Here is a 55,774-nt window from a genome sequence, read left to right on the forward strand (position 1 = left end):
GTCGGCTTCCTCCAGGTCGTACCGCTGCAACGCCAGCACATCGGTCTCCCCCTCGCTGACGACCCGCTGCAGCGAGGCCCGCAGTTCCCGGGGGCCTCCCGACGGCCCGCCGGAGAACACGTCGAACATCTCCCGTCCGATCAGCCGGTCGCGCGACTGGCCCACCAGCTCCTGGTAGGCGTGGTTGGCCGCGACGAACACCAGGTCCGTCGACAGCACCGCGCACGCGACGGGCAGCGCTTCGAACACTTCGGAGAAGTTCACCTCGCTCACCCGGTGATTTCTACTCCACGCACGGTCAACGCCGCCGTCCCGGCGGGTAGGCCCCCCGCAAAGCCTCCGCCGCGCGCCGCACCGGCGGCGATCCCGGGTCCCCGGACCGGGCGCGGGACCTGCCCCGCCCGGAGGGCGACGTACCGCTCCGCCGCCAGGGGTTCGCCGGGCGGGCGCGGTTCGAGGCGGCGGGAACGGGCACCGCCGGACGGGCGGACCAGCCGAGGAGAGGAACCGGGCGGCCATGACACAGCCGAGCACCTCCAGGGGGCGGGCGCGCACCGCCGGGGCGCAGCTGAACCTCGCCGGCGGCATCCGGGAGTTCGCGCGCAGCACCCCGGCGGCCACGGCGCTCGTCGACGGCGACCGCCGGATGACCTTCGCCGAACTCGGCGACCGCAGCGACCGCGTCGCGGCGCTGCTGGCCGACACCGGGTCGGGGGCGGGCGGCCGGGTCGCGGTGCTGCTGGGGAACCGGCTCGAGTACGTGGAGATCGCGGCGGGCGCCGCGAAGGCGGGCGCCGTGCTGGTGCCGCTCGACCCGCGCGGCACCGCCGCCGAGCACGCCGCGCTGATCGACCGGTCGGGGGCGTCCGGGCTGGTCGCCGACGCCGCGTTCGAGGCGGACGTCCCCGACGCGGCCGAGGACCTGCCGCTCGTCCTCCGGCTCGGCGCGGGATCCTGGGGGCGCCCCTACGAGCGGGCCCTCGCGGCGTCGCGGGCGGCCGACCCGCGCGCCGACGTCGGCGAGACCGACCCGTTCTGCGTCCAGTACACCTCCGGGACGACCGGACGGCCGAAGGGCGCGCTGCTGACCCACCGCTCGCGGGTGCTCACCATGTTCGGCTGCGCCGTCGACTACGGCCTCGGGCCCGGCAGGCGCACCGCCGCGGTCGCGCCGATGGCGCACGGCGCCGGGTTCTGCTTCGCCTACGCGGGCCCGTTCCTCGGCGGGACCACGTCCATGATGCGCCGCTGGGACCCCGAGGAGCTCCTCCGCATGATCGAGCGCGACCGGCTCCAGACGGTCTTCCTGGTGCCGACGCACGCGCACGCGCTGCGGCGGGTCATGGAGCAGGCACCGCGCAGGCACGACCTGTCGAGCCTGGAGACGATGTACTTCGACGCCGCGGCGCTGCCGGTGCCGCTGAAGGAGTGGGTCATCGACGCCTTCCCCGGCGTCGGCGTGCACGAACTGTACGGGTCCACGGAGGCGGGCATCGTCACGAACCTGCGCCCGCCGGACGCGCTCCGCAAGGCCGGGACGGTCGGGCACCCCTGGTGGATGACGGAGGTGGCGCTGCTCGCGCCCGACGGGCGGGAGGCCGGGCCCGGCGAGCCGGGCGAGCTGTTCAGCCGTTCGCCGTTCACCATGCTCGGCTACCTGGACGATCCCGGGGCGACCGCCGAGGCGGTCCGGCCGGACGGCTTCCTCACCTCCGGCGACGTCGCGGTCCGCGACGACGAGGGCTTCATCGCCATCGTCGACCGCACCAAGGACGTGATCGTCTCCGGGGGGTCGAACATCTACCCGCGCGAGATCGAGAACGTCCTCGCCGGCTGCGACGGCGTCGCCGAAGCCGCGGTCGTCGGGCTGCCCGACGAGAAGTGGGGCGAGGTCCCCGGCGCGTTCGTCGTCCCGCGTCCCGGCCGCGACCTCGATTTCGCAGCCCTGGAGGCGGCCGTCCGCGCCGTCCTGGCCCCCTACAAGGCGCCGAAGGTGTGGCGCGCCGTGGACGCGCTGCCGCGGAACACCGGCGGCAAGATCCTCAAACGCGTCCTCCGGGAGATCTACGGCGGGCCGCGATGAGGGCCGAGGGCGTCGCGTCGAACCCGGGCCGGGTTCGGGATCGCCGGGGCCGCTCCGTCATCGCGGGCCTCGCGCGGGGTCCGGGTCCGCCTCCGGGTTTCGCGCGGTGATCAGGTGCTGCAGGGTGCGGCGGTGGTCCGCCGCGACGCCGTGGACGCCGTCGAGCTCGTAGAGCTCGGTCAGCGGAGCGACCTCGACGTCCGCGAAGCCGGCGGCGACGATGCGCTCCCGCCAGGCGGTGATCGTCTCCGCTTCGGCCAGCACCAGGGCGCGGCGGGCCTCCTCGTCGTAGGCCCGTGCCCGCGGGTCGGTGTCGGAATGCCGCATTCCGCCCGCGTGCCAGGGGGCGTCCACGACGGCCAGCCGGCCGCCCGGCCGGAGCAGGCGGCGCCAGTTGCGCAGCGCCGTGTCGACGTCGGGCAGCGTCCACAGGAGGTAGCGGCTGACGATCGCGTCGAAGGGGGCGCCGGGCACCGCCGGCCTGACCGCGTCGCCCTGGAGGAAGGCGATGTCGAGCCCGCGGCGGCGCGCGTTGCCGCGGGCGTGGTCGAGCATGGCGGGGGCGATGTCGATCCCGGTCACCCGGCGGCCGAGGGCGGCGATGGTCAGTGCGGCGTGCCCGGTGCCGGTGCCCGCGTCGAGCACGGTCTCGGCGTCGTCCGGCAGCGCGTCCCGCCAGACCCGGGTCCAGGCGGCGCCGTAGTCGGGGTGCGCCAGCCGCTCCTCCTGGAACCGCTGGTAGGCGGGGGCGTGCTGGTCCCAGTACCAGGTGATCCGGTCCTGGATCGGCGAGTTCGGCGGCACGGCGTCACTTCCCATCAAGGTGGTCCGCCAGGCGCTCCAGCCCGTCGAGGACCAGGGGCGTGGGCGGTTCGGTGAAGTTGAACAGCTGCACCGCGACCGCGTCGTTCCGCACGGCGCGGAGCTCGCGGGCGCCGGGGATGTCGAGCAGGGCCTGCTCGATCTCCCGGTCGGTCCCGTCGGTGTGCAGCAGGACGATGACGTCGGGGTCACGCGCCAGCAGCTCCTCCATCGAGACCTCGAAGACGCGCTTGTCGACGTCGGCGAACACGTTCCGGGCGCCGAGCGTCTCGAGCTGCGGCGTGGCCATGCTCTGCCCGCCGTAGGCCCCGACGGTCCCTTCGCCCCGGTAGGGCCACAGCACGGCGGCCTTGCGGCCCTTCCGGCCGGACGGCTCCGTCCGCACGGCCCGGACGCGCTGCCGGAGGTCCTCGACGGCCCGCTCCGCCTCGGCCCGCCGGTCGAAGACCTTGCCGTACAGCCGCATCTGCTCGTAGATCGTCTCGTAGCCGGGATCCCGGATGCCGTCCGGGCAGAAGCTGGGCTCGTCGAGCACGGGGATGCCGACGGCGGCGAGGGCCTCCCGCGAGACGCCGTCCGGCAGGCCGAGCACCAGGTCGGGTTCCTGAGCGATGATCGACTCGGTGGAGATCTTCAGGTGTCCGTCGGAGCCGAGGCGGTCGGTGAGGGAGGGGACCCTCTCGACCGCCGCGAGGGTCTCCGCGGAGTAGTACTCCGGCGGGAACCGCCCGGCCCGCGAGGCCAGCCGGTCGAGCACGCCGAGCGTGGACAGGTACTGCAGCGGAGCACTGTTCACGATCATGACGCGGGAGGGCGGCTCCGGCACCCGGACGTCCGCCCCGCAGTTCTCGACGGTCAGGGGGAAGCCCGCCGCCGTGCCGCCGCCCGCCCCGGAGCCGGTCGAGCCGCAGCCGGTGAGCACGGCGGCCAGCAGGACGGCCGCGGACCAGGCGAGGTGTCGCTTCATCGGGCGGATCACTCCTTGCGGTGACCGGCACGCCGTTCAGGCCGGCCGGAGGCGGGGACGGACGCGGGGACGGACGCGGGGACGGACGCGGGGCCGCCGGCCGGTCCGGACACGGCGTCGAGCGGGTGGAAGAGGAACTGGATGCCGCGGGACGTCTCGAGGCGCTCGACCCCGACGCCGTAGACGCCTTCGAGCAGCTCCGCCGTCAGCACGTCGGCGCACGGCCCGTGCGCGACGACGTCGCCCTCGTGGAGCACCAGGACGTCGTCGCAGTAGCGGGCTGCCAGATTGAGGTCGTGCAGCACGATGACCGTGGTGACGCCGAGCCCGCGGATCAAGGCGAGCAGCTCGTGCTGGTAGCGGATGTCGAGGTGGTTGGTCGGCTCGTCGAGCACCAGGTGGGTGGGGCGCTGCGCCAGAGCGCGCGCGATCATCACGCGCTGCTTCTCGCCGCCGGACAGCCCGGTGAAGACGCGGTCCGCGAGGTGCCGCGCGCCGACCCTGCGCAGGACGGCCGCCGCGATGCGGTGGTCCTCCGCGCCGTTGCGCGCGAACATCGCCTGGTGCGGCACCCGGCCGAGCATGACCATGTCGGCCACGGTCATCGGCAGGTCGCCCGACGGCTCCTGCAGCACGACGGCAACCTGCCGGGCCAGTTCCCGGTGGGGGAAGGAGTCCAGCGGACGCCCGTCGAGCAGCACCCGGCCGCTGCGCGGGGCCGCGATCCCGGTGAGCATCCGCACCAGCGTGGTCTTGCCGCTGCCGTTGGGGCCGAGCAGCCCGAGGACCCGGCCGGACTCCGCCCGCACGTCGATGTCGCGCACCACGGTCGTCGCGCCGTACGCGTAGCCGAGCCCGACTCCTTCGATCACGGGTGCCTCACTCGCTTCCTGCGTGCAGCCGGCGGACCAGGATGAGCAGGAACGGCGCGCCGACGAGCGCGGTGATGATGCCGATCGGCAGCTCCTGCGGGCTGAGGATCATGCGGGCGGCCAGGTCGGCCCACAGCAGGAACGTCGCACCGATCAGCGCGGCGACGGGCACGGCCCGCCGGTGCGTGGCCCCCACCGCCCGCCGGGCCAGGTGCGGGATCACCAGCCCGACGAAGCCGATGCTGCCCGCGGCGGCCACCAGCACCCCCACCGCCAAGGACACCAGGACCAGCAGCACCAGGCGGAACCGCGTCGGCGAGATGCCCAGGGTGTGCGCGGTCTCGTCCCCGAGCGCCAGGGCGTCCAGACGCCGTCCCCACAGCGTGAGCAGCGCGGTCACCAGGGCGACGGCGACCAGGACCACGGCCAGCGGCGCCGACCAGTGCGCCAGCGCCAAGGTGCCCAGCAGCCAGAACAGCACCGACCGGGAGCCCTCCGCCGAGTCGGACGCGAAGATCAAGAAGCTCGTCAGGGCGTAGAGCGCGTAGCCGACGGCCACGCCGGTCATCAGCAGCCGCGTCGAGGTGATCCGCCCGGCCGCCCGCGCGATCACGAAGACCAGCAGCGAGGCGGCCAGCGCACCCAGGAATGCCGCGGCCTGCAGCGCGTGCTCCCCCCACCCCGCGCCGAACCCGAACAGGATCGCGGCGGCGGCGCCCGTCGAGCCGCCCGAGTTGACCCCCAGCAGGTACGGGTCGGCCAGCATGTTCCGCACCATCGCCTGCAGGGCCGTCCCGGTGACGGCGAGCCCGGCGCCGACCGCCGCGCCGAGCAGCACGCGCGGCAGCCGGACCCGCCACACGATCGCGTCCTGCGACGACCGCCAGGTGGCCTCGGCCGGGCTGCCGATCAGATGGTGGCCGACGATCTCGAGGACGGTCGGCGGCGGCACGGACACCGAGCCCATCCCCACCGCCGCGACGACCGTGCCGCAGAAGACCGCCAGCAGCCCGAGCAGGAGCAGCAGGTACCGGCGCCGGCGGGACGACGCCCCGAGGTCGTCGTCGAGGCCGTCGTCGAGGCCCGACGCGGGTACCCCGGCCGACGGGGCCACCGATGACGCCCTCATGCATCCCCTCAGTTCTTGCGGTCGATGTGCAATAACTAATGTGATGCAGGAAGCCCCGGCAAGCAAGATCGCCGTGCGAGAAACCTTCGGCGCCGGGGCGGGCCGCGCAGGCCCCGTGGAGGACGTGGCGGCCACCCGGTCCATCTGGCGTCCGACCTCGGCGAGCACGTGGCGGGCGCCCCGGCACGGAACTCCCGCGCCGGTACCGTCCACGTACGATGTGCGGATCATGGTCTTCATCCGGGTGCTGGGCTCGTTCGCGGCCGAGGTGCACGGTGAGAGCGTCCACCTCGGCGGGCCGCGGCAGCGGGGCGTGCTGGCGCTGCTGGCGGCGGCGCGCGGCCGGGTCGTGCCGGTCGACCGGATGATCGAGGACCTGTGGCGCGGGGAGCCGCCCGCGCGGGCGCTGACGTCCCTCCAGGCATACGTGTCCAACCTGCGCCGGCTGCTGGAGCCCGCGCGCCCGCCGCGCACGCCGGCCCGGCTGCTGGTGAGCGCCCCGCCCGGCTATGCGCTGCGGCTGCCGCCGGAGTCGGTGGACGCGTGGCGGTTCGAGGACCTGCTCGACCGGGCCCGGGCCGACCCCGACCCGCGCGCCGCCCGGGCCCGGCTCGCCGAGGCGCTGGCGCTGTGGCGGGGGCCGGCGTTCGCCGAGGTCGCCGACGAGCCGTGGGCCGCCGCGGAGACGGCTCGGCTCAACGAGCTGCGCCTGGTCGCCGCCGAGCTGCACGTCGCCGCGGGACTGCGCACCGGCGACCCCGCCGCGGTGGTGCCGCAGGCCGAGCGGCTCACCCGCGAGGAGCCGCTGCGCGAGGAGGGCTGGCGCCTGCACGCCCTGGCCCTGTGGAGCAGCGGCCGCCAGGCCGACGCGCTGGCGGCGCTCCGCCGCGCCCGCGGCGTCTTCGCCGAGGAGCTCGGGCTCGACCCCGGCCCGGACCTGACGGCGCTGGAGGAGGCGATCCTCACCCGGCGCACGGACGTCATGCGCGAGACCGTGCCGCCGCCACCGCCGCCACCCCCCTCGCCACCGCCGCCCGCACCGCCGCCGGCGCCGGTCGGCGAGGCGCCGTTCGTCGGACGGGAGGCGGAACTGTCGGCGCTGGTCACGGCCGCCACCGAGGCCGCCGGGGACGGCGCCCGCGTCGCCCTCGTCACCGGTGAGGCCGGGCTCGGCAAGTCCACGCTCCTGGAGCACCTCGGCGGACGCCTGGAACGCGACGGGTGGCTGGTCGCCGCCGGCCACTGCCCCGAGGTCGACGGGGCGCCGCCCGCGTGGGCCTGGACCGAGGCGCTGCGGGCCGTCGCCGCGGCCGCGCCCCCGGGCGCGTTCGCCGCCGACCTCGCGCCGCTGCTCACCGACACCGGGCCGGTGGCCGCCGACGCCGCCGCGGGGCGGTTCCGCCTGCGCCGGGCCGTGTGGCGATGGCTGGCGGCGGTCGCCTCGGAACGCCCGGTCGCCGTCGTGCTGGACGACCTGCACCGGGCGGACGCCGCCACGCTCGAACTGCTCGGCGGCGGCCTCGGCCTGCGGGCCCCGATCCTGGTCGTCGCCGCGTACCGCGCGGACGAGAGCGCGCACCTCACCGACACGCTGGCCTCCCTCGCGCGCGCCGCGCCCCTGCGCCTGCCGCTGCGGGGGCTGGACGGCGAGGCCGTGGCGGAGCTCGTGCGGTCCGAATGCGAGACCGACGAGGAGACCGTCGCGGGGATCGCGGAGCGGACCGGCGGGAACCCGTTCTACGTGCGGGAAAGCGCCCGGCTGCTGAACGGCGAAGGCGCGCTGGTCGCCCTCTCCGAGGTCCCCGAAGGCGTGCGGGACGTCCTGCGGCGGCGCTTCGCGCGGCTGCCCGAGGGAGGCGTGGCCGTGCTGCGGCTGGCCGCGGTCGCGGGCCGGGAGAGCTCGGTGGAGGTGCTGGTGAACGCCGCCGACACCGACGAGGACGGCGTGCTGGACGCGCTGGACGCGGGTGTGATCGCCGGACTGCTGAGCGAGCCCGGCCCCGGACGGGTGCGGTTCGTCCACGCCCTCGTCCGCGACACCCTCGTCGCCGACGTCAGCCGCCTGCGGGCGGCCCGCATGCACGCCCGCATCGCCGCCGCGCTGGAAGGCACCGGCGACGTCGCGGCGCTCGCGCACCACTACGCGCGGGCCGGTTCTCCCAAGGCCGTCCGGTACTGCGTCGAGGCCGCCGACCTGGCCGAGGCGCGCTACGCCCACGACGTCGCGGCCGATCTCCTCACCGCCGCGCTCGCGAACGCGTCCGACCCGCGGGAGCGCGTCGACCTGCACGGCAGGCTGCTGCGCTCGCAGATCCGGGCGGGGGCCGTCGGAGCCGCCCGCGAGACACGCCGCGAAGCCGTGGAGTACGCGGAGTCCCTGGGCCGCGACGACCTGATGATCGCCGCGTTCACCGCCTGGACCGAGCCGACGCCGTGGCAGTCCCGCCCGTACGGCACCGTGGACCGCCCCGTCGTCGACCGGCTGAGCCGCCTGCTCGAGCGCACCGACCTGGCCCCGGAGACGCGCGGCCGGCTCCTCGTCGCCTACGCCGACGAACTGGCGGGCGAGGACGACCCCACCGTCCTGGCGGCGGCCCGCGAGGCGCTCGGCCTCGCCGCCGGGCCGCACCTGCGGGCGGCGGCGCTCGGGGTCCTGGCCCGAGGCATCGGCGGGCCGGACGGACGCGCCGGACTCTGCCGCGACCTGGTGGCGATCGGCGTGGAGCACGGCGTGCCCGCCTACCGCGTCGCCGGCCTGCTCAACCATGCCTGCGCCGCCGCCGAGGCCAACGACCCGGCCACCATGCGCCGGACGGCCGCCGAGGCCGGCGGCCTCGCGCGCGCCTACCGGCTGCCCGAGGCGGCGGGCGTCGCCGAGGTGACACTGGCGACCCTGGCCCTCATCGAGGGCCGGTCCGCCGACGCCGAACGGCGCTACCGGCGGGCCGCCGACGGCATGCGGCGCGCCGGCTCCCTGCACGCCTCCGGCTTCCTCGGCTTCGCGCTGGCCGCGACGTGGATGAGCGACGGCACCCTCGTCACGCGTCTCGACGAGGTGCGCGCCCTCCACGAGGCGGCGGGCCCGATGGCGTCCGACCTGCTGGTCCTCGCCCTGCACGGCAACGGCCTGAGCGGCGAGGCCCGCCGGGTCCGGACCTCCGCCCCGATCCGCCCCGACTACTTCTTCACCTTCCTCACGACTCTCCGAGCCATGGCCGCCATGGTGCTGGACGACCGCGCCGCGGCCGAGGAGACCTACGCGAGGCTGCTTCCGCACCGCGGCGGCCCCCCGGCGGGTGCCGCGAGCCTGTCGCTGGCGCTGCGCCCGGTCGCCCACACCCTCGGTGAACTGGCCCTTTTCCTCGGCCGCGACCGGCGGGCCGCCGCCCATTTCGCCGAGGCCGCCGCCATCGCCGACCGGTGGAACGCCCCCCACTGGGCCGCCGACGCCCGCTCGCGAATCCCCGCCTGAGTCGCGCCGCCTGAGCCGCGCCGCCGGCGTCGACGCCGTCGGCCGGGCGTCACGGCGAGGGGATCACGGCGATCGGGCAGGGGGCGTGGTGCACGGCGCCGTGCCCGACCGCGCCCAGCGCCGGGAGCGGACGCCGGTGCCGGTGCGCGCCCACCACCAGCAGCCGCGCGTTCCGCGCCGCGTCTGCCAGCGCCGCCACGGGCTGCGCGCAGGGCAGCTCCTCGATCACCTCGATCTCGGGATGGCGGGCGCGCCACGGAGCGACGACCCCGGCCAGGGACTCGCCGAGCTCCTCCCGCGTCCGGGCGTGGTCGGCGGCGGTGACGGCGGGCTGCATCGACGGAGGCAGCCGCCAGGCGTGGACGACCCGCAGCCTCGCCTTGTGCAGGAGTGCGGCGTCGAAGGCGTACTCCAGGGTCGCCTCCATGCCCCGCAGCAGGTCCACGCCCACGACGATCTCCTCGCCGTCGCCGCGTCCGCGCACGATCACGACCGGTACCGGCAGGTGCCCGGCCAGCCGCAGCCCGTTGGACCCCAGCAGCAGGCCCCGGAACCCGCCGAGTCCGCGGCTGCCCAGCACCAGCTCGTACGCCCCCTCCGCCTCCCGGCGCAGGACGACCGGGACGGCGTCGGCGACGACCGCCGTCGTGACCTCCAGGCCCGGCCGTCCGTCCGAGGCCCTCCGCTCGGCGTCCGTCACCGCCTTCCGGCCGGACGCGGCGGCATGGTCGTCGACCTGCACGGGCGCGTACGCGGGGGCGCCGAACGCGTACGGCCAGACCGCCGCGGCGTGCACGATGTGCAGCGGCCTTCCGCGCCGGGCCGCCTCGTCCGCCGCCCAGTCCACCGCCAGGTCGGCGCATTCGGACCCGTCCGTCCCCACCACGATGCGTTCCGGCATGCCTCCTCCTTCGCGTGCGGCGTCCCGGAGCCGCGCCACGACGCGCCTTCGGCGCCGGATTCCACCCCATCAAGCCGGGCCGCTCCGTCCCCAGAGGCGAACGTCCCGTCATTCGGCTCCGACCACGGACCTTCGTCCCTGCGCGGCCCGGCGTCTCCTCACACGGCTCACACGGCCGCCGGGACGGCCGACACGACACGGAGGCCGATCCGCGGGAGACCGCCGATCGAGGCGCGCACCGGGCACGCCTCCATGGCGGCGAGGAACCCCTCGTGCTCCTCCGGCGACAGCGGCAGCGGCGGCCGCACGTCGAGGTCGACGCGATCGACGCGGGGCGGGCGTCCCGGCCCCAAGGCGAAGTCGGCCACGACCTCCAGCCCGTCCGCGGGGAGCCCGCGCCGGACGAGGTACTCCCGGCCCTGGTGGGCCGCACCGGCCGCCAGCGCGGCGACGAACAGCTCCACCGGCGTCGGCCCGCAGTCGAGACCGCCCGACGTGTACGGCCGGTCGAGGTTCACGACGTGATCGCGGACGATGACGGCGAAAGCGGTCTTCTCCCGGTGCAGGACCGTCATGGTGCTCATTGCGCTCGCCTCCCGTGGCGTCGCCGCGGATCGTTCCGGACCTCAAGCCTCGCCCGGCGGCGCGCGCCCGGGTAGGGATGAAGGTCCCTTCACGGCGGGATCGTCGGCCGGACCGGCGCCCGCCGCGGGACACGGCGCCGGTCAGTCCCCGTCCAGGGGCGCCGTCCATTCGAGTTCGGTGCCGCCGCCGGCCCGGGGCCGGACGGCGAACGCGCCGCCGCACCGCTCGGCGCGTCCCCGCAGGTTGTCGAGGCCGCTGCGGCGCTCCGTCCCGGTCATCCCGACGCCGTCGTCCTCGACGCGCAGCGTCAGCTTCTCGCCCGCGTGCACGGTGACCTGCACCGCACCGGCGCGGGCGTGCCGGGCCGCGTTGGACAGCGCCTCCCGGAGCACGGCGACCGCGTGGTCGGCCGTCTCGTCGTCCACGAGCGTGTCCAGCGCGCCGTCCAGCCGGACGGACGGGGGGAAGCCCAGGCTCTCGGCGGCGGCGTCGATCACCGCGTGCAGGCGGCCGCGGAACGTCCCGTCGCCGGACGGCGTCTGCAGCGCGTAGATCGTCGAGCGGATCTGCCGCATCGTGGCGTCCAGGTCGTCCACCGCCCGCCGCACCCGCGCGTCCACCTCGGGCTTCTGGACGATCTCCAGGGTGGCCATCAGGCCCATCGCGGTGGCGAACAGCTGCTGGATCACGGTGTCGTGGAGGTCCTTGGCGATGCGGTCGCGGTCCTCCAGCAGCGCCAGCCGCTCGGCGTCCCTGCGCCGGTCCGCCAGTTCGAGCGCCACCGCCGCCTGGCCGGCGTACGCCTCCAGCAGCCGCTGCGCGCCCTCGGGGAAGGCGTGCCCGCCGGGCGCGTTCATCGCCCAGACCACGCCCCGCGCCTGCTCCCCCGCCCCCAGCGGCACCATCAGGAGCGGACCGACGCCGAGCGCCCGTGACACCTCGCTCCCGCGCAGCGCCCCGTCGCCGTCGGCCACGCGGAGCGACGCGCCCGTCGTGAACACCTCGCCGCCCGTGGATCCCTCGACCGGCACGGCGCCGCCGCGGACCTGGTCCGCCCCGCGCCCGTCCGCGGCCACCGTCTCGAACCGCTCCCGGTCCTCGTCGACCAGGGCCACGGCCGCGAGGTCCGCGCCGACGACCTCGCGGGCGCGCCGCGCGACGACCGCCGTCGCCTCCACCGGATCGGGCCCCGACAGCAGCGCCGTGGAGATCTCGGCGGACGCCTTCAGCCACCGCTCCCGGCGCCGCGTCTCCTGGTAGAGGCGGGCGTTCTCGATCGCGATCCCGGCGGCCGTCGCGAGGGCGGTGACCACGGCCTCGTCCTCTTCCTCGAACGCACCGCCGTCGGTCCGCTCCGTCAGGTAGAGGTTGCCGAACACCTCGCCGCGGATCCGGATGGGGACCCCCAGGAAGGAGCGCATCGGCGGATGGTGGTCGGGGAAGCCGTAGGAGTCGGGGTGCCGGGACAGGTCGGCGAGCCGCAGCGCGCGCGGATCCTTGATCAGCAGGCCGAGGATGCCGTGCCCGTGCGGCCAGTGGCCGATCCGCGCGATCTCCTCCTCGGTGACGCCGACCGTGATGAACCGGACGAGCCGTTCCCCGTCCTCGTCGATCACCCCCAGCGCCCCGTACCGGGCCTGCGCGAGACCGGCGGCGGCCTCGGCGATCCTGCGCAGGACCGAGTCGAGGTCGAGGTCGCTGCCGATCGACACGACGGCGTCGAGCAGCCCGTGCACGCGGTCCCGGGACGCGCGGACGTCGTCCAGCCGGGCCTGCAGCTCGCCGAGCAGGTCGTCGAGCCGCAGATGAGGGAGGATTCCCCGGGCTCCCTCGTCGTCCGGCGGTGGCTCCAGAGGCACACTGCCATTATCGTCGCCCGCGCCGCGAATGCCACTTTCGGGACCTTGGTCCCGAAAGCCGGGGACTCCTGAAACCGCTCGGGAAAGCAAACGAAGGGTAGCGTTCGTTTCATGAGCACATGCTCGAGGGAGCGATGCCATGAATCCGACGACCGAAGGCCGTGACGCGGCGGCGGGCACGGCGATCCGCGTCTTCCTGCTCGACGACCACGAGGTCGTGCGCCGGGGCGTGTCGGCGCTGCTGTCGGCCGAGGCCGACCTCGAGGTCGTCGGCGAGGCGGGCACGATGGAGCAGGCCCTGGTCCGCGTCCCCGCCGTCCGGCCGGACGTCGCGGTGCTGGACGTCCGCCTTCCCGACGGGGACGGCGTGGCCGTCTGCCGCGAACTCCGCTCCCGGATGCCCGGCCTGGCCTGCCTGATGCTGACCTCCTTCGATGACGAGGAGGCGCTGTTCGAGGCGGTGATGGCGGGGGCCGCGGGGTACGTGCTCAAGCAGATCCACGGCTCCGACCTGGTCGGCGCCGTCCGGACGGTCGCCTCCGGCCAGTCCCTCCTGGACCCCCGCAGCACCGCGCGGATGCTGGAGCGCATCCGCAGCCGCAGGGAGCAGAAGGATCCGCTGCACGGTCTGTCCGAGCAGGAGCGCCGCATCCTGCACCTCATCGGCGAGGGGCTCACCAACCGGCAGATCGGCGAACGCATGTCCTTGGCCGAGAAAACCGTAAAGAACTACATTTCCTCGATTTTCACGAAACTTGGCATGAGCCGTCGCACCCAGGCCGCGGCGTTCGCCGCGCACCTCGAATCCGGAAGCGGCACGCGGACGCCGGAATAACCGGTCCGCGCGCCCGCGCGCCCGCGATCTCCCTTTCTTTCACGCCGCCAGGAGGGGCGTGAACTCACCACCACTCCTCGGTGGTGACCTCCTCCACCGGCCTCCGGACGGCCTCGAACCGCGGGGCGTCGCCGCTCACCGCGCCGATCCGCAGCAGCGACTGCGGGTGGCGTCCGGCGCAGAAACGGGTGCGGATGAAGTCCCGCAGCTCGGGCACCTCCAGCGCCTGCGTGTGGAACGCCACCGCCAGACCGTGCTGGTCGGCGCGCAGGAGGAGCCGCTGAAGCGCCTGGCCGGCCCGGATCCAGGCCGCCGGGTCGTCGGTCTGGGTGGCCAGCAGCATGACGAGGCCCGCCTCCCGGCCGCCTCCCTCCGCCGGACCCGGCACGCCCCGATCCTGCCCGCGCGCGAAGTCCCGTGCGGCGAACCGGGGTTCGGTGCGCGCCTCCCGCGGATAGCCGCCCTCCTGGACGCCGTCCCTGCGCCGGGTGCCCGGCGCCGGAGCCCAGCGGGCGATCTCCGAGGCGTAGGACGGCGTGCGCCGCTGGACGTGCTCGGCGGCGTCGGTCAGCGCGGCCAGGGCGCCCTCGACATGGGCGTCCACCGCCTGTATCAGGCGCGCGCCCTCCGTCTGGGTCTCCGTCGCGATCCTGCTGATCACGGTGTCGGGGACGCCGCCCGGCCCGAACCCGCCGCGGTGCGTGCGGCGCCGCCTGATGCGGCCGTGCAGGTCCTCCAGGTCGCCGTCCGGCGGCTGCCCCGGGTTCATGTGCACGTCGGCCAGCAGGTGGGGCCGGTCCGGGTCCGGGAGCAGCCGGACGTCCGGGGCGTATCCGAGCACCCGCAGCGCGAGCCGCAGGTTGTACAGCGCCGCTCCGCAGCTGATCAGCATCTCCCGGCCGGCCGGGTCGGCGACGCCCAGCCGCCGGTCGGCGTCCGCGCGCACGCTGATCCGCGCCCCGCGGACGCCGAAGCGCCACGGCTGGGTGTTGTGGACCGACGGAGCCCAGACCGCGTCGCCGATCGCGCGGCGGGCGTCCTCGGCGAGCTGCTCCGGCGGCACCGGGGTGGTGATCCTGGTTCGCATGCCCACTCCTTCGAAGGTCTCTCCACCAGCCCATCAACCGGTCCGCGCCGGCGGCAGGGCCGAAGGTCCGGACCGGGCGGGACGTCCAGGGCCGAACGCCGGCCAGCCCGGGACGTTCGGCCCTCCCCGCCGCGGGCTCCCGAGATGGACGCTGGAAGCGCCGCGGCGGACCGACGCGAAGGAGAGGTGGAGACCGTGAACACCGACGCACCGGCCGAGTCCCGGACCGCCGGCGAACTCATGACCCGGGACCTGCTCGTCATCGCCGCGTCGGAGTCCGCGCTCATGGCGTGGGAGCTGATGTCCAAGGCGGGCGTGCACCACCTGCCCGTCGCCGACGACGAGGGCGCGTTCCTCGGCGTGCTGGACGCCCAGACCGTCGCGGCCAGGTGGAGCGCGTCCGGGCCCCTGCACGCGCGGCGTCCGGTCACCGGACTGCTGCCGGACCGCCCGCCCCGCGCAGTCCGTCCCGGCACCCCGGTCCCGGAGGCGGCGCGGGCCATGCTCGACGCCGGGGCCGACTACGTCGCCGTCACCGACGAGGCGGGCGGGCTCGTCGGCCTGCTCACCGCACGGGACCTGATGGCCGCCATCGCGGGCGTCCGGCGGGAGGCGGCGCCGCCGAGCGGAGGGATACCGTCGCTGTACCGGATGGAACCCGTCCTCCCCCGGCAGACGCCCCGGCACCCGGACGGCGGCCTCCCCCCGGACTGACCACACGGCACGGCGGCCGTCCGGGTGGACGGTGCGAGACCTCAGGCCGGCGCGGTTCCACCGGGCGCGAGCGTGGTGACGAAGAAGTCGACGATGGCACGCTGCCGGTCGGGGTCGAGGATCGACGCCTCGCCGGAGAAGCTGACCCGGGTCAGGATGACGCCCAGGAACGCCTCGCAGGCCAGTGCGGGATCGACCGCGCCGGGGATCTCACCGCGCCGCCGGGCCGAGCGGAAGACGTCCTCGACGACCGCCATGCAGTGGTCGATGAAGTCGCGGCGGAACCCCGCGTAGATGGCGGGATGGTTCTGCGCCTCCTGGACGCACCGCTGCAGGATCTCCAGGCGCGGGCTGGTGAACACCGCGGCCACCGCCGGGACGATCGCGAGCAGGTCCGCGCGCAGCGCGCCCGTCCCGGGCACCGCCAGCCCGGCCGCGAGGGTGCCCAGCGCGTCTACGACGAGCCGGTCGCGGTCGGGCCAGCGGGCGTAGATGCCCCGCTTGTCGACCCCCGCGCGCGCGGCCACGCTGTTGGTGGAGAACCCCGCGATCCCCCGTTCGGCGAGTTCGTCCACCGCCGCCCGGAGCACCCGCGCGTCGATCGACGGGTCGCGCCGGCGTCCGCGCGGACGTCCTGCTGAGCTCACTTCACCATCCTCGAGAATTGATGTACCGTGGCGGTACGTTAAATATACGGGATACCGGCCCGGCGCGGTCGGCATCGGAGGAGAACGACTATGCCATCCACGTTGTACACCGCCACGGCGACCGCCTGGGGCGGGCGCGAGGGCCGCGTCGAGTCGACCGACCGGCGCGTCGCGCTGGACCTGTCCGTCCCGAAGGCCCTCGGCGGCGACGACGGCCGGGGCACCAATCCCGAGCAGCTGTTCGCCGCCGGGTACGCGGCCTGCTTCCACAGCGCCCTGAAGGCCGCCGCCCGGCAGGAGAAGATCGACGTCGCCGAGTCGGCGGTGTCGGTCACCGTCGGCATGGTCGGCGGCCTCGCCGAGGGCATCGACCTCACCGTCCGGATCGAGGCCGAACTGCCGGACGTCCCCGGCGACCGGGCGCGGAACCTGCTGGAGGCCGCGCACCGGGGATGCCCCTACAGCCGCGCGACGCAGGGCAACGTCGCCGCCGAACTCGTTCTCGTCCAGACCGACGACTGAGCACAGGAGGACATCCCATGTTGCAGACGGGCGATTCCGCACCCGACTTCGAACTGCCGGACCAGCACGGCGAACGCGTCCGGCTGAGCGAGCGGCTGGGCACGGGGCCGGTGGTGCTGTTCTTCTACCCTGCCGCCCTCAGCCCGGGGTGCACCCGCGAGGCATGCCACTTCCGCGACATCGTCGCCGAGTTCGCCGAGCGCGGAGCGGCGATCCTGGGCATCAGCGGCGACGACGTCCAGAAGCAGAAGCGGTTCGACGACCGGCACAGCCTCGGCTACCCCCTGCTCTCCGACGCCGACGGGGCCGTCGCCCGCGCCTACAAGCTCGCGCGGCGCATCCCCGGCTTGCCGGCCAAGCGGGCCACCTTCGTCATCGACGGCGACCGGCGCGTGCTCGCCGCGGTCCACAGCGAGATCAATATGAACGTCCACGCGGACAAGGCGCTGGCCGCACTGCCGAAGTAGCGCCCGGACAACGCTCTTTGGCCGGATCAGGCCGCCGGCGTCAGTTCAGCAGGCAGCTGACCAGGTGCTGACGTTCTTCTCCGCATTGACTGGATAGGTCCACAAGGAGCGCGTACCTCACCACCGCGGCGAATCTGGACTTCCGCTTCCTGAGGGCGTCACATCCTGGGTCGCCGAACTGTCATATGAGGTGAGAAGCGGAGATGCCTCACCGGCAGAAGGGACGGGCGACGATGCCCACGCAGCGCGAGCAGGACGAAGCCGACCTCCGGCGGCACGTCGACAGGATCATCGAAGCCCTCGGAGCCAAGGACCTCGACGCCCTGCGGTGCCTCTACGCGACGGACGTCGTCTCCTTCGACGTCGAGCCGCCGCTCCAGCACGTGGGGATAGAGGCGAAGTTGAAGAACTGGACGAACGTGTTCACGGTCTTCCAGGACGTGTCGTACGAAGTTCGCGACCTGGCCCTCACCGTGGGCGACGACGTCGCGTTCGGGCACGGTTTCGGACGGCTGAGCGGCACCCTGCGGGACGGGACGGCGACGACCGGCATGTGGGTTCGTGCCACGTTCGGCTTCCGGAAGACCGACGGCGCCTGGCTGATCGCCCACGACCAAGTCTCCGTCCCGTTCGACATCTCGACCGGCCGAGGCGTGACGGACCTCGAACCCTGACGACGCCCCACCGCCCGTAAAGGTCCTTCAGGCGTCTCGCGTCAGCGTCCGGGGTGTCCGGGGCCGATGTGCTCGGGCATGTACCGCACGACCGTCTGCCCCTCGCGTTCGCAGGCCCGGCACTGGAGGGTCTGGTGGCCCTTGTGGACGGCCCACGCGGGCGGGCAGGCGCACGGCGACCAGCCGACCAGGACCTCCCCGGGCCGCAACTCATGCCCGAACGGGCAGATATGGGACATATCGCCAGAGTAGGGGACGCCCCGCCGCAGGTCGGCAGCGGTCCGGCGGACGCGGTGTTTCAACGGCGGCCGTGCTGCTCGGCGGAGCGGGCTCGGCGGTGGGCCGCGACGCGTTCACGGGTGGCGCACCGGCGGGAGCAGTAACGGCGTTCGGGGCCGCTGCCCTGGTCGATGAAGACGTTCCGGCAGCTCGGGGACGCGCAGACCCGGCCGGGCGGACGCTGGCGGTCCCAGAGCAGGACGGTCAGAGCCATGCACGACGACGCGAGGAGCCACTGACCCCAGGGAGCGTCGTCGTCGTGGTCGAGGTGCGGGTGCCAGGGCGAGGCGCCGCCGTGCGAGGTCAGGCGGAGCGGCCCGGTGTGCGCCCGCAGGACGCGGTTGAGCGCGGTGGCGGCGGCGTCGGCGTCCTCGGCGGTGAACACGTCCCGGAGCAGGGCGGCGGCCGAGCGCATCCCGGCGACGTCGTCGGCCGTGAGGGCGACGGGGTCCGCTTCACCGTGGGCGCGGAGGACGTCCGCGACGCTCTCCGGGTCGGGGCGGTCGTCGGCGAGGACGTTGATCAGGGCGGCGGTCCGCCTGGCCATGGCCGGCACGGAATGCCGGGTCGACCAGTCGTCGATGTCGGGGCGCACGCCTCGAATGTAACGCATATTGCGGAGTTTTGAGTTACCTCCGTATCGTTCCGCCGGTGAAGAGGCGCTACTCCTTGGGTTCCTATCTCTCGGGGGCGGTGGCGGCCCGGATCGGGGACGAGATGTCCGGTCCGGCGCTGATGCTCGCGGGATTCACCTTGGCCGGGTCGGCCTCGGACGCGTCGGCGCTGCTCGCGGCCCTCACGGTTTCCGCCGCGGTCGGGGGCCCGGTGCTCGGGGCGCTTCTGGACCGAGCCGGACGACCGGGCCGCCTGCTGGGCGGAGCCCTCGCGCTGTACGCGGCGGGCCTGGCGCTGGTTCTGCTGGCGCTGGGCCGTGTCCCGTTCGCCGTCGCCCTCGTGGTCGCCGTGGTGACGGGGCTGCTGGGTCCGGCCCTGTCGGGCGGGTGGACGGCCCAGCTTCCCCGGGTGGCGTCCCCCGGCCGCCTGCCCCGGGCGAACGCCCTCGATGCCATGACGTTCGGCGCGGCGAGCCTGGCGGGCCCGGCCCTCGCCGGCGTCGCCGCGGAGGCGTTGGGGGCACCGATGGCCGTGGTGGTGTCCGCCGTGCTCATCGCCCTGGCGCTGCCCGCCGCGTGGAGGCTGCCCGACCGTCCCGTCCGGGCGCGGGAGGCTCGGGCGGCCTCGCTGGCCGGCGCGCTGGCGGCCGGGGTGCGGGTCATCGCCGGCAGGCCGCCGCTGGCGCGGGCCACCCTCGCCTCGGTGGTCTGCTGCGCGGCGCAGGGCATGCTGACCGCCTGCGTCCCGCTGCTGGGCGAGCGCGTCCTGGGCGGAGCCGGCCGCGGCGTGCTGCTGCTGTCCTGCGCGGCGGTCTCGGCCCTGGCGGCCAACGCCCTGCTGGCGCGGTTCCCGCGCGCCGTCGCCCCCGACACGGTCGTCTGGGTCGGCGCCCTGGTCCAGGCCGCCGCCTTGGCGCTGGCCGCTCTGGAACGACCGGTCCTCCTGATCATCGCCGTCGTCGTCGCGGGACTCGGTGAGGGCCCCCAACTGGTCGCGCTGTTCGCGGTCCGCCACCGGGAGGCGCCGGAGGAGCTCCGCGGCCAGATCTTCACCACCGGCGCCAGCTTGAAGATCACCGCGTTCGCCGTCGGAGCGGCCGTCGCCGGACCCGTCGCGAGCCGGTCACTGACCGCTGCCCTGATCGTCGCCTCCGGCGTGGCGCTCCTGGCGGCACCGGCGGCCCTCGCCATCCCCTGGAGGAAGCGAGACTCCTGGAAGGAGAACTCCCCGGTCGAGCGTGTCGGGCACTGAACGGTGCGCGGTGCTAGAAGTGGCCGCCGAAACCGTCGACACCGTAACTGCTCGGCCACGTGGTGACGTGCCGGATCGTCCCCCGGTCGTTCGGCGGCGACGGCTCGGCCGGCGGCCAGGGATCCGGGCGTCCCGCCCGCTCCGCGACGGTCAGGAAATGCTCGTGCTCGTACCAGTAGCGCTTGCCGGCGAGGACGGTGCGCAGCCGTGAGCCGTCCGGGTCTTCGCGGTCGTACCGGTCGAACTGCTCGGTGAGGAAGAGCATCGGGAGCACGTCCTCGTCGTCCTCGGGCAGGTAGCCCGCGTCGACGACGGCGGCGACCGCCTCCGGCTCGAGCTTGGTCGCGCGGGCCAGCAGGGCCCTCCGCAGCCGCCCGCGCCTGAAGTCGTCGGCCGAGAGGGCGTCCGAGGGGCGGAGGTCGCGCAGGGACCGCCGGACGGCCGCGGCCACGTCGTCCGGCAGGTCCGTGCCCAGGAGGCCCAGGATCCGGTCGATGACGGCGTCCTCCCGGGCCCCCGGCCCGTCGCCCTTGCACATCGACTGCAGGACCCGCCCGTCCGGGTCGGCCTCGCGATAGGCGGCGAACTGCCGGGTGAGCAGCAGGAGGAGGGGCGCCCAGGCGGGGTCGGCCGGCCGGTGTCCGGCGTCGCGCACCGCGGCGATCGCTTCGGCGTCCCCGAGGACGGCCCGATCGCACACCACCGCGACGCCCTCGGGAGCCGACAGGGCGCGCAGCGCCCTGCGGCACCGGTCGTGGACCTGCTCGGGCAGCCAGGTGCCGAGGTACTCCAGCAGCCGCCCGGCCAGGGCGCCCTGCTCGAACGCCGCCAGCAGATCGGACCGGTCCTTCAGCAGGGCGAGAAGCGCCAGGTCGACGTCGTCGGGCCGGGCGGGCGGCCGGGGCAGGTGGGGGTTGGCGTCCACGATCCGCAGCAGCGCGTTCGGCTCGCCGCCGCGCCACAGGTCGACCCGGGTCTCATGGCCGGGCGGTGCCGCGCCGAGGTAGGTCGGGCCGAGCCGCGCGCGCGGCCGGACGGCGGTCTCCAGGGCGTCCAGCAGGCCGGGCTGGTCGGTGACGGACAGCAGATCCGCCAGCCGCCGCCGCAAGGCGAGGTCGGGGAACCCCAGTGCGGCATCGACCAGCCGCTGGACATACGGATCGCCGTTGTACACCCCGAGCGGCGGCTCGGCGGCGGTCTGCGGAAGGCACGCCGTCAACCGGACCCGCGGCCGGTACGGGGACGTCGGGTCGGGCTCGAGCAGGAACTCCAGCACCGGAACGACCCGCTCGGGCAGCTCGTGGTTGCCGAACCTGAAGCGCGCGCCGCTCAGCAGGAACCAGGCGCCGCGCCAGACCTCGTGGCGGTCCGCTCCGCCGGCCGCCCACCACCGGTCGATCCGCTCACGGGCACGCCCGCTGCCGCCGTAGAGCGCGGCGGCCAGCACGGCGCGGCCGCGCTCCGGGTCACGCCGCCTGCGGAACAGCACCGTTCCATGATGCATCGCCATCACGCCGGTGGCCATGCCGCGCGGCGTTTGACCCCCGAACGGGGGTCATGACACCCGGTCACGACGGCCGAATAATCGGAGACGTCCGCCGCGACAGGGGCGGGCCCGGCCGATACGGGGGGTCGGGGCCGCTCCGGGACGGACCCCGGACTCCGACGAAGGGCTGTGAGACATGAGCGAGCGCTGCCGGCCGTCCCGCCGAGCGGGCGACGGTCTGGAACCGGCCGTATGAGACTACGAGATCGCGTGCCCAAGTGCGGGCCCACCAGGGAAGTCACCGCGGCACGGACGCTTGGGACGGTGACGCCGCTGCTCCGGACGGTGGGCGTGACCCGGGTCGCCGACATCACCCGGCTGGACCGGGTCGGCATCCCCGTCTTCAACGCCATCGTGCCCCGGTCCCACGACCTGCTGTCGGTGTACAACGGGAAGGGGCGGACTCCGGACGACGCGCGCGCCTCAGCGATCATGGAGGCGGTGGAGCGGTTCGCCGCGTGGCAGCCCCGGACGCCCGACCTCGTCGCCTCGTACGCGGAGCTGAAGGCGTCGGGGCGCCGGGCGCTGAACCCGGAGGAGCACAATCTCGCGCCCGGCCACGCCTACCGTCCGGACAGGCCGATCTCCTGGGCGGAGGGCTTCGATCTGCTCGGTGACGCATCGGTGTACGTGCCGCTGTGCCTCGCCGGGTACTACGTCGACTTCCATGAGGCCCAGTGCTTCTCGATCAACACGACCAACGGGCTGGCTTCGGGGAACTCCCTGGAGGAGGCGATCTGCCACGGCCTGTGCGAGCTGATCGAGCGGGACGCCCTGACCCTGGCCGACCTGGTCGCCAACCGGCTCGCGCACATGGTGCGGGACAAGCTGGGCGACCGGGCGCCGGCGGGTGCCGCCGCCGCCCTCGAGGACCGGCACCGCGACGTCGAGCCGAGGTCCCTGCCGGAGGCGGCACGCTGGTTCGCCGAACGGTTCGAGCAGGCGGGACTGCCGCTGGTCGTCCGGGACATCACCTCGCCGCTCGGGATCCCGACCTTCGCCGCGTTCGTCCGTGAGACCGTGTCCGAGACCTTCTCCTCGGCGCATTCCGGATACGGGACGCATCCGAACGCCGAGGTGGCCCTCATCCGGTCGCTGACCGAGCTGGCGCAGAGCAGGGCGGTCGACATCCAGGGCATGCGCGAGGACATCACCCTCCCGCGGGAGGCGAACGGCCGGTGGGCCGAGCACGTGTCGCGCGGGGGCGAGGTCGACACGTCGGTCTGGCCGTGGCGGCCGTCCGGCGTGCCCGTCCGTTTCCGCGACGTGCCCGATCACCGCAACGACGACGTCATCGCCGACATCGACCTGATGCTGGAGCGGCTGCGGCGGGACGGCCTCGACCGGGCGATCGTGGTGGACCGCACGCCGCCGGGCTTCCCGGTGCACGTGGTCCGGGTGGTCGTTCCGGGCCTCGAATCCTGGGCGATCGACCAGAGCAGGCTCGGCGCCCGCGCGACCGCGCACTGGGAGGCCGCGCTGCGCGGCCCGGCCGCCGCGCGCCGGCCGGAAGCGAGGACGGCATGACGCGCGCCGTCGTCTTCGCGGGCCCGAGCATCGACGCCGCGACGGTGGCCGGCCTGGCGGACGTGGAGCTGCGCCCGCCGGTCGAGCGCGGCGACATCGACGCGCTCCTCGCCGAACCGGATCCCCCGTCCCGGATCGGCATCGTGGACGGCCGGTTCCTCCACGGGCTGATGATCTCCCCCAAGGAGGTGCTGCGGGCCGTCGACCGGCACACGGCCCCGGTGCGGGTCTTCGGCTCCTCGAGCATGGGGGCGCTGCGCGCCGCCGAACTGTGCGAGGAGGGCATGGTGGGGGTCGGGCAGGTGTTCGAGCTGTACCGGTCGGGCGCCGTCGAGGACGACGACGAGGTGTCCATCACGTTCGATCCGGAGTCGCTGCGGCCGCTGTGCGAGCCCATGGTCAACATCAGGATCGCCGTGGCCGCGGCGCGGGCCCGCGCGGTGGTCTCGTCGATGACGGCCGCGACCGTCCTGGCGACGGCCAAGTCCCTCTACTTCCCGGACCGGACCTACGACCGGATCCACCTCCACCCACAGCAGTCCCTCGTCGTGATCGCTCGTCACGCCGACTCCATCGCGCACGCGCCGGCCGGAAAGATCGATGTCGGCGTCGGCCAGCACCGACACGCTGACCTCGCCGCCGCCGCCCGCGACCACCGTGACGCGGGCACGGCTCCGCGCCCGCGCCAGGACGGCCAGCGGGACCTCCGCCACGGCCGACGCCGCCGACTCGTCCATCGTCTCCAGCCCGCCGACCTTCGCCATCTCGACGACGACACCGCGCCGCATGGCCTCGTCGATGCCCGGACGCAGAACCTTGAGCAGCGGATCCGGGAGGTCCTCCTGCTCCGCGAGGAGCTGCCGGAGCATGGCCTCGGCCGTGGCGCACCGCCGCCGCACGGCCGGCTCTGCCGGGTCCACCAGGCCCGCGGCCAGGCCCCGCAGGACGGGAGCCGCCAGCCCGCGCACCTCCTGGTAGCGGCTCTGCCGCAGGCGGGAGATCTCGTTGATCATCGCCTCCCGGCTCGCCATCTCCCAGCGCGCGGCCGCCGCCGTGGCGGCCATACCGCCGCTGTGCCGGAAGACCCGCGCCCCGGCGAGCATCGCGAACTGGATGCTGGCCGACGCGTACAGCAGGGTGACGAACCCGGCGCCCGTGTGGCGGTCCAGATTCCCGGTGGCCAGCAGCGCCGCGAGGACGATCCCCCCGTTCACCACCTGGAACAGGACGAACCGGCTCATCGGCCGGTAGAGCAGCAGGAGCACACCGATCAGGCCGACCGTGGCCCAGGTCCAATTGATCTTCAACATCAGTGGGCCGGGGCAGTTGACCGCCATCGCCAGGCCCGTGAGCAGGTCGACAGCGACCAGCGCCCCGACGGCGCGCCCCCCGCTCACCCGGCGCAGCAGCAGCACGGCACCGACGGCGATGACCAGGAGCTGCACGCCCCAGATGGCCACCGCTCCCGCCGGCGAGCGGTACTGGTCCAGGTAGACCAGGAGCGCCGCACCCGCCGAGCCCACCTGCCACAGCCCGACCGTGATGACCGTGGCCACGTCGAACGCCCTGCTGAACCAGACCGCGAACAGGGCCGCCTCGCCGCCCGCCGGGACGTCAGACACCGGACCACCGCAGCGTGACCGCCGTCCCCCGGCCCGGTCCCGAGTCCACCTCGACCGTCCCGCCGACCAGGGCCATACGCTCCCCGATCGAGTATCTGAGGCCGTACCGCCCGGCGGGGACGCGCGCGGGCTCGAAGCCCCGCCCCCGGTCGATGACCGAGACCGCCACCTCGCCCGCGCGCAGCTCCGCCCGGACCTCCGCACGGGAGACGCCGGAGTGGGAGGCGACGTTGCGCAGCGCCTCGCGCGCCGCGCCGATGATCGCGTGGGCGGCCGGCCCGGGCACCGGGAGCCGCCCCTCGCCGGTGTGCACCACCGCGGTGACCATCGGGGCCAGCTCCGCGGCGAGCGTCTTCAGGCATACGACCAGGTCGACGGCCCGGCCGTCGTCGCCGAGAGGGGACACCGAGAACTCCTCGAGGACCTCCAGCGCCTCCCGCGCGTTCCGCGCGAGCACGGGCGACCCTCCCCGGACGGCGCCCGTGGCGACCATGCCCAGCGTGGCGAGCACCGAGTCGTGCATCTGCGACCGGTGGTGGCGTTCGTCGGCCCGGCGCGCCGCCTCCACCATCGCCCGGCGGTGCTCGCGGTCCCGCTCGGCGACCATGGCGGCCGCCCGGGCGCCTCCGCGCCGGAGCAGCCACATGAGGGCGTTGACCACCACGGCCTGCACGAAGAGGGCCCGCACCTGGCTCGTCGCCACGGGAACGCCGGCCATGTACGCGGAGATCAGCACCGCCGCCATGGCCAGCCCGGCGAGCTGGGACAGGGCGAGCTGCGCCACGTAGATCGCAGAACCGGCCAGCATGATCGCCCAGGTGGTCTCGCCGACGACCGCGTCGACGGTGACGAGCCGCTCCTGGACCAGCAGGACCAGCGACACGACGGCCGTGTCCGACACCACCAGGCCCGGACCCAGCCCGCGGCGGACGGCCCGCACGGCGAAGTACGAGGCCCAGACCGCCAGCCCGCCCAGCACCAGGATCTGCCATCGGCGGGAGACCCCGCCGCCTTCGTCGATCGCCGCGGCCACGATCACCGCGAGCACACCGCCGCACCGCAGCGTGATCGTGAACCTGAAGACCGTGCGGCTCAGCGCATAGTCCGACGGCCCAGGTTTCACCCTGTTCCCGATATGCATGGCACCATCAGCTATCGCTTACATGATCAAGTGAGTCCAGCCCCAGTATGATCGCTTTCGGGACGGCGGGAAGCGGACGGATTGGCCACTTCCGGCACTCTGCGCACTGTCGGCCCAATGACATCGTGTGCTCGATATCCGGTGCCGCCGCGCCACGAGCGATGACCGTTCCTGGCGATACGCTGAGGCGTTGACCGGCCCTCATGAACAAATGTGCATGTTGTACATGAAGATAAGCCGGTCACGATCAGCTATTGACAATATTTCCAGATCTCCGCTCCGGCGATAGCGTCCGCGGGAACAGCGACCCTCCCGGTAAAACGCGATATCGACCCCGCGTGGACGGATGGAATCGTCGTCTTCACCTGCGACCGAGCGTCGGAACGGCGGCGGCGCCGACCGGCACCGGGCCGCGCCCGTCCGGGCCGTGGTGCGGCCCGGCGAGCGCGGCTCCGGCGGTGGACGGCGTCAGGCGGCGACGCGCTCGACCGCGTCGCCGGCCGCTCGAGCGGCGGCGCCCCGGCGGGCGGGGGTGAACCCCAGCGCGGCCAGGGTGGTGAGAGCGATCCCGGCGGCCGCGGCGAACACCGCGGTGCGCAGCCCGTCGGTCGTGGCCGCGCGCAGGGCGGGCCCGGTCACGCCCGCGGTGGGCGCGTTGGCGATGGCGACCAGGACGGCCAGGCCGACCGCCCCGCCGACCTGCTGGGCGGTGGAGGCCACCGCGGAGGCGATGCCCTGCTGGTGGGCGGGGGTGGCGGCGGTGGCCGCGCCGAACATCAGGGTGTAGCCCGCGCCCTGCCCGACCCCCAGGACGATCAGGCCGGGCAGCAGGCTCAGGTACGAGCCGCCGGTGCCGAGGCAGGCGCCGAGGACGAGCGTGCCGGCGCCGCCGACGGCCAGGCTCGCGAGCATCGCGGTGCGCGGGCCGCGGGCCGTCGCCAGCCGTCCGGCGAGCTGGGACCCGGCGACGATCGCGGCCATCGGGACCAGGAAGGCCAGGCCGGTGCGCAGCGCGTCGTACCCGTGGACGACCTGGAAGTAGACGGTCAGGAAGTACAGCAGGGTGCCGAAGGTGGCCATGTACAGGAACGCGACCACCGCGCCGGTGGTCAAGTCGCGGCCGCGCAGCAGCCGCAGCGGCAGCAGCGGATCGGCGCTGCGGGCCTCGATCGCGGCGAACGCCGCCAGCAGCGCCGCGCCGAGCCCCGCCGCGCCCGCCACCGACGGCGCGCCCCAACCGGACTCGGGTCCCTGCACCAGGGCGAACACGACCAGCGTCGTCCCCGCCGTCGCGGTCAGCGCGCCGGCCGCGTCGAACCGGCGGCCCGCCCGCCGGGCGGTGCCGCGCGGGATCAGCGGCAGGGCCAGCAGCGCCGCGGCCGCGGCCAGCGGCACGTTGACGTAGAACACCGCCACCCAGCCGAACGCCTGGGTGAGCACGCCGCCGAGCAGGGAGCCCAGGATCATGCCGCTGCCGCCGGCGGTGCCCCACACCGCGAACGCCCGGTTGCGTTCGCGCCCTTCGGCGAACCCGGTGGACACCAGCGTCAGCGTGGCGGGGAACAGCAGCGCCCCGCCGAGGCCCTGCACCGCCCGGGCCGCGACCAGCGGCCCCGGGGAGCCGGCCAGCCCGCCCGCCAGCGACGACACCGCGTACAGCGCCAGCCCGGCCATGAAGACGCGGCGCGGGCCGAACAGGTCCACCGCGCGGCCGCCCAGCAGCAGGAACCCGCCGAACGCCACCGCGTAGGCGCTGACCACCCATTGCAGGGTCTGCGCCGAGAAGCCCAGCTCGGAGCCGATCTCCGGCAGCGCCACGTACACGATGTTGTAGTCCAGGGAAACGATCAGCTGGGCGAACGCCAGCAGCGCCAGCGCCGCGGCCGGCCGGCGGAAGTGCGCCGGTCCGTTCCGGTCGTCTGCCATTCGAGGGTCACCTTCCGTGCGGTGGGAGGACGGCGGGCGCGAGGACGCCCGCCGTCCGCGTCAGGGGCGGGTGGGCGCGGTCCGGACGTCCGGACCGGCACCGCCGGCGGAGCGACGGCCGGATCCGGATTCCTTCGGCGCGCCGACCGCGGTCATGACCACCACGCTAGGGAGCCGATAGACCTCGGATAGGGTGCACTTTCATGACGGAATCGTGGGTCAATTCGGCGGAGCGGCTCGGCAGCGACCTGCATCTGGACCTCGCCCGCCCGGGCAGCCGCCGCGCCGTCCTCACCGGCGCGCTCCGCGAGGCCGTGCGGGACGGGCGCCTGGCCCCGGGCACCCGGCTCCCCTCGTACCGGTCGCTGGCCGCCGATCTAGGGCTGGCCCGCAACACCGTCGCCGACGCCTACGCCGAGCTGGTCGCCGAGGGATGGCTGATCGCCCGGCAGGGCTCGGGCACCCGGGTCGCGCCCCGCACCGAGCCCGTCCCCCCGCCCCAGGTGCCGAAGGCGGCGGCGCCGCGACCCGCGCCGCCGGCGCACGACCTCCAGCAGGGGCAGCCGGACGCCTCCTCGTTCCCGCGGTCCGCCTGGCTGGCCGCCGCCCGCCGCGCGTTCGCCGCCGCACCGAACGAAGCGTTCGGCCCGGGCGACCCGCGAGGGCGCCCGGAGCTGCGCCGCGCCCTCACCGAGTACCTGGCCCGTGCGCGCGGCGTCCGGACCTCGCCCGACCGGATCGTCGTGTGCTCCGGCTTCGCCCACGCGCTGAGGCTGATCTTCGGCGGCCGGGTCCTGCACGGCCCGCTGGCCGTGGAGTCGTACGGCCTCGCCTTCCACCGGGCGATCCTGGCCGCCGCGTCCGTCCGGACCGTCCCGCTCGCCCTCGACGCCGACGGCGCCCGCACCGCCGAGCTGGCGGGGCTCACGGGGGTGCGGGCGGCGCTGCTCACCCCGGCGCACCAGTTCCCGACCGGGGGACCGCTGCATCCCGAGCGGCGCGTGACCGCGCTGGACTGGGCACGGACCCGCGGAGGGGTGATCCTGGAGGACGACTACGACGGCGAGTTCCGCTACGACCGCGAACCGGTCGGCGCCGTCCAGGGCCTCGACCCCGACCGGGTCGTCTACATCGGCTCGGTCAGCAAGAGCCTGTCTCCGGCGCTGCGGCTCGGCTGGATGGTGCTGCCCGAGCACCTCGTCCCGGCCGTCCTGGACGCCAAGGGCCGGCGGGAGGCGTGGGCCGGCGTCACCGACCAGCTCACCCTCGCCGACTTCATCGCCTCCGGACACTACGACCGGCACGTCCGCCGCATGCGCCAGCGCTACCGCGCGCGGCGCGACCGGCTCGTCGCCGCCCTCACCGCCCGCGCCCCGCACATCACGCCCACCGGCATCGCCGCCGGGCTGCACGCCGTCCTGCGCCTGCCGCCGGGGACGGAACGCTCCACGGTCGAGGCCGCCGCCGAGCGGTCCATCGCCCTGGACGGGCTCGCCGACTTCCGCCACCCCGACGCCACCATGCCCGTCCAGGACGGGTTGGTCGTCGGCTACGCCGCCCCTCCGAACCACGGCTACGCGCAGGCCGTCGAAGCGCTGTGCCGGATCCTCCCGCCCGCCCCCGGGGAGCATTGACCGGCGCCACCGGACGCCGATCGCGGCGTCGCCGATCTGCGCGATCGGACGCGGCGCTCCCTCGTCCTCGGCATCTCCCGGATGCTCAACCGCCGGCAGCTGTGCGAACTGGTCGGAACCGGACTGCCCGGCTGCCCGCGCCCGCGCCCGGCCGGGGCGCGGGCGGGCCGGCGGCGGACCGGACGACGGCGGTCTTCACCGGCGGTCCCCGAAGGCGACGCGGTCGCCGTCGGCCGCCGCGGCGTAACGGCGCCGCGCGTCCCGCTGGAGCTCCCGGGACTCGGGGCTCGCGAGCCGCTCCGCGAAGAGCCCGGCCTCGAGGCGGAGACCTTCGGTGAGCGGCAGCCGGGAGCCCTCGACCAGGGCGCGTTTCGCGGCGGCGAGTGCGGCGGCGGGACGGGACGCCATCCGGCGGGCCAGGCGCGTCGCCTCCGCCCGGAAGACCGGGGCGGGGAGCACCCGCTCGACGATCCCGGCCGCCCGGGCCTGTTCGGCGGTGAGGACGTCGCCGGACAGGACGACGTCGGCGGCCCGCCCCGGGCCGATCAGCCTGGCCAGGCGCTGGGTGCCGCCCGCCCCGGGGATGATGCCGAGCGCGGTCTCCAGGAGGCTGACGTGGGCGTCGGCCGAGGCCCAGCGCACCGTGCAGGCCAGGGACAGTTCGAGGCCGCCGCCCCACGCCTGCCCGTCGATCGCGGCGATCACCGGCTGCGGGAGCCGCTCGACGCGCCGCATCGCGGTGTACCAGATCTTGGCCCGCGGCACCGGCCCCCGGGACAGTTCGGCGAGTTCGTCCAGGTCCGCGTGTGCGACGAAGTAGCCGGGGACGCCGCCGGCCAGCATCACGACCCCGATGTCCGGGTCGGTCTCCAGACGGGCGAGTTCCGCGTCCAGTTCTTCGAGCGCGGCGAAGGTGAGGAAGTTGCGCGGCGGGTTGCGGTAGGTGAGGACGGCGACGCCGTCGCCGTCCTCCCGGGTCCACAGTGTCATGTCAGGTCCCTGGGCGAGTCGAGTCCGTGCTCGGCGAGGAAGCGCAGCACGGCGTCGTTGAAGAAGGCGGGGTTGTCCTGGTTGGCCAGGTGGGCGGCGTCCGGGACGGCGAGGTACCGCGCCAGCGGGTCCCGGCGCGCCCAGACGGGCATGGCGGTGCGGAAGTTGCCGAGCCGATCGTGGTCGCCGTGCAGCAGCAGCTCGGGGATCTCGATCCGGTACGCGGGCTCGGGGCGGAGGGCGCCGACCAGGCTCGCCATGACCGCGACCATGTCCGGATGCGACATCCGGCTCGCGGTGCCGCGCACGTACTCGCGGACGCGGGGGTCGCGGGCGGACGCCTTGGCCTCCTGGCGGATCAGCGCCTTGCGCGGGTACCAGGGCAGCATGCGGACGACCGCCGCGGCCTGGAGCCGCTCCCGGCGCGACATCGGCAGGGTGTTGCCGGCACAGCCCAGCGCGACGAGCGCCGAGACCCTGTCGGGGCGGTGGTAGACGATCTCCTGGGAGAGGTTGCCGCCCATCGACTGGCCGACGAGGACGGTCCGCCCGATGTCCTCCCGGTCGAGGATCGCGAGGAGGTCGTCCACGGCCGTGCCCAGGGACCACGCGGCCCGGTTGGGGATGGAGCGGCCGTGCCCCCGGACGTCCCACAGGAGGATCCGGTGCCGGGCGGCGAACGTCTCGATCTGCGGTTCCCACGTGCGGTGGTCGAGGGTGGCGCCGTGCGTGAAGACGATCGGGAGCCCGTCGTCCGGGCCGCCCGTCCAGTAGTGGATCTCGCAGCCGGCGCGCTGGACGGTGCGGTGCCGCGGCGTCATCGCTCCCCCTCGCCGCCCAGGAGGAGGACCGACGCGCCGTAGTGGACGCTCTGGGTGGACGGCGTCCCGGGTCCGGCCGTGGCGACCGGTTCCCCGCCGCCCTGATTGCGGTCGAAGTGCGGGAAACTGCTGCTGGACAGCAGCAGGCCGATGCTGTGGCCCTCCCCGAACCGCCGGGCCGTGTACCCGAGGTCGATCTCCAGCGGGATCACCTCTCCGCGCGGCACGGGGGTGCCCGGGCCGTCGCGGTGGCTCAGCCGGACCGCTCCTTCGCAGACCGGCAGCAGCCGTCCGTCGGGCAGCCGGTCCACCAGGCGGGCCATCACGTCGGCGTCCGCGGCGTCGGTCGCGAAGGAGAGCCGCAGCCGGACGCGGCCGGTGACGTCGGTGTCCTCGCCGAGCACGTCACCGAGGTAGAGCAGGACGTCGGGGCGCGCGGCGATCCGGCCGAGGTCCAGCGGCCCGGGGACGAGGCGGCCGAGGTGCAGGACGCGCCCGCCGCGGCTCGGGACCGGGTCGGCCGGGTCGTGGACGTAGCCGTCGGGTTCCGCCGGGCCCGCGGGATCGGGCCCGGCGGCCAGCCCGCCGGGCGTTCCGCCCGCGACCGCGGGACCGGTCAGGTGCAGGGCGAGGCCGGCGGTGCCCGCGGGGGGCCACCGCTCGGCGGTGCGCCATTCGTCCGCCCCCATCAGGAAGTACAGGACGGGCGCGGATTCGCCCGGCCCGTCCAGGCAGCGGCGGAAGAAGTCCAGGTGCCGTTCCGGGAGGCGCGCGGCGGCGGCCGAGGCCGCGACGCCGAAGTTCACCTCGCCCTGCAGGTGGGTCAGGGCCCCGGTGTGCGCCCAGGGCCCGACGATCAGCTCGTGCCGCAGGTCCGGGCGCAGCCGCCGCATCTCCAGGTGGCCGCGGACGGTCGCGGAGGCGTACACGTCGTACCAGCCCGTCACCGACAGGACCGGCACCTCCACCGCCGCGTGGTCCCAGTCGGGCAGGGCCCGGACCCGCCCGGCCAGCAGGTCGCCGATGCGGATCGGGAAGCCGGGCAGGTCCAGCTCCGGCATGCCGGCGAGCGGCAGCCGCCGCATCGCCCGCTCCGGGTCGTGGATCAGGGCCGCGACCCGCGCGGCGAGCGCCGGGTCGGCGTCCGGCCCCTGCCGGCCCAGCCAGTCGGCGGCCATGTAGGCCAGCCAGCCGACCAGGTGGTCGAGCCGGAGCGCGCCGCCGGTGTCGCGGGCGTCCGCCGCCGCGCCGGTCGTCATGGCCGGGGCGATGCCCCGCAGGTGCGGCGGCCGCAGCGCGGCGCCGAGCCAGGCGACGATGCCGAGGTAGGACGTGCCCGCGAGGAACACGTTGCCGTCGCACCAGGGCTGCGCCGCCGCCCACTCCACGGTGTCGTAGGTGTCCTCGGCCTCCTGCTCCCACATGACGGCCCGCCACTCGCCGCCGGAGTCGAAGCGGCCGCGGGTGTCCTGCGCCAGGGCGGCGAACCCGCCGGCGAGGCAGTGCCGGGGGTGCAGCGCGTCGGAGCCGATCTCCCGCCGCCCGTACGGCGTCCTGAAGATCACGGCCGGGGCCGGGGCCGGGGGTCGCCACAGGTCGCCGCGCAGCGGCACGCCGTCGCGCATCGGGGTCTCGACGCCGCTTTCGATGCGTCCCAGTTCCACCGTCACACCGCCTTGGGGGCGAGCATCGTGCGGGCCATCTCGTTCCACCCGGCGGTCGCGCCGCCGTCCACGGTGAGGGCGCAGCCGGTGAGGAACGAGCTGCCGGGCAGCGCGGCGAACACGGCGGCGCGGGCTTGCTCCTCGGGGGCGGCGAGTCGTCCGGCGGACGTGGTCGCGGCGAGGGAGTCGCGCAGCGGGCCGGGCGGCCACAGCTCGTCCACCATCCCGGTGTGCGTCGGTCCCGTGACCAGCGCCACCGCGCGGATCCCCTGCGCGCCGTAGTCGACGGCGACCGACCGGGCGAGGCCGATGAGGGCGTGCTTGGCCATGTTGTAGACGGGAGAGCGGGGCGTCGCCGCGACCCCGCACATCGAGGACGTGAACACGAACACCCCGCCGTCCGCGCGCATGTGCCCGACGGCGGAGCGCACCAGGTAGAAGTTGGCGTCGCAGCACACGCCCATCACCGTGCGGTAGTCGTCGTCGGTGAGGCTGTGCGGCCGCCCGGGGACGTTGACGCCGGCGTTGCCGTGGACGACGTCGAGGCGGCCGTGCCGGGCGACCACCGCGTCGACGACGCCGGCGACCGCGGCGGGGTCGGAGACGTCCGCCTGGACGATCCCCTCCCCCGGCGTCCGGTCCACGCCGACGACCTCGGCGCCCACGGCCCGGAAGAGCCTCATCGAGGCCGCGCCGATGCCGCTCGCCGCGCCGGTGATCAGGACGACCCGGCCGTCGAGGCGGCCGAAGACGTCGCCGTCTGTCATGGTCATGCTCTTCCCCTCAGCGGCCGGTGAACTCGGGGCCGCGCTTCTCGACGAAGGCCCGTGCGCCTTCGGCCGCGTCGTGCACTTCCCTGTTGTTGCGGATGTGGAAGGTGTTCTGGGTGCGGAGCGCCTGCTCGAGCGGCTGGCCGTACACCCTCTCGCGCAGCTGCTTGTAGAGGCCGATCGCCCGGGTCGGGCCGGCCGCGAGGCGCCGGGCCTCGGCGAGCGCCGCGTCCCGCAGGTCCGCCTGCGGGACGACGCGGGTGTAGATGCCCAGGCGCTCGGCGTCGGCGGCGTCGAGCAGCCCTCCCGACAGGTAGATCTCCGTCGCCTTCGCGGTCCCGACGACACGGGCCAGCATGACGGCGGTGCCGGTCTGCGCCACGTTGACCAGGCAGCTGCCGATCCGGGCGGTGTCCGCGGCGATCCGCAGGTCGGCGGCGCAGGCCAGTTCGGTGCCGGCTCCGGCCGCGGGGCCGTTGACCGCCGCGATGACCGGCTGCGGCGCCGTGGCGATCGCCTCGACGATCCGCAGGTACACCGGGTCGGCGGTGTCGCCGAGGACCGGCGAGTGCCTGCGCTCCCCGGCGAGGTGCTCGTCCACCGCGCCGAGGTCGTCCCCGCCGCAGAACGCGCTGCCGGCGCCGGTCAGCACCACCGCCCGGGCCCGCGGATCGGTCTCGGCGCGCTCGAGCGCGCGCAGCAGCTCCTCGCCGAGCGCGCGGTCGAGCGCGTTGCGCCGGCCCGGTCGGTTCATCGTCAGCCACAGAACCCCCGGCGCCGGCCGCGAGGCCAGCAGGACCCCGCCTCCGGCCACCGTGCTCTCCTGCCCCTGCGTCATGCTCGGACCATCCCTCCATCGACGAACAGTGCTTGGCCGGTGACGTAGCCGGCGCCCGTCCCCAGCAGCCAGACGACCGCGGCGGCGACCTCCTCCGGGTAGCCGCAGCGGCCGAGCGGCAGCCGCGCGGCGGTCTTCTCGGCCAGCCCGCGGAGCCCGCTCTCATCGAGCATCGGGGTGTCGATGAAGCCCGGGCACACGGCGTTCGCGCGGACGCCGAGCGGTCCCAGCTCGACGGCGAGCGACCGGGTCAGGCTCAGCAGCCCGCCCTTGCTCGCGTCGTAGGCGGCCTGCCCCGCGAACCCGGTCACCGCGATCGAGCAGACGTTGACGACGGCGGCGCCCGGCCGCCCGGCGAGGGCGGGGGCCGCCTCGCGGGCCAGCCGGAACGGCGCCGCCAGGTTGACCTCCAGCACGCGCGTCCAGTCGGCGGTGCGGTGCTCGCCGAGCGGCGCGCGGTGCTCGACGCCCGCGTTGTTGACCAGGCCGTCGAGGCCGCCGAGCCGCTCGACCGCGCGGGCGACGAGCCGCCGCGGCGCGCCGCCGCCGGTCAGGTCGAGCGGCATCGTGTGCAGCCGGTCGTCCGCGACCGGGTCGCCGAACCGCCGCTCCAGGCGGCGGCATCCGGCCTCGTCGACGTCGGTCGCCAGCACCCGGGCGCCGTGCAGGAGCAGTTCGGCGACCAGCGAGGTGCCGATGCCCCCGGCCGCGCCGGTGACCAGGACCCGGCGGCCGTTCACGCCGCCGCCCCGGCACGGGCCCGGCGCAGCAGCCGTTCGGCGTTGCCGTGCAGCCAGGCGCGGACGGTGCCGTCCGGCAGGCCGAGCCGGGTCGCCTCGGCGGCGAGCGCGGCGGGCGGGCGGGCCTGCGTCCAGCTGGTCGAACCGAACATGACGCGGTCGCGGACGGGCCCGGCGCCCAGCGTCAGCAGCGCCTCCCAGCCCGATCCCGGCACCGCCATCCTGGACGGGCGGTGCGAGGAGAACTCCACGTGGACGTTGGGGTGTCGCTGCGCCACGGCCAGCATCTCGGCCACCCACGGCCAGCCTCCGTGGCCGGCCACCAGGACGAGGTCCGGGTGGGCGCCGGCGATCCGGTCCAGGACGCGCGGCCCCGAGACGTCGATCGGGACGTCGGAGCGGAAGTGCTGCCCGCAGTGCAGCCACACCGGGGCGCCGGCCTCGGCGGCGAACCGCCAGAGCTCCGCGTGCTCGGGACCGGACGGGTCGACGCCGTCGAGGAACGGGATCACCGACAGGCCGGTCGCGCCGAGCCCGTCGAGCGCGCGGCGCGCCTCGGCGAGCGCGGCCCGCGGGTCGGCGAGGCCGACGCCCGCCCACGCGCTGAGCCGGTCGGGATGCCGGGCGGCGTAGCCGGCGACCCGGTCGTTGACGGTGCCGTCCCCGACGGGCCACGGCCCGCCGTGCAGGACCTGATGGGCCACCCCCGTCTCGGCGAGCGCGCCGGCGTGGCGGTCGATGTCGAAGCCGTCCCCGAGGACGGCGGCCAGCCGCTCCGCCGTGCCCACCGGGTCGCGCGCCGCGTCCGCCGCGACCTCGCCGGGCGCGCGTCCGGTGCGGGCGGCGAGCCGCCCGGCGAAGAGGACGAGGTAGCGCGGCGCGGCGGTGGCCAGCGCGCGCAGATAGGCCGTCCAGCACTCGGTGTCATAGGCGACCTCGCAGACGTCGATCACCGGTTCACGCATCACGGCCTCCTTATGTATAAACGTTTGTTTACCAGATTCGCCGAGCGCAGGTCAATGAACGTTCATGTGGTGATAGCGTCGAGGCGTGGCTACGACACGCTCCCGGACGACCGCCGCCGGCGCCCCGGCCGCGGCCTCGATGAGCCGGCGGATACTCGACGAGGCGGCGCGCCTGTTCTACGAGGACGGGTTCCCCGCCACCAGCGTCCGCAAGATCACCGCCGCGTGCGGGGTCACCGCGGGTTCGCTCTACAACCACTACGGATCCAAGGAGGAAGTCCTCTACGCGATCCTCAAGCGGGCCCACGAGGACTCGGAGGCGCTGCTGGAGGAGGGCCTGCTGCACGGCGGCGACCGGCCCGACCGGCAGCTGGCCGAGCTGGTGCGGGAGCTCACCCTGTTCCACACCGAGCGGCGCGTCGAGGGCCTCGTCGCCCGCACCGAGTGGCGCCACCTCCCGCCCGAGCAGGCCCGCGAGGTCCTGGACGCGCAGCGGCGCGTCCGCCGGATCTTCGAGCGGACGCTGGAGCGGGGCCTGGCCGCCGGCCGGTTCCGGCTGAGCGACCCCCGGTCGCCGCGCCCGGCGCAGGTGGACGTGGTCGCCAAGGCCATCCTCGACATGTGCATCAACGCCGGGCAGTGGTTCCGGCCGGAAGGCCCGGTGACGGCCCGCGACCTCGCCGACCAGTACGCCTTCCTCGCCCTCCAGCTCGTCGGCGCCGACCCCCGCGACACCTGACGCCTCCGGCCGCCCCGCACGCGAGGCGGCCCGGGCGGTTCAGCGGGCGGTTCAGCGGGCGGCGGACGTCCCGCCGATGCGGTCCCGCCGGACGACGATGCCCAGCCGCTCGCGGTCGGCCGTGTCCGCCGTGACGCCCTCCGCGCGCAGCCGGTGCTTCTCGATCTTGTTCGTCGGGGTGTGCGGCAGCGCGCCGACCACCCGCACGTAGCGCGGCACCATGAAGTGCGCCATGCGCGGGACGAGGAAGCGCAGCAGCTCGGCGGGATCGACCGTCCGGCCGTCCACGGGGGCGACGACCGCGAGCACGTCGTCCTCGCCGTGCGGGCTCGGCACCGCGACCACCGCCGCCTCCCGGACCGCCGGATGCGCCAGCAGTTCGGCCTCCACCTCCGCCGAGGAGATGTTCTCGCCGCGCCGCCGGATCGTGTCGCCCATCCGGTCCACGAAGAAGTACTCGCCGTCCACCGTCCGGAAGGCGTCCCCGGTGTGGAACCAGCCGTTGCGCCAGGCCCGCGCCGTCGCCTCGGGCATCCCGAGGTACCCGGAGTTCATCGCCCAGGGCTGCGCGGTGCGCAGCACCAGCTCGCCGACCTCCCCGTCGGGGACGACCCGGTCGTGCTCGTCGACGACCCGGGCCTCCACGCCCGGCCGCAGCCGCCCGGACGTGCCCGGCACCTCCGGATCGGGCCCCGAGATGATCGGGATCGAGACCTCCGTCATGTTGAACATGGCGACCACCTCGACGCCGAAGCGCTCGGCGAACGCCGCGCTGTCCTCGATCAGCGGGATCATGAAGACGCGCCGCAGCGGGTGCGCTCGGTCCCGCGGGGACGGCGGCCGTTTGCCGAGGAACGTCGCCATCACGCCGAGCAGCGTGACGTGCGTGGTCCCCGTCGCGCGGACGGTCGGCCAGAACGACTCGGTGTCGAACGCGTCCACGAGGCTGATCCCGCCGCCGAACAGCAGCGCGGCGTAGGTGCCGATGGTGCCGCCCGCATGGAACAGCGGCAGGTTCACCATGTAGCGGTCGGACGCTCCGAACCCCGTGAACGCGGCGCGCGCGCACGCCGCGAGCTGGACGTACGAGCACAGCACGCCCTTCGACGGCCCGGTCGTCCCGGACGTCAGGATCACCGCGTACGGGTCCCACGGCCCGGGCGGCCCGTCCGTCCGGAACCCGGGGGCGGGCGCGGCCAGCGCGTCCGGCCCGAGCAGTTCCGGCCCCGGCGCCGCCTCCGGCGGGGCGTCGCCCGCTCCGAGCACCACCACGCGTTCCAGCGCGCCGGTGTCGATGCCGGCCAGCCGCCCCGCCAGGTCGGCGTGGACGACCGCCGCCCGGGCCCCCGACAGCCGGACGGCGTGTTCGAGCAGCCCGCCGCGGTAGGCGGTGTTGAGCGGGACGAGGGTGCAGCCGAGCAGGTTCGCGCCGAACCAGACGCGCAGCGCGTCCGGCCCGTTCGGCAGCCAGGAGACGACCGTGTCGCCCGGCCGCACGCCCAGGCCGTGCAGCCCGGCGGCGACCCGCTCGGCCTCGGCCAGGGTCGCGGCGTAGGTCCACCGCGTCCCGTCCTGGAAGACCGCGTACACCCGGTCGGGATGCTCGGCGGCACGGCGGACGAGGAGCTCCCCGACCGCGCAGTCCTCGGCCGCGGGCACCGCCGGGCCCCACCACTCATCGCTCATGTCGCTCCTCGTTCCGCTGCCCGCCGGACGCCGCCGCGCCCAGGTAGGCGACCCGCAGCGCCGGGTCCGCCGCCAGCCCGGCGGCGTCCCCGGACGCCTCCACCCCGCCGTGCCGCATGACCAGCCCCCGGTCGGCGAGCGCCAGCGCCTGGCCGACGCGCTGCTCGACCAGGATCACCGTCAGGCCCTGCTCGCGCAGCCGGTCCACCACCGCGAACACCCGTTTGACGATCACGGGCGCGAGGCCGATGGACGGCTCGTCCAGCAACAGCGCCCGGGGCTCGCGCATCAGCGCCTGGCCGATGGCGAGCATCTGCTGCTCCCCGCCGCTGAGCACCTCCGCGTAGGCGTCCATCCGCTCGCCCAGCACCGGGAACAGGTCGACGACCCGTTCCGTCCGCTCCCGCTCGACCCTGCGCCGGTTCGGGACGTTCCAGAGCCCGAGCCGCAGGTGCTCGGCGACCGTGAGCCCGGTGAACAGGCGCCTGCCCTCGGGGATGTGGACGAGGCCGTGCGCGACGATCCGCTCCGGGCTCCACCCGGTGATGTCGGTGCCGGCGAACCGCACCGACCCGGACGTGGGGCGCAGCAGCCCCGAGATGGTGCTGAGCAGGGTGGTCTTCCCGGCGCCGTTGCCGCCGACCACCGCGAAGACCTCGCCCGTCCGGACCGCGAGGTCCACCGAGCGGACCACCGGCACCGCCCCGTAGCCGGAGCTCAGCCCGGACACCGTGATCAGTTCCTCGCCCCGCGCCGTCATGCCGGTGCCCCCAAGTACAGTTCGACGACCCGCGCGTCGCCGAGGGCCTCCTGCGGCGCCCCCGACGTCACCCGCTCGCCCCGGTCCAGGACCGTCACGACGTCGGCGACGTTCGCGACGAGCTCGATGTGGTGCTCCACCAGGACGACGGTGGTGCCGGCGTCGCGGATCGCGCGGATCAGCCGCCCCAGCGCCTCCAGCTCCCGCGGGGTGAGCCCGGCGGCCGGCTCGTCCATCAGCAGCAGCCGCGGGCGCGCCATCAGGGCCCGCGCCACCTCCAGCAGCCGCTGCTCGCCGTGCGGCAGCGCGGCGGCCTCCTCGTCCGCCCGCCCGGCCAGGCCGTGGGCGGCCAGGAGGCGGTCGGCCTCCGCCGCCAGCGCGGCCCGCTCGCGCCGGGCCCGGGGCAGCCGCAGGACGGTCGCCGGCCCGCCCGCCCGCTCGCGCGTGTAGGCGCCGAGCAGGACGTTGTCGCGCAGGCTCGACGCTCCGAGCAGCCGCGGCGTCTGGAAGACGCGCGCGACGCCGCGCCGGGCGAGCCGCTCGGCGGTGGCCCGGCTGACGTCCTCGGCGCCGAGGACGACCCGGCCCGCGTCCTGCCGCAGCAGGCGGCTGATCACGTTGAGCAGGGTCGTCTTCCCCGACCCGTTCGGCCCGACGATCGCGTGCACCTTGCCGGGCTCGATGGTGAGGTCGACGCCGCGCAGGGCGTGCACGCCGCCGAAGGACTTGCGGACGCCGGACAGCTCGACGCCGAGCGGTGCGCCGCGCGGCGGCCCGACCTCGGCGTCGCCGGTCGGCTCGGCCGCGGCGGGCGGGCGCCCCTTCCGGTGGCGCGCGAGCAGCTTGTCCCAGGCCCCCGCGATGCCCTGCGGCGCGTACACCATGAGCACGAGCAGCGCCGCGCCGTAGATGAGGCCGCGCCACTCCGCCAGGCCGGTCAGCAGTTCCGGGAGCACGAAGAACAGCAGCGTGCCGATGACCGGGCCCGCCAGGCGCGCCGCGCCGCCGATGATGACGACCAGCAGGAACAGGATCGAGAAGTCGAGCGTGAAGTCGTCCGGCGTCACGAGCCCGTGGTGGACGGCCAGCAGCGCCCCGCCCAGCCCGGCGGTGGCGCCGCCGCAGGCGAACGCGAACAGCTTGGTCCGCGCGGGGCCGACGCCGACGCTCCGCGCCATCTCCGGCGCGTCCCGGACGGCCATCATGCCCCGGCCCAGCCGGGAGTCGACGATGTTGCGGACCATGATGAACAGTACGGCGTTCAGGGCGATGACCAGCCACAGGACGTCCCGCTCCCCCGGCTCCCACGACCCGATCGCGGGCCGCGGGACGCCGACGAGCCCGGACCAGCCCCCGGTCAGCCCCTCGAACTCGACGAGCAGGCTGCGCGCCGCCATCGCCGCGCCGAGCGTCACCAGCGCGATGTACCAGGACGACAGGCGGAACGCGGGAAGCGCCATCAGGGTCCCGGCGACGGTGGTGACCAGCACCGCCGCGGGCGCCGCCGCCCAGAACGTCCAGCCGTAGCCGGCCATGAGGACACCGGACGTGTAGGCGCCTACGGCGACCAGCGCGCCCTGGCCGAGCGAGACCTGGCCGGTGTAGCCGAACATGATGTTCAGGCCCGTCGCCACCATCACGTAGATCGCGGCCGTGGTGGCGAGGTAGGTGATCGTGGGGTCGCCGCTCGCCGGGGGCAGCACGACCGCCGCCGCGAGCAGGACGAGCCAGGGGGCGGCGCGCCGCACGGTGCCCGGCCGTCTCCGGATGGCCTCAGACATGGCGCTGCACCGCCAGACCCCGCAGGCCGTTCGGCCGGACGAGCAGGATGAGCAGCATCGCCGCGAACAGCACGACCGACTGGGAACCGGGCGAGGCGTAGGCGGCGCCGGCGGCCTCGACGGTGCCGAGCACCCATCCGGCCGCCAGCACGCCGCGGTTGTCGCCGATCCCGCCGACCGCCAGGGCGGCGAAACCCTTGATCAGTAGGCCGAGTCCCATCGTCACCGACGCCAGCAGCAGCGGTGCCGCCAGGACCCCGGTGAGCCCCGCCAGGGCGCCGCCGAGCAGGAAGGAGCGCCGGGTCAGCGCCCTCGGGTCGATGCCGCGCAGCCGGGCGCCGTCGCGGTCGGCGGCCACGGCGCGCAGCGCCGTGCCGAGCCGGGAGCGGTCCAGGAGGCCGAGCAGCAGCACCGCTGCGACGGCGACCGCCACCACCGCCACCTGGTAGCTGGAGAACCGGAACCCCGCCACGTGGACGACGTCCAGGGACAGCGGCCACGGCGGCGCGACGGTGCTCGGCTGGTCCGTCCAGAGCCGTCCGGCGGCCTCCGCGATCAGCAGCGAGAACGCCAGCGTGGTGATCACCCAGCCGGCGGCGTGGGACGACCGGCGCAGCACCGGGGTGACCGCCACCCGCTCCTCCGCCAGCGCCACGACCGCGACGACGGCCATCACGCAGACCACGGCGACGCCCCAGGGGAGCCCGCCGATCGGGGTGGCGGCCATGAGCATCGCGCCGATCATGATGAGCTCGCCCTGCGCGAAGTTCACCACGTTCGTCGGCCGGTGCAGCACGTTGAAGCCCATCGCGACGAGGCCGTACAGGCTGCCGAACACCAGTCCGGCGACCAGGATGTCGGCGAGCACCGCGATCACATCCCGTCCGCGCGGCGCCGCAGGACCCCGCCCAGGCTCTCCGGCTCCTTCGCCGACATGAGCGTCCCGATGGTGATGTCCTCGTCGGCGATGCCGGAGTGCTGCTTCGCGGTGAACGAGACCTTCGCCCGGATGCCCGCGTAGCCGCTCACCTTGTCGAGCGCCGCCTTGAGCTTCGCCGGGTCGGTGCTCCCGGTGTCCTCGACGACCTCGGCCATCAGCATCAGGTAGTCGTAGTAGGGGCTCGTCACCGCCGAGTAGCCGAGGCCGCCGGTGTCCGGGTGCGCGTTGATGCGCTCGACCAGTTCGCGCACCTCCGCGGACGGCTTCTCCCGGCCGCTGTAGGTGAGCCCGCGGTACGTGGTGCCGAAGAAGCCGTCGAGCAGCGGGCGCGGGAACTCTCCGAGCGCGTCGATGTAGTTGAGGTCGTGCGACACGATCACCGGCTGGAAGCCGCTCGCCGCCATCGCCCGCAGGATGAGGATCGTCGCCTGCGGCTGGCCCGTGAACAGCCCCAGGCCGTCCACGCCGGCGCGTTCCAGGTTGCGGACGAACGGCGTCATGTCGGAGGCGTCCACCTCGAACACCTCGACGGCGACCGGCTCGGTGGAGTAGTCGTTCCGCAGCGTCGCGACGACGGCGTCCCTGATCGAGGTGCCGAACTCCGAGTTCTCCACGATGATGCCGATCTTGCGCAGGCCGCGGACCTCGCGCAGGAAGCGCGCCGCCACCCTGGCCTGCTGCGCGGTGTTGTAGACGAGCTGGTAGTGGTACGGGAAGCGGTCGCCGTCGCCGAGCAGCTCCGCGCCGCCCCATGCCGACTGGATCACCTTCGCGCGGGCGAGCGCCGTCACCGACGCCAGCACCTGCGAGCTGCCGGTGGGGCCGACCACGAAGGCGGGCTCGTCCCGGATCAGCCGCTGCGCCACGGCGGGCTGGCCGGCCGGGCTCCCCTTGTCGTCGTGCTCGGTGACCCGCACGGCCTCCCCGAGCAGCCCGCCGGCCGCCTCGATGTCCTCCAGGGCGAGCCTCGCGCCGACGTAGATCGGCTTGTAGGCGGCGGCGAGCCGGCCGGTCTTCGGCTCCACCCAGCCGATCCGGGCGGCCTTCGTCCCGCCGCCTCCCGAGCCGCCGCACCCCGCCGTCCCCAGGCCGAGCACGCCGAGCGCGGCGGCGGACGCGGCGCCCGCCAGGAACCCGCGCCGGGGCATCCCGTCCGTCCGGTAAGTGACCAAGGCCGCCTCCTCCAGTTGATGTATGAACGTTTGTATACTTCGCTCCATTGCACGTCAAGAGACCCCTGGTAGTTCGTGAGAGCCCGCAATGCGCGGCCGAGCGACGGCCGAGCCCGGCCACCGCCCACCGCCGGCGACATCGAAGAGGGGGCGAGACCTGGTCCCGCGCCCCGGGGAGGTGTCGGTACGTGATCAGGATTCGTGTGGCGCGGGGGCCGACCAGGGTGTGAGGTCGAGTTCCGGATACCGCAGGGCCACGCCGGCCAGCGTCTGCGGCGTCCAGTAGGCATGTCCGGGCGGGGGGAAGCCGAAGGCTTGGAGTTGGCGAGGGGTGGCGCGGTGGACGAACTCGACCCATTCCGGCTCGAAGCTCCGCGCCGCCCACCCCGCACGTTGCCCCCAGGAGAGGCCGGACGGGCGGAAGCCCAGGTGCATGCTGTAGCGGGCCCCGCGGGGTGCCGTCAGTCGGGTCCCACGGTGGAAGGTGCCGGGTTCGAAGGCGATGACCGTTCCGGCGGGCCCTGCACCCGACACCTCGGCCTCGTACATCTCCGGGCTGCCGCTGTCATCGACGAACCGCCAAGTGCTCTGCCGTCCCGGCCGCAGGAACCAGTTCGGGACGGGGGGAATGTCCGCGGTATGCCTGCGCGAGAGCAGGTGCGGCGGCCCGAGCTCTTCGGGGACGTCGGTCAGGAAGACGAACATCTCCACCTGCAGGCAGCCCGGTGCCGTGCTGGGGACCAGCAGGGAGTGGTTGAGGTAGTCGCGGTGCATGTCCTGGTCGTAGTCGCAGGCACCGGTGTACTTCGCCCACGCCTCGGCCGTGTAGATACGGACGTCGCCGTCGTCCAGCAGTGCTCGGGCGAGCGCCAGAATGCGATAGTTCACCGCCAGCAGGCTGATCTCCGTGCTCGCGAACGGAAAGGTGTCGATGCCGGCGAACTCGTCACCGATGAAGCGTTCGCGGCGCGGGTCGGTACCGTCGTGAAAGCCCTCGGCGGAGGGAAACAGCAGGCCCAGCTCACCTGCCGCCGCCGCCAACTCCTCGGCGGGAACGAACCCTGGGAGGAGCACGAAACCATCGGTCCGCCAGTCCCGCGCCGCGCTTTCAAGGTCCATCCGCCCAGAATCAGCCGGACGCACAACCCCGGACAAAGCATTTTCACACCGGCCGGGCGGGTCACGCCCGGCTCGGCGATCTCAGCGCAGGTGTCGCGCGGAGCATGACCTGGTAAAACCCGGAACGTCCGCGACTCCGAGCTCGTCGCCGAGGCCATCGGCACGGTGCTGCCGGTCCGCGCGCGCCGCACCGACCGGGCCGCGGCGACCAAAGTCGTGACGGCTCTAGACCTTGGCTCGTATCACCCGGCGTCCCGAGGGCGGAACACTCTCCCCATGTGGGGATTTCTCGGGGTGATCATCATGATCCAGGGCTTCGGCTCGGCCATCGCCACGATGTTCAGTGACGACGCGAAATTCGGGTTTCTGCTGAGGTGGGCGCACGACTACCAGCCGTTCGCCGGCATCGTTACCGGCCTCCTCGGTATCGGAGTGCTCATCCTGGGCGAGCGCGGCAAAAGCTCGAACGGCGGCTGACGGCCGACGCCCTCCGCCGGCAGCGCGGGCTCGAAGATCTGCCGAACGGCAGATGCCCGGATGCCGCCGCATTCCCGAGGCTGGTCGCCATGAACGATCACAAGCGAATCGTGCGGACCGGGCTGGCCGCGGCCGTCGTGGTCCAGTTCGCCGCGGGGGCCCTGCCGCCGGGCGACGCCGCGGCGGTGGGCGGCCGGGCGCTGCTGCGCGCCGACACCGACCGCGACGGGCGGCTGTCGCCCGCCGACGACGCGGGGCGCGGCGCGTGGACCGCCCGTCGCGGCGCGATCATGCTGCCGAACCTGGACGACGACACCGCCCGCTGCCCCGCCGCGGGCGCGGACGGCGCGCGGCTGACCGACGCGGCGCTGGCGGCGTGCAACGACGCCGCGGACTCGGTGGTCAACGGCGCGGCCGACGCCGCCGACCTCGCACCGCTGGAGATCCCCGCGATGAAGGGGGCGTCCCGGTCCGCGCGGGCGGCGCTGCTGCCCGACGCCCCTGCACGGGACAAGGTGCGGATCTTCGTCGAGCGCGGCGGGCGGCTCACCGCGCTCGGCCCGGACGGCGCGATCGGCGCGGACGAACTGCGCCGCGGCGTACGGCTCGCGGTCGAGGCCCGCGACATCGCCCGCGATCCGGCCGTGTGGACAGGCTTCGCCGACCTCACCCTCACGGTGGCCGACGGCGGCGCGCCCCGGTCCGACCGGGTGCGGCTGCGTGTCGCGCCGGTGCTCTTCCAGCACGACCTGCTCCGCCTGGACCGCGCCGTCGTCGCGAGCCCGAAGGCCCCCGTGACGCTCGAGGGCGGGAGCGCGCCGGACGAGCCGGTCGAGGGCGCCCGGGCGTACCGGCGCGACCTGCGCCGCGGGCTGGACGCCGAAGGGCTGCGCGAACCGTTCATCGAGTCGCCGGCGGGCGGCGACCAGTGGATGGGCGACATGTTCAAGGCGGGCTACGCCTCCATGCCCGGACCGGGCGGCCGGGAGCACCGCATCGTCGTCAACCTCAGGTCCCCGGCCGTCACCCCGGACTTCCCGGCCCGCGACCGTCCGCTGCGCGACGCGTCCCGGCCGGTCTTCACGATGCTGCGCGGGCCGGGCGTCGCGGGCGTCCAGCAGTTCGACGCCGGGGCGGTGGACCGGCCCGACGACAACCTCTACTACGGGTCGGCGAGTTCGAGCGGCAACTTCGGGACGATCCCGCCGCACGGGAAGTACCCCACCGGGCGCATCGTGTACGGCGGCGAGGGCGAGTTCGCCCCGGACGCGACGTTCCTCCGGATGCTGGAGGCGCAGGGGTACCAGGACCCGATCGCCATCGACTCCGGCTGGCTCGGCGTCGGGCACATCGACGAGTTCCTCCACTTCGTCCCCAGGCGCGGCGGGAAGGGCTGGTCGATGGTCGTCGCCGACCCGCGCATGGGCATGGACCTGCTGAGGAAGGTCGCCGCGTCCGGGGGCGGCGGGCAGCGCCTGGTGCAGGGCGTCCCCGCGTCCGGCACCCGCTTCCCGGGCCTCACGGTCGCCCAGGCGGTCGGCAAGCCGGAACTGGTCGAGGGCACCCGGGTCGCGGCGGCGGGCGTGGACCGGGCGCTCGGCCGGCTTCGCGAGAGGGCCGGGATCACCGAGCAGGACGTGATCCGCGTCCCGGGCCTCTTCACCAGCCTGGACGGGGAGGTCCCCGGCGACTACCCGCGCAAGGGCCTGACCGTCGCCTACCTCCCGGGCGTCGCGAACGGCGTCAGCACCGGGACCGGCGGCTACCTGGCCCCGGCCCAGCACGGACCGCGGCTGGCGGGCCGGGACGTCTTCCAGCGGACCACCGAGGACGCCCTGCGCCGCGCCGGCGTCCGCGTCCACTGGATCGAGGACTGGTTCTACTCGCACCACGTCGGCACGGCGGGCGGCAACGTCCACTGCGTCACCAACGTCCAGCGGGACTTGAGCGGCACCACCCCTTGGTGGCGCCAAGCCTGACACCCGCCCGGAACGTCGTCTCGACCAGACACGCTGGTGGGGACGGGCGATGGGCGGCGTGCCGGACATGGTGCGGCCCCGGTATCTGTCACAGGCGTTCGGCAAACTCCCGCCGCATGATGATCACTGTCTCGGAGGCCGGCGCGTTGGCGCGCGAACGGCTTCCCGCCGATCTCGCGGACCGGTACCGCTCGCTGGTGGAACCGTCCGGCCAGATCCTTTCGGCCGCCGGGCCCGGAGACGAGCGGGTCGGCGTCCTGGGCGGCGAACCGCGGCTTCCCGAGGACCTCGGCTGGCCGGAGTGGGAAGGCCACGGTCCGCTGTCCTTCGTCGCCGCGCTCGACTGCGATCGGCTGTCGGCCGCCGAGACCGGGCTCCCCCTGCCAGCGGACGGCACCCTGCTGTTCTTCTACTTCGACGGTCAGGCCGACGATCACGAGAGCTGGGTCCATCCATCGGAACCCGGGTCTCGGCCCGGGTCCCGGGTCCTCTACGTCCCCGCAGGAACAGCCGTACGGCCACGCGCGGCACCGAGCCCGCTGGAGCCCTACAAGCAGGTGCCGCTGCGCTCCAGCCCCGCCGTCGCCCTGCCGGTGATCGAGACCTACGAGATGTACCAACCGCTTGGGATCGCCCCCGAGACGCTGGGCGACCCGGTGTACACCGAGTTCAACGACGCCGTCCGAGAGCTGTGCGCCGTCGGCAGACACCAGATAGGCGGCCCGCCCAACAGCCTCCAAGGCGAGGTCAAGTACGAGGTCACCGACTTTCCACCGGACTGGGACATCAACGACTTCACCCCGGACAACCCCCATCTGGACGACATCCTCGACGAGGTGTCGCGGTGGGAGCTTCTCGCTCAGTTCGCCGGCGACGGCGACGCCGGCATGATGTGGGGCGATGGGGGCGTCCTCTACTGGCTGACCACCGCCGACGACCTCGCCGCCCGGCGTTTCGACCGCGCCCGTTTCACCTGGCAGTGCCATTGAGATCGGCCGCTTCGGTGGACGGGGTCGATCACCGGGCCGCCGCGGCGGCGGTTCTCCCCCGCCGCCCGGTCAGTCCGGGACGATGACGGCCCTGCCGCGTCCCTCGTGCGCCCATGCCTCGCCGACGCGGCTGAGCGGGTAGGCGGTGTACGGCGCCTCGAAGGTCCCGTCGCCGAACCGGGCGATGATCTCGGGAAGTTCCGCGATCATCTGCGCCTTCGAGACCGAGCCCGCGCCGCTGCCGCTGATCCGGACGCGCCGGCTGCGCAGGAGCGCCGCGGGCAGGGCCGCCTCGGTCCCGGCGAGTGAACCGATCTGCACGTAGTCGACGGGCGCGCCGCCGTCGTCCGTTCCGGTCGTGCCCAGGGCGGCGAAGGCGGCCTCGGCGACGGGGCCCCACACGAAGTCGAGGACGAGCGTGGGCCGCGCCTCGGCGACGGCCGCGCCGAGGGCCGCCGCCCAGGTGTCGGGTGCGGTGGCCACGAGTTCGACGGTGTCGACGCCGAGGCCGCGCAGCGACTCCAGCGCCCCGGGGTCGCGTCCGGCCGCGACGACCCGCTCCGCGCCGAGGGCCATCGCCGCCCGGACCGCCAGGCCGCCCGACATGCCGGTCGCGCCGAGCACCAGCGTGGTGCCGATCCCGCCCGTCTCCTTGCGGCGGGCGGCCAGCGCCATCCAGCCCGACATGGCGGGGTTCATGCCGGCGGCGACCGCGAGCGGATCGGCCCCTGCGGGCAGCTCCACCTCGAACGGGGTGACCAGCAGTTCGGCCATCGTGCCCCAGGGCGACCGGGCGAACCCCGTGTAGACCAGCCGCCCGTCGCCGGTCCGGGCCACGGCGTCGACCCCCGGCACGAGCGGATACGCCTGCTCGCTGCCGTAGTGGCGGCCGGAGGCCAGCCCGCGGACGATGTGGTGCAGACCCGCGCCGACGAGACGCAGCGGCGGCCGGTCCTGCCCGGGCTCCGGGTCCGGGAAGTCGGTGCAGACGGGGGTCGCTCCCGGAGTGGTGACGACTGCAGCACGCATGGCACGCTCCTGAACTAAGTTCAATTGGGTCGCCGCCCACCGTGCCTGAACTTTGTTAAGGTGTCAATCGTGGCGAAGGGCATCACGCGGGAGCGGATCGTGGCGGCGGCCCTCGAGCTGCTCAAAGACCAGGGCATGGACGCCCTCACCGTCCGCGCGCTCGCCGCCCGGCTCGACGTGGGCGCCCCTGCGCTGTACTGGCACGTCCGCAACAAGCAGGAACTGCTCGACGAGATGAGCACGTTCGTCATGCGCCGCGTCACCGACGCCGTTGCGGCGATCCCTCCCAGCGGCAGCTGGCGCGACGACGTGGCCGCCTACGCGCGCGCTCTCCGCGCGGAGTACCTGCGCCACCGGGACGGCGCGCGCATCTTCAGCGGCACGCGCTTCTCCGACCCCGATGTGGTGAAGGCGAAGGAGTCCTGGCTCGCCCGCCTGACCGCGGCCGGTTTCACGCTCGCCGAGGCGGACGACGTGCTCGACCTGGTCATCGCGTTCGTGGTGGGGTTCGTCATCGAGGAACAGGAGCGGACCCAGACGGAACCCGGCCGGTACTCGCCCGCCGAGCGCGACGCTTGGCTGGGCGACGGCGCGGAGCTGGTCAAGGCCGCCGGACACCTCCGCGACGACGGCGACCCGCGGTTCGAACGGCAGCTCGGCATCGTCCTCGACGGTTTCGCCGCCCGCCTGCGCACCTGACGGCCCCGCGACCGCCGCGCCGCCTCCGGCCGACGTGCGACCTGGCCGGACGCCCATCGCCGGGCACGAATTCCGCCCTTACGAATTTCGTCGACATCGACACCCGAGCCGGGTGAGCGATGGCGCGGATAGCGCAGATACTGCGAGAAAGTTCACTATCGTCCGGTGATCGCCGACGCTATCTTGAAGTATGTCGCCGCGACCCTCGGGGTGACGTCGAGACGACGAACGATATCGAGCGAACCACGAGCCGGCTCTCCGCGGATGTTCGTGCGGAGGGCACAAGAGCATGAGCACATCGAATGGGGCATCATGGCGATCTTGGTGACTGGCGCGACCGGCAATGTCGGTCGCCACGTCGTGGACCTGCTGCTGCGGGCGGGAGTGGACGTCCGGGCGACGTCCCGCAATCCGGAGTCGCTCGACCTGCCGCCGCAAGTCGATGTGCGCAGGGCGGATCTCAACGACCCGAAAACGTTCGAGCAGGCGATGCAAGGAGTGGAGAAAGTCTTCCTGTACACCCAGCCGTCCGGCACCGAGGGGGTCATGGAGGTCGCGAAGGCCGCGGGCGTCAAGCACGCCGTGCTCCTGTCCTCGCTGGCCGCCGCCGGTCGCGATCCGGACCACTGGATCGCGCGGTGGCATCGGGCGGCGGAGGACTCGATCGAGCGGTCCGGCCTGTCGTGGACGTTCGTGCGGCCGGGCCCGTTCGCCGCGAACTCCTTGCAGTGGGCCGGGGCCATCAAGGCCGGTGAGCCGGTACGGCTCCTCTACGCGCACTCCTACCTGTCCTCCATCCACGAGCGGGACATAGCCGAGGTCGCCACCTGCGCTCTGCTGCAGGAGGGCCACGCCGGGGCGAAGTATCACATCACCGGTGGCGACAGCGTCACGCAGGCGGAGCAGATCGCCCTCATCGGTCGGGCGATCGGCCGCGACGTGACGTTCGAGGACCTCACGGGCGACGACGCGCGCGCCGAGTTCCACGCACGGATCGGGGCCCGCCTCGAAGAGCTGGTAGAGGAGGGGACGATCTCCCGGACGGACACGCCGGAGATCATCGAGACCAGGATCCGCTACTACGTGGAAGCCCTCGAAGGGCCCGAGGAGATCGACGGCACCGTCGAGCGAGTCCTGGGCAAGCCGGCGCGAACCTTCGCGGAGTGGGCGGCCGATCACAAGGCCGACTTCGCGGACTAAAAGCCAGGCTCCTGGTGGCCGTCGGGCCGGCGCCGCCCTACCAGGATGAGGGATGCTCAGCCCGACCGTCTCTTGGCTATCGTTTCCGAGTCGGAGCGCACGCCCGCTTCACACCGTTCGGGACACACGCTTTCGAGCACGATATTGAGGGGGTTCACGGCCTCACCGCCGAAGTCGGCGAAGACAGCCGACCTGTTCCATGAGAAGTATCAACTGAACCGTTCACGGCGCCCATCCCACCATCGCGAAAACTCCGCCATTTAATCGACACCGGAGCAATACGGCCACCCCCGCCGACCGGCTGCCGCGGCTATCGAGCCACTGCGTTCGGGCATTTTCAACTCCTCCCTGAGAGTCTTTTCTTTCCTGGCGAGTCTCTACGCCTCTCCCTTTACATGCATGTCACTGCATTCATTGATGGAAGGCACTCCCCATGACCGACACCGTCGTGTTCCCGCAGAACCGCACCTGCCCCTACCAGCCCGCGCCGGCCTACCTGCCGCTGGCCGAGCAGCGGCCCCTCGCCCAGGTCGCCCTCTACGACGGCCGGCGCGTCTGGGCGGTCACGAATCGCGATGTGGCCCGCCGGCTCCTGGGCGACCCCCGCATCTCCAGCGACCGCACCGATCCGGCGTGGCCCATGATGTTCCCGAGCATCGCCGCCGCGGTCGGCGACGTCCAGCAGAAGGTCATGAAGATCGTCACCGCGTTGGTGGGCGTGGACGGCCCGGTGCACAACGCCCGGCGCAAGATGATGATCCCCAGCTTCACGATGAAGCGGATCAACGCCCTGCGTCCGGAGATCCAGGAGATCGTCGACCGCCGGTTGGACCACATGCTCGAGAACGGCGCTCCCGCGGATCTGATCCCCGCGTTCGCGGCACCCGTGCCCGCGAAGGTGCTGTACCAGATGATGGGCATCCCGGACGACGACCACGCTCTGTTCGAGAAGCGGACGCACCAGCTCGCGGCCGGCCCGAACGCCAATGCGGCGTACGACGAGCTCATGGCCTACATGGACGGGCTGATCGCGCAGAAACGGCGGAACCCCGGTGACAGCGTCCTCGACGACCTCGTCGCGAAGCGCGGCGCCACGGACGACGTGGACGGCGAAGAGCTGGTCTCGACGCTGGTCCTGCAGGTGGCCGGCGGCCACGGCACCACCGGAAGCATGATCTCGCTCAGCACGTTCGCCCTGCTTCAGGCCCCCGAGCGCCTCGCCGAGCTGCGCTCCGACCCGTCGCTGATGCCCGCCGCGGTGGACGAGCTGCTGCGGCTCCTGTCCATCCCCGACGGCGTGTCGCGGCTGGCCACGGAGGACATCGAGGTCGAGGGCACCATCATCCGCAAGAACGACGGCGTGTTCTTCATAACCTCCCTCATCAACCGCGACGGGGACGTTTACGAGACGCCGGACTCCCTCGTCTGGAACCGCTCATCCACCCGGGACCACGTCTCGTTCGGGTTCGGCCCCCACCAGTGCCTCGGGCAGAACCTCGCGCGCGTCACGATGGAGATCGCTCTCGGCACCCTGATCCGGCGGCTCCCCGGCCTGCGCCTGGCGGTTCCGGCAGAGCAGATCCCGTTCAACCCCATAGCCGGCTTCCAGGTCTTGGACAAACTACCTGTGACCTGGTGAACCGGGCCGGCGGCGTGCCCACCGTCCGATCGGTCCCGGTCAGCCGGCCGGGGACCTCCGCGTCCCGGCCGCGAGGGAAGGACGCTCCGCCCCGTCCCCGCTCCCGGCCCGCCGGGCGGGAACCACCGCGACCGTGCACGGCGCCCGGTGGATCATCGCCTCGCTCGTCGCGCCCAGCGCCCGCGGATCGAGACGGCCCGTGCCCCGGGCGCCGACGACGAGCAGGTCCGCCTCGCCGACCGCCGCCGGCAGGGCCTCGCGCGGCGGATCCGGCAGGACGGCCAGTTCCACCTCGACGCCCGGATGCCTCGACCGCCACGGGGCGACGGCGTCCGCCACCCTGTCCGTCCGCGCCCGCACCAGCCGCTCGGCGTCGCCGAACAGCGGAAGCTCGGCCTCCCTCGCCGCTCCCGGCTCCCAGCAGGCGTGCACCACCCGCAGCGGCCACCCCCGCAGAGCGGCCTCGGCGAAGGCGAAGCCGAGCGCCGACGCGGCTCCCGCCGACCCGTCGAAACCCGCCACGATCCGCCCGGGTCGCGCCCGCGCCCGCCGGGCGACGAGCACCGGCCGCCGGGTGAGCGCCGGAAGGCGCAGCGCCGTCGACCACACCGGCAGCGGACGCCGGTCGTGCGTACCGACGACGACCAGTTCGGCGCGTTCCGATTCCCGTTGCAGCCCAGCCGCGGCCGAGCCCCGCACCAGGCACGTCCGGACGGGCCCGGCGGCGCCCAGCGCACGCGCCCGCCGGACGCCCTCGGCGAGGATGTTCTCCCCGACGCGCCTGACGCTGCCCTCCACGCGCGGGTCGGCATGGGACTCCGGATAGGGCCAGTACCAGCCGTGGCACATCACCAGGTCGCATCCGCGCAGTGCGGCCTCGTCGACCGCCCACCGCAGCGCGGCGTCGCTGCCCTCGAACCCGTCGTAGCCGAGCAGGACGTTCCGCCTGCCCGCCGGTGCGTCGCTCATCACTGCCCCTCGCGATCGGAACCGCCGGTTCACCTCGAAGTGTGCGCGGCGGGGCGCCGCCGCACATGGGTCGAAGGTCCCGGGGAACGGTGACCGATGTCCCTGCGGACCGCCACCGGCGGCACCGAGGCTGGAATCGCCGCCCACGGGCAACAAGGAGATGACATGGGCACACCGCAACGAAGAGAGCACCACGGCTTCCTTCCGGACCTGTTCGGCTGGGTCGAGGCCCCCGTCGGCACGCTGCGGCCCGAAACCGCCCCGGCGATGCGCGTGGAGGACTACCGCGAGGGCGGCGACCACGTCGTCCGGGTGGAACTGCCCGGGATCGACCCCGACGAGGACGTCGAGATCACCGTCACCGGCGACGTGCTCCGCATCCACGCCGAACGCCATGAGGAGAAGAAGCAGAACCACCGGTCGGAGTTCCACTACGGCGCTTTCACACGGTCGTTCACGCTCCCGCCGGAGACCCGGGCCGATGACATCAGGGCCTCGTACGACAAGGGGATCCTGACCGTCCGGATCCCCGTCCACCCGGCGGCCGCGCCCGAAGCCAGACGCATCGCCATCGAGAAGTGATACCCCGGAGAGAGAGGGCGCCAAGGAGGACCCGGCGTCCTCTCATGAGGCCCGGCTACCCCCTCGGACGGACGAGCGCGACCGGGCACTCCGCATGGTGCACGAGCGCGTGCCGCACGGCGTGGCGCCGGGGCAGGCGCGCCTCCGGCTGCGCGCGTTCGACGCCCGCGACGACCAGGTCGGCCTCGCGGGACGCGGCCACCAGCGCGGCCGCCGGGCGGTCCTGCACGATGTCCTCGATCACGTCGGCCTCCGGGTACCGGTGCCGCAGATCCGCGCACTCCTCGGCGATCCGCGAGCGCGCACGCTCTTCCGAACGCTCCAGATCCGAGGCGAGATGCTCCTCGTCCGTCCCTTTCGGGAGCGGGACCGCGTGGACGACCCGGACGCGGAGGCCGCGGGAGACCGCCTCCTCGAACGCGTAAGCCAGCGCGGAAGCGTCCCCTTCCAGGCTCGCCCCGACCGCCAGCTCGCCCCGCCGCCCCCCGGTCTCGCCTCGCACGACCACCACAGGCGACTGCGCGTACGCCACCACCCCCACGCTCACCGACCCCAGCAGCAGGCCGGCGAAACCTCCCAGACCCCGGTGCCCCACCACGAGTTCCGACGCGTGCTGCGAGCCCTCGCTCAGCACCCGGACGGTGCCGCCCACGGCCAGCCTGCACTCCAGCTCCACGTCGGGCCTCCAAGCGAGCGCGACCCGCTCCCCCTCCGCCAGGACCTGGTTGTCCGTCCAGGTGATCGACTCGGAATCATCCGGCGCCGCATGGAAAGGGATCTCGTACGGCCATACCTCGGACACATAGACCAGCCGCAGAACACGGCCCATGCGAACCGCCCGGTCGGCCGCCCACTCGACGGCCCGATCCGACGGCCGGGACCCGTCGACCCCCACGACGATCGGCAGCAGACCGCCGCCGCCGTCCCCCGCGCTCGTCTCCATCGGCTTCGCCTCCCCACGACTCGCCTACGTAGCCCTCGCAGACGGCCCCGGTCGTTCATGTCCATCCTGGCCGCTCCCCTCAGGCCGTCGCAGAGGGTGTTGGTCCAGTCCGTCCAGGACCAAAGTCCCCCGCGCCAGGACCACAAGCCAGGCGGGGAAACGTCGCCCCGCCCACCGCCCCAACGCACGGTGACGCGACCGCACCCAACCATTGGCTCTTGTAATGGACGGGTCGGGCTTCGCACCAACGCGCCGCGGACCTTGGTCACGGCTGCCGCCGCCTGAGTCGGCGCCGCCCCGCCGCGGCTGTGCGGTCCCCCTGTGCTCCCCCGCGGCGGACCGACGCCGACCGCACCGTCTCCAGGACTCCGAAATCTAGCATTCCAGTACGCCGGGCCGGGCGCCCCCTATGCAACATCATCAGCGGAAACACTGAGCTGAAAACCGGCTTCGGGTTGCCCGCTTCCGAACTGGCATGCTAGAACGCTACTCGGTCGGTCGTTGTGACCTGGCCCTCACGAGAGACGTCCGCGGGATCGCCCGGCCACGGGCGTCCGAGATCAGTCCCAGAAGGTGCAATGGACACGAACGCGAAGATCGCGCCGGAATCCGGCGGAGGCGGCTTCGACACCGATGTGATCGTCGTCGGGCTCGGCCCGGCGGGAGGGACCGCCGCGCTCGCCCTCGCGACCTACGGGGTCCGGGTGCACGCCGTGAGCATGTTCCCCTGGGTCGCCAACTCCCCCCGCGCGCACATCACCAACCAGCGCGCCGTCGAGGTGCTGCGCGACCTCGGCGTGGAGGAGGAGGCCGAGAAGTACGCCACTCCGTGGGACCAGATGGGCGACACGCTGTTCACCACGAGCCTCGCGGGCGAGGAGATCGTCCGGCTGCGGACGTGGGGCACTGGGGACCTGCGGTACGGGGACTACCTCAACGGCAGCCCGTGCTCGATGCTGGACATCCCGCAGCCGCTGATGGAGCCGGTCCTCATCAAGAACGCCGCCGAACGCGGCGCCGTGATCAGCTTCAACACCGAGTACCTCTCGCACGTCCAGGACGAGAGCGGCGTCACCGCGACCTTCCGCGATCGACGGACCGGGCGG

The 55,774-nt window shown here is 74.2% G+C and carries 51 protein-coding genes (2 of these 51 cut by a window edge); 20 read left to right on the top strand and 31 right to left on the bottom strand.

Features of this window, described 5'->3' with window-relative positions:
- Positions 1-273, bottom strand: the start of a protein-coding gene (locus DMH08_RS00495; protein ID WP_051300373.1) for a PAS domain-containing sensor histidine kinase. Its footprint begins 966 nt before the window's first position; 273 of the gene's 1,239 nt are visible here — the first part of the coding sequence; it begins with the start codon at positions 271-273; its stop codon lies beyond the left edge, outside the window.
- A 244-nt stretch (positions 274-517) separates the two neighbouring features.
- On the opposite strand from DMH08_RS00495, the gene DMH08_RS00500 reads away from it, so the two are divergent.
- A complete protein-coding gene (locus tag DMH08_RS00500; RefSeq protein WP_125610831.1) occupies positions 518-2,083 on the top strand; it encodes a class I adenylate-forming enzyme family protein in 1,566 nt (521 codons plus the stop codon).
- Between the two features lie 57 nt (positions 2,084-2,140).
- Here DMH08_RS00500 and DMH08_RS00505 read toward each other — a convergent pair whose 3' ends face one another.
- The 4 genes from DMH08_RS00505 to DMH08_RS00520 are packed head-to-tail and all read right to left on the bottom strand — an operon-like array spanning position 2,141 to position 5,873.
- Positions 2,141-2,902, bottom strand: a complete 762-nt coding sequence (locus tag DMH08_RS00505; protein WP_064743515.1) for a class I SAM-dependent methyltransferase — start codon at positions 2,900-2,902, stop codon at positions 2,141-2,143.
- Entirely contained in the window at positions 2,892-3,872 is a 981-nt protein-coding gene (locus DMH08_RS00510; protein ID WP_034517004.1) for an ABC transporter substrate-binding protein, read from the bottom strand. Before DMH08_RS00510 ends, DMH08_RS00505 begins: the two co-directional genes overlap by 11 nt.
- An 8-nt stretch (positions 3,873-3,880) precedes the next feature.
- On the bottom strand, positions 3,881-4,744 hold the full coding sequence (locus DMH08_RS00515; protein WP_125610834.1) for an ABC transporter ATP-binding protein: 864 nt from the start codon (positions 4,742-4,744) through the stop codon (positions 3,881-3,883).
- 7 nt (positions 4,745-4,751) lie between these two features.
- Positions 4,752-5,873, bottom strand: a complete 1,122-nt coding sequence (locus tag DMH08_RS00520) for a FecCD family ABC transporter permease (RefSeq protein WP_084549942.1) — start codon at positions 5,871-5,873, stop codon at positions 4,752-4,754.
- Between the two features lie 229 nt (positions 5,874-6,102).
- On the opposite strand from DMH08_RS00520, the gene DMH08_RS00525 reads away from it, so the two are divergent.
- Positions 6,103-9,345 (top strand): BTAD domain-containing putative transcriptional regulator, encoded by a 3,243-nt coding sequence (locus DMH08_RS00525; RefSeq protein WP_125610836.1) that lies wholly within the window; start codon positions 6,103-6,105, stop codon positions 9,343-9,345.
- Between the two features lie 49 nt (positions 9,346-9,394).
- Here DMH08_RS00525 and DMH08_RS00530 read toward each other — a convergent pair whose 3' ends face one another.
- From DMH08_RS00530 to DMH08_RS00540, 3 genes are all read right to left on the bottom strand, one after another.
- Positions 9,395-10,246: a universal stress protein gene (locus DMH08_RS00530; RefSeq protein ID WP_125610838.1), complete on the bottom strand. Its 852-nt coding sequence runs from the start codon at positions 10,244-10,246 to the stop codon at positions 9,395-9,397.
- Positions 10,247-10,413: 167 nt separating this feature from the next.
- A complete protein-coding gene (locus DMH08_RS00535; protein ID WP_125610839.1) occupies positions 10,414-10,830 on the bottom strand; it encodes an OsmC family protein in 417 nt (138 codons plus the stop codon).
- Between the two features lie 141 nt (positions 10,831-10,971).
- A complete protein-coding gene (locus DMH08_RS00540) occupies positions 10,972-12,690 on the bottom strand; it encodes a GAF domain-containing sensor histidine kinase (RefSeq protein ID WP_233617321.1) in 1,719 nt (572 codons plus the stop codon).
- A 139-nt stretch (positions 12,691-12,829) separates the two neighbouring features.
- Between DMH08_RS00540 and DMH08_RS00545 the strand changes: the two genes are divergently transcribed.
- Positions 12,830-13,525, top strand: coding sequence for a response regulator (locus tag DMH08_RS00545; protein ID WP_125610843.1), 696 nt, complete (start codon positions 12,830-12,832; stop codon positions 13,523-13,525).
- A gap of 64 nt (positions 13,526-13,589) precedes the next feature.
- Here DMH08_RS00545 and DMH08_RS00550 read toward each other — a convergent pair whose 3' ends face one another.
- Positions 13,590-14,612 (bottom strand): Acg family FMN-binding oxidoreductase, encoded by a 1,023-nt coding sequence (locus tag DMH08_RS00550; protein WP_125610845.1) that lies wholly within the window; start codon positions 14,610-14,612, stop codon positions 13,590-13,592.
- Between the two features lie 195 nt (positions 14,613-14,807).
- Here DMH08_RS00550 and DMH08_RS00555 point away from each other — a divergent pair, with 195 nt between their 5' ends.
- The gene (locus DMH08_RS00555; RefSeq protein ID WP_158642223.1) at positions 14,808-15,326 is read left to right on the top strand and encodes a CBS domain-containing protein; all 519 of its coding nucleotides are present in this window, start codon (positions 14,808-14,810) and stop codon (positions 15,324-15,326) included.
- A 41-nt stretch (positions 15,327-15,367) separates the two neighbouring features.
- Here DMH08_RS00555 and DMH08_RS00560 read toward each other — a convergent pair whose 3' ends face one another.
- Positions 15,368-15,973, bottom strand: coding sequence for a TetR/AcrR family transcriptional regulator (locus tag DMH08_RS00560; RefSeq protein WP_199747537.1), 606 nt, complete (start codon positions 15,971-15,973; stop codon positions 15,368-15,370).
- A 90-nt stretch (positions 15,974-16,063) separates the two neighbouring features.
- Here DMH08_RS00560 and DMH08_RS00565 point away from each other — a divergent pair, with 90 nt between their 5' ends.
- The 3 genes from DMH08_RS00565 to DMH08_RS00575 all read left to right on the top strand — a co-directional run bounded on the left by DMH08_RS00565 (position 16,064) and on the right by DMH08_RS00575 (position 17,636).
- A complete protein-coding gene (locus DMH08_RS00565; RefSeq protein ID WP_125610848.1) occupies positions 16,064-16,495 on the top strand; it encodes an organic hydroperoxide resistance protein in 432 nt (143 codons plus the stop codon).
- Between the two features lie 17 nt (positions 16,496-16,512).
- Positions 16,513-16,962 carry a peroxiredoxin gene (locus DMH08_RS00570; RefSeq protein WP_281173468.1) on the top strand — a complete coding sequence of 150 codons (450 nt, stop codon included), beginning with the start codon at positions 16,513-16,515 and terminating at the stop codon, positions 16,960-16,962.
- 203 nt (positions 16,963-17,165) lie between these two features.
- A complete protein-coding gene (locus DMH08_RS00575; RefSeq protein WP_233617322.1) occupies positions 17,166-17,636 on the top strand; it encodes a YybH family protein in 471 nt (156 codons plus the stop codon).
- A 41-nt stretch (positions 17,637-17,677) separates the two neighbouring features.
- Here DMH08_RS00575 and DMH08_RS00580 read toward each other — a convergent pair whose 3' ends face one another.
- Both DMH08_RS00580 and DMH08_RS00585 read right to left on the bottom strand, forming a co-directional pair.
- Positions 17,678-17,875, bottom strand: a complete 198-nt coding sequence (locus DMH08_RS00580; RefSeq protein WP_026403454.1) for a hypothetical protein — start codon at positions 17,873-17,875, stop codon at positions 17,678-17,680.
- Positions 17,876-17,934: 59 nt separating this feature from the next.
- Entirely contained in the window at positions 17,935-18,510 is a 576-nt protein-coding gene (locus tag DMH08_RS00585) for a CGNR zinc finger domain-containing protein (protein WP_325052898.1), read from the bottom strand.
- Between the two features lie 56 nt (positions 18,511-18,566).
- Between DMH08_RS00585 and DMH08_RS00590 the strand changes: the two genes are divergently transcribed.
- Complete coding sequence (locus DMH08_RS00590) at positions 18,567-19,781, top strand: MFS transporter (RefSeq protein WP_125610852.1); 1,215 nt, start codon at positions 18,567-18,569, stop codon at positions 19,779-19,781.
- A gap of 13 nt (positions 19,782-19,794) precedes the next feature.
- On the opposite strand, the gene DMH08_RS00595 is transcribed toward DMH08_RS00590, so the two are convergent.
- Positions 19,795-21,306 (bottom strand): hypothetical protein, encoded by a 1,512-nt coding sequence (locus DMH08_RS00595; protein ID WP_125610854.1) that lies wholly within the window; start codon positions 21,304-21,306, stop codon positions 19,795-19,797.
- A 285-nt stretch (positions 21,307-21,591) separates the two neighbouring features.
- On the opposite strand from DMH08_RS00595, the gene DMH08_RS00600 reads away from it, so the two are divergent.
- Positions 21,592-22,854, top strand: coding sequence for a YcaO-like family protein (locus DMH08_RS00600; RefSeq protein ID WP_158642224.1), 1,263 nt, complete (start codon positions 21,592-21,594; stop codon positions 22,852-22,854).
- A 170-nt stretch (positions 22,855-23,024) separates the two neighbouring features.
- Positions 23,025-24,494, top strand: coding sequence for a TfuA-like protein (locus DMH08_RS42715; RefSeq protein WP_442778619.1), 1,470 nt, complete (start codon positions 23,025-23,027; stop codon positions 24,492-24,494).
- On the opposite strand, the gene DMH08_RS00610 is transcribed toward DMH08_RS42715, so the two are convergent.
- Positions 24,469-25,599, bottom strand: a complete 1,131-nt coding sequence (locus DMH08_RS00610; RefSeq protein ID WP_125610858.1) for a sensor histidine kinase — start codon at positions 25,597-25,599, stop codon at positions 24,469-24,471. The genes DMH08_RS42715 and DMH08_RS00610 overlap by 26 nt on opposite strands.
- Positions 25,600-26,085: 486 nt before the next feature.
- Positions 26,086-27,543, bottom strand: a complete 1,458-nt coding sequence (locus tag DMH08_RS00615; protein WP_125610860.1) for an MFS transporter — start codon at positions 27,541-27,543, stop codon at positions 26,086-26,088.
- Positions 27,544-27,746: 203 nt separating this feature from the next.
- Between DMH08_RS00615 and pdxR the strand changes: the two genes are divergently transcribed.
- A complete protein-coding gene (pdxR, locus tag DMH08_RS00620) occupies positions 27,747-29,177 on the top strand; it encodes a MocR-like pyridoxine biosynthesis transcription factor PdxR (protein WP_125610862.1) in 1,431 nt (476 codons plus the stop codon).
- A gap of 195 nt (positions 29,178-29,372) precedes the next feature.
- Here the strand turns inward: pdxR and DMH08_RS00625 are convergent, their stop codons facing one another.
- From DMH08_RS00625 to DMH08_RS00655, 7 genes are read right to left on the bottom strand one after another with little or no spacing between them, the layout of a single operon-like run.
- The gene (locus DMH08_RS00625) at positions 29,373-30,167 is read right to left on the bottom strand and encodes an enoyl-CoA hydratase/isomerase family protein (RefSeq protein WP_125610864.1); all 795 of its coding nucleotides are present in this window, start codon (positions 30,165-30,167) and stop codon (positions 29,373-29,375) included.
- Positions 30,164-30,988, bottom strand: a complete 825-nt coding sequence (locus DMH08_RS00630; protein ID WP_125610866.1) for an alpha/beta fold hydrolase — start codon at positions 30,986-30,988, stop codon at positions 30,164-30,166. The genes DMH08_RS00625 and DMH08_RS00630 overlap by 4 nt, the downstream gene beginning before the upstream one ends.
- Entirely contained in the window at positions 30,985-32,658 is a 1,674-nt protein-coding gene (locus tag DMH08_RS00635) for a CocE/NonD family hydrolase (protein WP_199747539.1), read from the bottom strand. Before DMH08_RS00635 ends, DMH08_RS00630 begins: the two co-directional genes overlap by 4 nt.
- On the bottom strand, positions 32,655-33,425 hold the full coding sequence (locus tag DMH08_RS00640; protein ID WP_125610868.1) for an SDR family NAD(P)-dependent oxidoreductase: 771 nt from the start codon (positions 33,423-33,425) through the stop codon (positions 32,655-32,657). Before DMH08_RS00640 ends, DMH08_RS00635 begins: the two co-directional genes overlap by 4 nt.
- 10 nt (positions 33,426-33,435) lie before the next feature.
- Complete coding sequence (locus DMH08_RS00645; protein ID WP_051300939.1) at positions 33,436-34,260, bottom strand: enoyl-CoA hydratase-related protein; 825 nt, start codon at positions 34,258-34,260, stop codon at positions 33,436-33,438.
- Positions 34,257-35,000, bottom strand: coding sequence for an SDR family NAD(P)-dependent oxidoreductase (locus DMH08_RS00650; RefSeq protein WP_026403449.1), 744 nt, complete (start codon positions 34,998-35,000; stop codon positions 34,257-34,259). The genes DMH08_RS00645 and DMH08_RS00650 overlap by 4 nt, the downstream gene beginning before the upstream one ends.
- Positions 34,997-35,965, bottom strand: coding sequence for an amidohydrolase family protein (locus DMH08_RS00655; RefSeq protein ID WP_125610872.1), 969 nt, complete (start codon positions 35,963-35,965; stop codon positions 34,997-34,999). The genes DMH08_RS00650 and DMH08_RS00655 overlap by 4 nt, the downstream gene beginning before the upstream one ends.
- Before the next feature lie 85 nt (positions 35,966-36,050).
- On the opposite strand from DMH08_RS00655, the gene DMH08_RS00660 reads away from it, so the two are divergent.
- Positions 36,051-36,704 (top strand): TetR/AcrR family transcriptional regulator, encoded by a 654-nt coding sequence (locus DMH08_RS00660; RefSeq protein WP_125610874.1) that lies wholly within the window; start codon positions 36,051-36,053, stop codon positions 36,702-36,704.
- Positions 36,705-36,755: 51 nt separating this feature from the next.
- Here DMH08_RS00660 and DMH08_RS00665 read toward each other — a convergent pair whose 3' ends face one another.
- The 6 genes from DMH08_RS00665 to DMH08_RS00690 all read right to left on the bottom strand — a co-directional run bounded on the left by DMH08_RS00665 (position 36,756) and on the right by DMH08_RS00690 (position 44,162).
- Entirely contained in the window at positions 36,756-38,390 is a 1,635-nt protein-coding gene (locus tag DMH08_RS00665; protein WP_125610876.1) for an AMP-binding protein, read from the bottom strand.
- Positions 38,380-39,150, bottom strand: a complete 771-nt coding sequence (locus DMH08_RS00670) for an ABC transporter ATP-binding protein (RefSeq protein WP_034518858.1) — start codon at positions 39,148-39,150, stop codon at positions 38,380-38,382. Before DMH08_RS00670 ends, DMH08_RS00665 begins: the two co-directional genes overlap by 11 nt.
- Positions 39,147-40,931, bottom strand: coding sequence for a branched-chain amino acid ABC transporter ATP-binding protein/permease (locus DMH08_RS00675; protein ID WP_125610878.1), 1,785 nt, complete (start codon positions 40,929-40,931; stop codon positions 39,147-39,149). The genes DMH08_RS00670 and DMH08_RS00675 overlap by 4 nt, the downstream gene beginning before the upstream one ends.
- Positions 40,924-41,808, bottom strand: coding sequence for a branched-chain amino acid ABC transporter permease (locus DMH08_RS00680; protein WP_026403445.1), 885 nt, complete (start codon positions 41,806-41,808; stop codon positions 40,924-40,926). Before DMH08_RS00680 ends, DMH08_RS00675 begins: the two co-directional genes overlap by 8 nt.
- Positions 41,805-43,043 (bottom strand): ABC transporter substrate-binding protein, encoded by a 1,239-nt coding sequence (locus DMH08_RS00685; RefSeq protein ID WP_158642225.1) that lies wholly within the window; start codon positions 43,041-43,043, stop codon positions 41,805-41,807. Before DMH08_RS00685 ends, DMH08_RS00680 begins: the two co-directional genes overlap by 4 nt.
- 192 nt (positions 43,044-43,235) lie before the next feature.
- Positions 43,236-44,162, bottom strand: a complete 927-nt coding sequence (locus DMH08_RS00690; protein ID WP_125610882.1) for a phytanoyl-CoA dioxygenase family protein — start codon at positions 44,160-44,162, stop codon at positions 43,236-43,238.
- 294 nt (positions 44,163-44,456) lie between these two features.
- Here DMH08_RS00690 and DMH08_RS00695 point away from each other — a divergent pair, with 294 nt between their 5' ends.
- The 3 genes from DMH08_RS00695 to DMH08_RS00705 all read left to right on the top strand — a co-directional run bounded on the left by DMH08_RS00695 (position 44,457) and on the right by DMH08_RS00705 (position 47,607).
- A complete protein-coding gene (locus DMH08_RS00695) occupies positions 44,457-44,639 on the top strand; it encodes a hypothetical protein (protein ID WP_125610884.1) in 183 nt (60 codons plus the stop codon).
- A gap of 89 nt (positions 44,640-44,728) precedes the next feature.
- On the top strand, positions 44,729-46,618 hold the full coding sequence (locus tag DMH08_RS00700) for a protein-arginine deiminase family protein (RefSeq protein ID WP_125610886.1): 1,890 nt from the start codon (positions 44,729-44,731) through the stop codon (positions 46,616-46,618).
- 116 nt (positions 46,619-46,734) lie between these two features.
- Positions 46,735-47,607 (top strand): YwqG family protein, encoded by an 873-nt coding sequence (locus DMH08_RS00705; RefSeq protein ID WP_125610888.1) that lies wholly within the window; start codon positions 46,735-46,737, stop codon positions 47,605-47,607.
- A gap of 69 nt (positions 47,608-47,676) precedes the next feature.
- Here the strand turns inward: DMH08_RS00705 and DMH08_RS00710 are convergent, their stop codons facing one another.
- Positions 47,677-48,636, bottom strand: coding sequence for a quinone oxidoreductase family protein (locus DMH08_RS00710; RefSeq protein WP_233617323.1), 960 nt, complete (start codon positions 48,634-48,636; stop codon positions 47,677-47,679).
- A 69-nt stretch (positions 48,637-48,705) separates the two neighbouring features.
- Between DMH08_RS00710 and DMH08_RS00715 the strand changes: the two genes are divergently transcribed.
- The 3 genes from DMH08_RS00715 to DMH08_RS00725 all read left to right on the top strand — a co-directional run bounded on the left by DMH08_RS00715 (position 48,706) and on the right by DMH08_RS00725 (position 52,174).
- The gene (locus DMH08_RS00715; protein ID WP_158642226.1) at positions 48,706-49,335 is read left to right on the top strand and encodes a TetR/AcrR family transcriptional regulator C-terminal domain-containing protein; all 630 of its coding nucleotides are present in this window, start codon (positions 48,706-48,708) and stop codon (positions 49,333-49,335) included.
- Between the two features lie 165 nt (positions 49,336-49,500).
- Entirely contained in the window at positions 49,501-50,535 is a 1,035-nt protein-coding gene (locus DMH08_RS00720; RefSeq protein WP_199747540.1) for an NAD(P)H-binding protein, read from the top strand.
- Between the two features lie 433 nt (positions 50,536-50,968).
- Positions 50,969-52,174, top strand: a complete 1,206-nt coding sequence (locus tag DMH08_RS00725; protein WP_125610890.1) for a cytochrome P450 — start codon at positions 50,969-50,971, stop codon at positions 52,172-52,174.
- Between the two features lie 39 nt (positions 52,175-52,213).
- Here DMH08_RS00725 and DMH08_RS00730 read toward each other — a convergent pair whose 3' ends face one another.
- Positions 52,214-53,143, bottom strand: a complete 930-nt coding sequence (locus tag DMH08_RS00730; RefSeq protein ID WP_125610892.1) for a universal stress protein — start codon at positions 53,141-53,143, stop codon at positions 52,214-52,216.
- A 165-nt stretch (positions 53,144-53,308) separates the two neighbouring features.
- Between DMH08_RS00730 and DMH08_RS00735 the strand changes: the two genes are divergently transcribed.
- A complete protein-coding gene (locus tag DMH08_RS00735; RefSeq protein WP_026403437.1) occupies positions 53,309-53,725 on the top strand; it encodes an Hsp20/alpha crystallin family protein in 417 nt (138 codons plus the stop codon).
- 55 nt (positions 53,726-53,780) lie between these two features.
- Here DMH08_RS00735 and DMH08_RS00740 read toward each other — a convergent pair whose 3' ends face one another.
- Positions 53,781-54,668 (bottom strand): universal stress protein, encoded by an 888-nt coding sequence (locus DMH08_RS00740; protein ID WP_051300935.1) that lies wholly within the window; start codon positions 54,666-54,668, stop codon positions 53,781-53,783.
- Positions 54,669-55,246: 578 nt separating this feature from the next.
- Here DMH08_RS00740 and DMH08_RS00745 point away from each other — a divergent pair.
- A protein-coding gene (locus DMH08_RS00745) for an FAD-dependent monooxygenase (protein ID WP_125610894.1) crosses the window boundary here: on the top strand, positions 55,247-55,774 show its 5' end (the start). Its footprint extends 1,272 nt past the window's final position; 528 of the gene's 1,800 nt are visible here — the first part of the coding sequence; the start codon lies at positions 55,247-55,249; the stop codon falls past the right edge of the window.

The sequence above is a fragment of the Actinomadura sp. WAC 06369 genome (genome assembly GCF_003947565.1).
In the GTDB taxonomy this organism is placed as follows: Bacteria; Actinomycetota; Actinomycetes; order Streptosporangiales; family Streptosporangiaceae; genus Spirillospora; species Spirillospora rifamycini.

What these genes read in the sequence shown, in the direction of transcription:
- DMH08_RS00500 (WP_125610831.1), top strand. Translation starts at nt 518, where the DNA reads ATGACACAGCCGAGCACCTCCAGGGGGCGGGCGCGCACCGCCGGGGCG.
- DMH08_RS00505 (WP_064743515.1), bottom strand. Translation starts at nt 2,902, where the DNA reads ATGGGAAGTGACGCCGTGCCGCCGAACTCGCCGATCCAGGACCGGATC.
- DMH08_RS00510 (WP_034517004.1), bottom strand. Translation starts at nt 3,872, where the DNA reads ATGAAGCGACACCTCGCCTGGTCCGCGGCCGTCCTGCTGGCCGCCGTG.
- DMH08_RS00520 (WP_084549942.1), bottom strand. Translation starts at nt 5,873, where the DNA reads ATGAGGGCGTCATCGGTGGCCCCGTCGGCCGGGGTACCCGCGTCGGGC.
- DMH08_RS00525 (WP_125610836.1), top strand. Translation starts at nt 6,103, where the DNA reads ATGGTCTTCATCCGGGTGCTGGGCTCGTTCGCGGCCGAGGTGCACGGT.
- DMH08_RS00530 (WP_125610838.1), bottom strand. Translation starts at nt 10,246, where the DNA reads ATGCCGGAACGCATCGTGGTGGGGACGGACGGGTCCGAATGCGCCGAC.
- DMH08_RS00535 (WP_125610839.1), bottom strand. Translation starts at nt 10,830, where the DNA reads ATGAGCACCATGACGGTCCTGCACCGGGAGAAGACCGCTTTCGCCGTC.
- DMH08_RS00545 (WP_125610843.1), top strand. Translation starts at nt 12,830, where the DNA reads ATGAATCCGACGACCGAAGGCCGTGACGCGGCGGCGGGCACGGCGATC.
- DMH08_RS00550 (WP_125610845.1), bottom strand. Translation starts at nt 14,612, where the DNA reads ATGCGAACCAGGATCACCACCCCGGTGCCGCCGGAGCAGCTCGCCGAG.
- DMH08_RS00565 (WP_125610848.1), top strand. Translation starts at nt 16,064, where the DNA reads ATGCCATCCACGTTGTACACCGCCACGGCGACCGCCTGGGGCGGGCGC.
- DMH08_RS00570 (WP_281173468.1), top strand. Translation starts at nt 16,513, where the DNA reads ATGTTGCAGACGGGCGATTCCGCACCCGACTTCGAACTGCCGGACCAG.
- DMH08_RS00575 (WP_233617322.1), top strand. Translation starts at nt 17,166, where the DNA reads ATGCCTCACCGGCAGAAGGGACGGGCGACGATGCCCACGCAGCGCGAG.
- DMH08_RS00580 (WP_026403454.1), bottom strand. Translation starts at nt 17,875, where the DNA reads ATGTCCCATATCTGCCCGTTCGGGCATGAGTTGCGGCCCGGGGAGGTC.
- DMH08_RS00595 (WP_125610854.1), bottom strand. Translation starts at nt 21,306, where the DNA reads ATGGCCACCGGCGTGATGGCGATGCATCATGGAACGGTGCTGTTCCGC.
- DMH08_RS42715 (WP_442778619.1), top strand. Translation starts at nt 23,025, where the DNA reads ATGATCTCCCCCAAGGAGGTGCTGCGGGCCGTCGACCGGCACACGGCC.
- DMH08_RS00615 (WP_125610860.1), bottom strand. Translation starts at nt 27,543, where the DNA reads ATGGCAGACGACCGGAACGGACCGGCGCACTTCCGCCGGCCGGCCGCG.
- pdxR (WP_125610862.1), top strand. Translation starts at nt 27,747, where the DNA reads ATGACGGAATCGTGGGTCAATTCGGCGGAGCGGCTCGGCAGCGACCTG.
- DMH08_RS00625 (WP_125610864.1), bottom strand. Translation starts at nt 30,167, where the DNA reads ATGACACTGTGGACCCGGGAGGACGGCGACGGCGTCGCCGTCCTCACC.
- DMH08_RS00630 (WP_125610866.1), bottom strand. Translation starts at nt 30,988, where the DNA reads ATGACGCCGCGGCACCGCACCGTCCAGCGCGCCGGCTGCGAGATCCAC.
- DMH08_RS00640 (WP_125610868.1), bottom strand. Translation starts at nt 33,425, where the DNA reads ATGACCATGACAGACGGCGACGTCTTCGGCCGCCTCGACGGCCGGGTC.
- DMH08_RS00645 (WP_051300939.1), bottom strand. Translation starts at nt 34,260, where the DNA reads ATGACGCAGGGGCAGGAGAGCACGGTGGCCGGAGGCGGGGTCCTGCTG.
- DMH08_RS00655 (WP_125610872.1), bottom strand. Translation starts at nt 35,965, where the DNA reads ATGCGTGAACCGGTGATCGACGTCTGCGAGGTCGCCTATGACACCGAG.
- DMH08_RS00665 (WP_125610876.1), bottom strand. Translation starts at nt 38,390, where the DNA reads ATGAGCGATGAGTGGTGGGGCCCGGCGGTGCCCGCGGCCGAGGACTGC.
- DMH08_RS00670 (WP_034518858.1), bottom strand. Translation starts at nt 39,150, where the DNA reads ATGACGGCGCGGGGCGAGGAACTGATCACGGTGTCCGGGCTGAGCTCC.
- DMH08_RS00675 (WP_125610878.1), bottom strand. Translation starts at nt 40,931, where the DNA reads ATGTCTGAGGCCATCCGGAGACGGCCGGGCACCGTGCGGCGCGCCGCC.
- DMH08_RS00690 (WP_125610882.1), bottom strand. Translation starts at nt 44,162, where the DNA reads ATGGACCTTGAAAGCGCGGCGCGGGACTGGCGGACCGATGGTTTCGTG.
- DMH08_RS00700 (WP_125610886.1), top strand. Translation starts at nt 44,729, where the DNA reads ATGAACGATCACAAGCGAATCGTGCGGACCGGGCTGGCCGCGGCCGTC.
- DMH08_RS00705 (WP_125610888.1), top strand. Translation starts at nt 46,735, where the DNA reads ATGATGATCACTGTCTCGGAGGCCGGCGCGTTGGCGCGCGAACGGCTT.
- DMH08_RS00710 (WP_233617323.1), bottom strand. Translation starts at nt 48,636, where the DNA reads ATGCGTGCTGCAGTCGTCACCACTCCGGGAGCGACCCCCGTCTGCACC.
- DMH08_RS00725 (WP_125610890.1), top strand. Translation starts at nt 50,969, where the DNA reads ATGACCGACACCGTCGTGTTCCCGCAGAACCGCACCTGCCCCTACCAG.
- DMH08_RS00730 (WP_125610892.1), bottom strand. Translation starts at nt 53,143, where the DNA reads ATGAGCGACGCACCGGCGGGCAGGCGGAACGTCCTGCTCGGCTACGAC.
- DMH08_RS00735 (WP_026403437.1), top strand. Translation starts at nt 53,309, where the DNA reads ATGGGCACACCGCAACGAAGAGAGCACCACGGCTTCCTTCCGGACCTG.
- DMH08_RS00740 (WP_051300935.1), bottom strand. Translation starts at nt 54,668, where the DNA reads ATGGAGACGAGCGCGGGGGACGGCGGCGGCGGTCTGCTGCCGATCGTC.